The sequence below is a fragment of the Pseudorhodoplanes sp. genome (genome assembly GCF_035565795.1).
Taxonomy (GTDB): Bacteria; Pseudomonadota; Alphaproteobacteria; order Rhizobiales; family Xanthobacteraceae; genus Pseudorhodoplanes.
This window is the reverse complement of record NZ_DATMRV010000119.1, coordinates 1-46,583: the sequence shown is the minus strand read 5'-3', so window position 1 is coordinate 46,583 and position 46,583 is coordinate 1. Positions and strand designations below refer to the sequence as shown.

General features: G+C 63.8%; 52 protein-coding genes. 21 read left to right on the top strand and 31 right to left on the bottom strand.

What is annotated here, in order from left to right; all coding sequences use genetic code 11:
* The 6 genes from VNZ93_RS11635 to VNZ93_RS11610 form a co-directional block, all read right to left on the bottom strand.
* Nucleotides 1-659, bottom strand: a 659-nt coding sequence (locus tag VNZ93_RS11635; RefSeq protein ID WP_325704645.1) for a lipid A biosynthesis lauroyl acyltransferase, incomplete at its 3' end; no start/stop codon positions are given.
* Nucleotides 660-760: 101 nt separating this feature from the next.
* The gene (locus tag VNZ93_RS11630) at nt 761-1,783 is read right to left on the bottom strand and encodes a zinc-binding dehydrogenase (protein ID WP_325704642.1); all 1,023 of its coding nucleotides are present in this window, start codon (nt 1,781-1,783) and stop codon (nt 761-763) included.
* A gap of 97 nt (nt 1,784-1,880) precedes the next feature.
* Complete coding sequence (locus VNZ93_RS11625) at nt 1,881-3,164, bottom strand: beta-ketoacyl-ACP synthase (RefSeq protein ID WP_325704639.1); 1,284 nt, start codon at nt 3,162-3,164, stop codon at nt 1,881-1,883.
* A gap of 12 nt (nt 3,165-3,176) precedes the next feature.
* Entirely contained in the window at nt 3,177-4,367 is a 1,191-nt protein-coding gene (locus VNZ93_RS11620; RefSeq protein WP_325704636.1) for a beta-ketoacyl-ACP synthase, read from the bottom strand.
* Between the two features lie 9 nt (nt 4,368-4,376).
* On the bottom strand, nt 4,377-4,862 hold the full coding sequence (locus tag VNZ93_RS11615) for a 3-hydroxyacyl-ACP dehydratase FabZ family protein (RefSeq protein WP_325704634.1): 486 nt from the start codon (nt 4,860-4,862) through the stop codon (nt 4,377-4,379).
* A gap of 63 nt (nt 4,863-4,925) precedes the next feature.
* Entirely contained in the window at nt 4,926-5,210 is a 285-nt protein-coding gene (locus tag VNZ93_RS11610) for an acyl carrier protein (protein WP_325704632.1), read from the bottom strand.
* Between the two features lie 195 nt (nt 5,211-5,405).
* On the opposite strand from VNZ93_RS11610, the gene VNZ93_RS11605 reads away from it, so the two are divergent.
* The 4 genes from VNZ93_RS11605 to VNZ93_RS11590 all read left to right on the top strand — a co-directional run bounded on the left by VNZ93_RS11605 (nt 5,406) and on the right by VNZ93_RS11590 (nt 8,847).
* Nucleotides 5,406-6,620, top strand: coding sequence for a hypothetical protein (locus VNZ93_RS11605; protein WP_325704629.1), 1,215 nt, complete (start codon nt 5,406-5,408; stop codon nt 6,618-6,620).
* Nucleotides 6,617-7,201 (top strand): protein-S-isoprenylcysteine O-methyltransferase, encoded by a 585-nt coding sequence (locus VNZ93_RS11600; protein ID WP_325704626.1) that lies wholly within the window; start codon nt 6,617-6,619, stop codon nt 7,199-7,201. The genes VNZ93_RS11605 and VNZ93_RS11600 overlap by 4 nt, the downstream gene beginning before the upstream one ends.
* Nucleotides 7,202-7,401: 200 nt before the next feature.
* Nucleotides 7,402-8,274, top strand: coding sequence for a hypothetical protein (locus VNZ93_RS11595; protein ID WP_325704623.1), 873 nt, complete (start codon nt 7,402-7,404; stop codon nt 8,272-8,274).
* A gap of 192 nt (nt 8,275-8,466) precedes the next feature.
* Nucleotides 8,467-8,847, top strand: a complete 381-nt coding sequence (locus VNZ93_RS11590; protein WP_325704620.1) for a septal ring lytic transglycosylase RlpA family protein — start codon at nt 8,467-8,469, stop codon at nt 8,845-8,847.
* Here VNZ93_RS11590 and VNZ93_RS11585 read toward each other — a convergent pair.
* The 3 genes from VNZ93_RS11585 to VNZ93_RS11575 all read right to left on the bottom strand — a co-directional run bounded on the left by VNZ93_RS11585 (nt 8,844) and on the right by VNZ93_RS11575 (nt 10,752).
* Nucleotides 8,844-9,158 (bottom strand): hypothetical protein, encoded by a 315-nt coding sequence (locus VNZ93_RS11585; RefSeq protein WP_325704617.1) that lies wholly within the window; start codon nt 9,156-9,158, stop codon nt 8,844-8,846. The two genes, VNZ93_RS11590 and VNZ93_RS11585, sit on opposite strands and share 4 nt — an antisense overlap.
* A 166-nt stretch (nt 9,159-9,324) precedes the next feature.
* Nucleotides 9,325-10,029 carry an aquaporin gene (locus tag VNZ93_RS11580; RefSeq protein WP_325704614.1) on the bottom strand — a complete coding sequence of 235 codons (705 nt, stop codon included), beginning with the start codon at nt 10,027-10,029 and terminating at the stop codon, nt 9,325-9,327.
* Nucleotides 10,030-10,155: 126 nt separating this feature from the next.
* Entirely contained in the window at nt 10,156-10,752 is a 597-nt protein-coding gene (locus tag VNZ93_RS11575) for a carboxymuconolactone decarboxylase family protein (protein ID WP_325704611.1), read from the bottom strand.
* Between the two features lie 129 nt (nt 10,753-10,881).
* Between VNZ93_RS11575 and VNZ93_RS11570 the strand changes: the two genes are divergently transcribed.
* Entirely contained in the window at nt 10,882-12,099 is a 1,218-nt protein-coding gene (locus VNZ93_RS11570) for a bifunctional alpha/beta hydrolase/OsmC family protein (RefSeq protein ID WP_325704608.1), read from the top strand.
* Between the two features lie 18 nt (nt 12,100-12,117).
* Here the strand turns inward: VNZ93_RS11570 and purB are convergent, their stop codons facing one another.
* From purB to VNZ93_RS11545, 5 genes are all read right to left on the bottom strand, one after another.
* Nucleotides 12,118-13,425, bottom strand: coding sequence for an adenylosuccinate lyase (gene purB / locus VNZ93_RS11565; protein WP_325704605.1), 1,308 nt, complete (start codon nt 13,423-13,425; stop codon nt 12,118-12,120).
* 140 nt (nt 13,426-13,565) lie between these two features.
* On the bottom strand, nt 13,566-13,970 hold the full coding sequence (locus VNZ93_RS11560) for a DUF930 domain-containing protein (RefSeq protein WP_325704602.1): 405 nt from the start codon (nt 13,968-13,970) through the stop codon (nt 13,566-13,568).
* Nucleotides 13,971-14,006: 36 nt separating this feature from the next.
* Nucleotides 14,007-14,528 (bottom strand): hypothetical protein, encoded by a 522-nt coding sequence (locus VNZ93_RS11555; protein WP_325704600.1) that lies wholly within the window; start codon nt 14,526-14,528, stop codon nt 14,007-14,009.
* A complete protein-coding gene (gene rpe / locus VNZ93_RS11550) occupies nt 14,525-15,208 on the bottom strand; it encodes a ribulose-phosphate 3-epimerase (RefSeq protein WP_325704597.1) in 684 nt (227 codons plus the stop codon). Before rpe ends, VNZ93_RS11555 begins: the two co-directional genes overlap by 4 nt.
* A gap of 11 nt (nt 15,209-15,219) precedes the next feature.
* A complete protein-coding gene (locus tag VNZ93_RS11545) occupies nt 15,220-16,251 on the bottom strand; it encodes a Na+-dependent transporter (RefSeq protein WP_325704594.1) in 1,032 nt (343 codons plus the stop codon).
* 99 nt (nt 16,252-16,350) lie between these two features.
* Here VNZ93_RS11545 and VNZ93_RS11540 point away from each other — a divergent pair, with 99 nt between their 5' ends.
* Entirely contained in the window at nt 16,351-17,598 is a 1,248-nt protein-coding gene (locus VNZ93_RS11540; RefSeq protein ID WP_325704591.1) for an FAD-dependent oxidoreductase, read from the top strand.
* Here VNZ93_RS11540 and VNZ93_RS11535 read toward each other — a convergent pair.
* Together VNZ93_RS11535 and VNZ93_RS11530 are read right to left on the bottom strand one after the other, a co-directional pair.
* Complete coding sequence (locus VNZ93_RS11535) at nt 17,595-17,867, bottom strand: KTSC domain-containing protein (RefSeq protein ID WP_325704588.1); 273 nt, start codon at nt 17,865-17,867, stop codon at nt 17,595-17,597. The genes VNZ93_RS11540 and VNZ93_RS11535 overlap by 4 nt on opposite strands.
* A 94-nt stretch (nt 17,868-17,961) precedes the next feature.
* The gene (locus tag VNZ93_RS11530; protein WP_325704585.1) at nt 17,962-18,948 is read right to left on the bottom strand and encodes a P1 family peptidase; all 987 of its coding nucleotides are present in this window, start codon (nt 18,946-18,948) and stop codon (nt 17,962-17,964) included.
* A gap of 202 nt (nt 18,949-19,150) precedes the next feature.
* On the opposite strand from VNZ93_RS11530, the gene VNZ93_RS11525 reads away from it, so the two are divergent.
* Nucleotides 19,151-19,882, top strand: a complete 732-nt coding sequence (locus VNZ93_RS11525) for a cytochrome c biogenesis CcdA family protein (RefSeq protein ID WP_325704582.1) — start codon at nt 19,151-19,153, stop codon at nt 19,880-19,882.
* A 329-nt stretch (nt 19,883-20,211) separates the two neighbouring features.
* Entirely contained in the window at nt 20,212-20,736 is a 525-nt protein-coding gene (locus tag VNZ93_RS11520) for a hypothetical protein (RefSeq protein ID WP_325704579.1), read from the top strand.
* A 24-nt stretch (nt 20,737-20,760) separates the two neighbouring features.
* Here the strand turns inward: VNZ93_RS11520 and VNZ93_RS11515 are convergent, their stop codons facing one another.
* A complete protein-coding gene (locus VNZ93_RS11515) occupies nt 20,761-21,729 on the bottom strand; it encodes a tripartite tricarboxylate transporter substrate-binding protein (protein WP_325704576.1) in 969 nt (322 codons plus the stop codon).
* 185 nt (nt 21,730-21,914) lie between these two features.
* Between VNZ93_RS11515 and VNZ93_RS11510 the strand changes: the two genes are divergently transcribed.
* Nucleotides 21,915-22,457: a MarR family winged helix-turn-helix transcriptional regulator gene (locus tag VNZ93_RS11510; RefSeq protein WP_325704573.1), complete on the top strand. Its 543-nt coding sequence runs from the start codon at nt 21,915-21,917 to the stop codon at nt 22,455-22,457.
* 103 nt (nt 22,458-22,560) lie between these two features.
* The gene (locus VNZ93_RS11505; RefSeq protein ID WP_325704569.1) at nt 22,561-23,751 is read left to right on the top strand and encodes a cobalamin-independent methionine synthase II family protein; all 1,191 of its coding nucleotides are present in this window, start codon (nt 22,561-22,563) and stop codon (nt 23,749-23,751) included.
* Nucleotides 23,752-24,100: 349 nt separating this feature from the next.
* Here the strand turns inward: VNZ93_RS11505 and VNZ93_RS11500 are convergent, their stop codons facing one another.
* Both VNZ93_RS11500 and VNZ93_RS11495 read right to left on the bottom strand, forming a co-directional pair.
* Complete coding sequence (locus VNZ93_RS11500) at nt 24,101-24,373, bottom strand: hypothetical protein (protein WP_325704566.1); 273 nt, start codon at nt 24,371-24,373, stop codon at nt 24,101-24,103.
* Nucleotides 24,374-24,400: 27 nt separating this feature from the next.
* On the bottom strand, nt 24,401-25,531 hold the full coding sequence (locus tag VNZ93_RS11495; protein WP_325704563.1) for an ATP-dependent DNA helicase: 1,131 nt from the start codon (nt 25,529-25,531) through the stop codon (nt 24,401-24,403).
* Between the two features lie 217 nt (nt 25,532-25,748).
* Between VNZ93_RS11495 and VNZ93_RS11490 the strand changes: the two genes are divergently transcribed.
* Nucleotides 25,749-26,801, top strand: coding sequence for an alpha/beta hydrolase (locus tag VNZ93_RS11490; RefSeq protein ID WP_325704560.1), 1,053 nt, complete (start codon nt 25,749-25,751; stop codon nt 26,799-26,801).
* Between the two features lie 82 nt (nt 26,802-26,883).
* Nucleotides 26,884-27,456, top strand: coding sequence for a cytochrome P460 family protein (locus VNZ93_RS11485; protein ID WP_325704557.1), 573 nt, complete (start codon nt 26,884-26,886; stop codon nt 27,454-27,456).
* Nucleotides 27,457-27,536: 80 nt separating this feature from the next.
* On the opposite strand, the gene VNZ93_RS11480 is transcribed toward VNZ93_RS11485, so the two are convergent.
* From VNZ93_RS11480 to VNZ93_RS11455, 6 genes are all read right to left on the bottom strand, one after another.
* On the bottom strand, nt 27,537-28,685 hold the full coding sequence (locus VNZ93_RS11480) for a branched-chain amino acid ABC transporter substrate-binding protein (RefSeq protein ID WP_325704554.1): 1,149 nt from the start codon (nt 28,683-28,685) through the stop codon (nt 27,537-27,539).
* Between the two features lie 93 nt (nt 28,686-28,778).
* The gene (locus tag VNZ93_RS11475) at nt 28,779-29,171 is read right to left on the bottom strand and encodes a DUF6867 family protein (protein ID WP_414710056.1); all 393 of its coding nucleotides are present in this window, start codon (nt 29,169-29,171) and stop codon (nt 28,779-28,781) included.
* A gap of 2 nt (nt 29,172-29,173) precedes the next feature.
* On the bottom strand, nt 29,174-29,929 hold the full coding sequence (locus VNZ93_RS11470; protein ID WP_325704551.1) for an ABC transporter ATP-binding protein: 756 nt from the start codon (nt 29,927-29,929) through the stop codon (nt 29,174-29,176).
* A complete protein-coding gene (locus VNZ93_RS11465; protein WP_325704548.1) occupies nt 29,926-30,831 on the bottom strand; it encodes an ABC transporter ATP-binding protein in 906 nt (301 codons plus the stop codon). Before VNZ93_RS11465 ends, VNZ93_RS11470 begins: the two co-directional genes overlap by 4 nt.
* Nucleotides 30,828-32,204 (bottom strand): high-affinity branched-chain amino acid ABC transporter permease LivM, encoded by a 1,377-nt coding sequence (gene livM, locus VNZ93_RS11460; RefSeq protein ID WP_325704546.1) that lies wholly within the window; start codon nt 32,202-32,204, stop codon nt 30,828-30,830. The genes VNZ93_RS11465 and livM overlap by 4 nt, the downstream gene beginning before the upstream one ends.
* Nucleotide 32,205: 1 nt before the next feature.
* Entirely contained in the window at nt 32,206-33,123 is a 918-nt protein-coding gene (locus VNZ93_RS11455; RefSeq protein WP_325704544.1) for an ABC transporter permease subunit, read from the bottom strand.
* A 345-nt stretch (nt 33,124-33,468) separates the two neighbouring features.
* On the opposite strand from VNZ93_RS11455, the gene VNZ93_RS11450 reads away from it, so the two are divergent.
* From VNZ93_RS11450 to VNZ93_RS11440, 3 genes are all read left to right on the top strand, one after another.
* Nucleotides 33,469-33,630: a hypothetical protein gene (locus VNZ93_RS11450; RefSeq protein WP_325704541.1), complete on the top strand. Its 162-nt coding sequence runs from the start codon at nt 33,469-33,471 to the stop codon at nt 33,628-33,630.
* A 116-nt stretch (nt 33,631-33,746) separates the two neighbouring features.
* Nucleotides 33,747-34,631, top strand: a complete 885-nt coding sequence (locus VNZ93_RS11445; protein WP_325704538.1) for a helix-turn-helix domain-containing protein — start codon at nt 33,747-33,749, stop codon at nt 34,629-34,631.
* A 161-nt stretch (nt 34,632-34,792) separates the two neighbouring features.
* Nucleotides 34,793-35,458, top strand: coding sequence for a hypothetical protein (locus VNZ93_RS11440; RefSeq protein WP_325704536.1), 666 nt, complete (start codon nt 34,793-34,795; stop codon nt 35,456-35,458).
* A 3-nt stretch (nt 35,459-35,461) separates the two neighbouring features.
* On the opposite strand, the gene VNZ93_RS11435 is transcribed toward VNZ93_RS11440, so the two are convergent.
* The 4 genes from VNZ93_RS11435 to VNZ93_RS11420 form a co-directional block, all read right to left on the bottom strand.
* The gene (locus VNZ93_RS11435) at nt 35,462-36,541 is read right to left on the bottom strand and encodes a flavodoxin family protein (RefSeq protein ID WP_325704534.1); all 1,080 of its coding nucleotides are present in this window, start codon (nt 36,539-36,541) and stop codon (nt 35,462-35,464) included.
* A 72-nt stretch (nt 36,542-36,613) separates the two neighbouring features.
* Nucleotides 36,614-37,000 carry a carboxymuconolactone decarboxylase family protein gene (locus VNZ93_RS11430; protein ID WP_325704531.1) on the bottom strand — a complete coding sequence of 129 codons (387 nt, stop codon included), beginning with the start codon at nt 36,998-37,000 and terminating at the stop codon, nt 36,614-36,616.
* A gap of 14 nt (nt 37,001-37,014) precedes the next feature.
* Nucleotides 37,015-37,797 (bottom strand): 3-oxoadipate enol-lactonase, encoded by a 783-nt coding sequence (gene pcaD, locus VNZ93_RS11425; protein ID WP_325704529.1) that lies wholly within the window; start codon nt 37,795-37,797, stop codon nt 37,015-37,017.
* A 138-nt stretch (nt 37,798-37,935) separates the two neighbouring features.
* On the bottom strand, nt 37,936-39,300 hold the full coding sequence (locus tag VNZ93_RS11420) for a 3-carboxy-cis,cis-muconate cycloisomerase (protein ID WP_325704526.1): 1,365 nt from the start codon (nt 39,298-39,300) through the stop codon (nt 37,936-37,938).
* A gap of 150 nt (nt 39,301-39,450) precedes the next feature.
* On the opposite strand from VNZ93_RS11420, the gene VNZ93_RS11415 reads away from it, so the two are divergent.
* From VNZ93_RS11415 to VNZ93_RS11405, 3 genes are read left to right on the top strand one after another with little or no spacing between them, the layout of a single operon-like run.
* Nucleotides 39,451-40,098, top strand: a complete 648-nt coding sequence (locus tag VNZ93_RS11415; RefSeq protein WP_325704523.1) for a polysaccharide deacetylase family protein — start codon at nt 39,451-39,453, stop codon at nt 40,096-40,098.
* A 26-nt stretch (nt 40,099-40,124) separates the two neighbouring features.
* Nucleotides 40,125-40,577, top strand: a complete 453-nt coding sequence (locus tag VNZ93_RS11410) for a carbon monoxide dehydrogenase subunit G (protein ID WP_325704520.1) — start codon at nt 40,125-40,127, stop codon at nt 40,575-40,577.
* 15 nt (nt 40,578-40,592) lie between these two features.
* Nucleotides 40,593-41,294 carry an SDR family oxidoreductase gene (locus VNZ93_RS11405; protein ID WP_325704517.1) on the top strand — a complete coding sequence of 234 codons (702 nt, stop codon included), beginning with the start codon at nt 40,593-40,595 and terminating at the stop codon, nt 41,292-41,294.
* Nucleotides 41,295-41,310: 16 nt separating this feature from the next.
* Here the strand turns inward: VNZ93_RS11405 and VNZ93_RS11400 are convergent, their stop codons facing one another.
* Nucleotides 41,311-41,946, bottom strand: a complete 636-nt coding sequence (locus VNZ93_RS11400) for a hypothetical protein (RefSeq protein ID WP_325704514.1) — start codon at nt 41,944-41,946, stop codon at nt 41,311-41,313.
* Nucleotides 41,947-42,339: 393 nt separating this feature from the next.
* On the opposite strand from VNZ93_RS11400, the gene VNZ93_RS11395 reads away from it, so the two are divergent.
* The 3 genes from VNZ93_RS11395 to VNZ93_RS11385 are packed head-to-tail and all read left to right on the top strand — an operon-like array spanning nt 42,340 to nt 46,046.
* Nucleotides 42,340-42,810: a (2Fe-2S)-binding protein gene (locus tag VNZ93_RS11395; RefSeq protein WP_325704511.1), complete on the top strand. Its 471-nt coding sequence runs from the start codon at nt 42,340-42,342 to the stop codon at nt 42,808-42,810.
* A 37-nt stretch (nt 42,811-42,847) separates the two neighbouring features.
* The gene (locus VNZ93_RS11390; protein ID WP_325704509.1) at nt 42,848-45,211 is read left to right on the top strand and encodes a xanthine dehydrogenase family protein molybdopterin-binding subunit; all 2,364 of its coding nucleotides are present in this window, start codon (nt 42,848-42,850) and stop codon (nt 45,209-45,211) included.
* A gap of 19 nt (nt 45,212-45,230) precedes the next feature.
* Nucleotides 45,231-46,046, top strand: coding sequence for a xanthine dehydrogenase family protein subunit M (locus VNZ93_RS11385; protein WP_325704506.1), 816 nt, complete (start codon nt 45,231-45,233; stop codon nt 46,044-46,046).
* A gap of 168 nt (nt 46,047-46,214) precedes the next feature.
* On the opposite strand, the gene VNZ93_RS11380 is transcribed toward VNZ93_RS11385, so the two are convergent.
* Nucleotides 46,215-46,583 (bottom strand): VOC family protein (locus VNZ93_RS11380; RefSeq protein ID WP_325704504.1); only part of this gene is annotated, 369 nt, incomplete at its 5' end.

Sequence of the window (46,583 nt, the reverse complement as noted above, 5' to 3'; positions counted from 1 at the left end):
GTCTCGCGTCCGAAGAACGTCACCGGCACGCCGCGCACGTAATACTGGTCCACCAGCATGCCGACATGCAGGCCTTCCCGCAGGGCCTCGCCGGCCTTCAGCGCGCCATCCATGCCGGTCTTGATCAGCCGGCCCATATTCACGCCGCGGGTCGCCATCACCATGTCCGCGACCTTGCCGATATTGGGCGCGCGATAGACGGCGGCACTTGGCAAATTATGCGCGGGGCCGGGCAGGGCAGGCATCTCCCAGTTTGCGAGATGCGCTGCGAAGACGAGCGCGGGCTTGCCGTCGTCACGCAGCTGGATGAAGCGCTCTTCGGATGCCGGATCGAAATCGATGTGGCTTGCGCCGCGATTGTCCGGGTCGTGGTCCCAGATGCGATCAAGGTGCGCAAACTCGATTCCGAGCCGCCCGAGATTGTCCCACACGCCGAGCAGGATCTCCTCGATCTCGGCGTCTGATTTTTCGGGAAAAGCCATCCGAAGATTGGCGCGCCCGATCCTGTGCTCGCGCAGCTTCGGCCCGACCTTGCGCATAACCTTCGCCGCGAAGTCCGACATGCGGTGCGGATCGGTCCAGCGCAGCATCCTGATCATGCCGACGGCGGCATTGCCGACGACGGCGTCGCGGACGGCGTTCGGAACGCGGATGCGCATTTATCCCTGCCGTCGCCCTCGCGAAAGCGGGGGCCTATAACCACCGCTCTGCGATATGGGTCCCCGCCTGCGCGGGGACGACCTGAAGCCAGCGCCGCGCATCACAGCGTAACGATGACCTTGCCGAACACTTTGCGCGTCTCGAGCCGCTCGAGGCCTTTCTCGAATTGTTCGAGCGGCACTTCCATGTCGATGACCGGGTGCATGCCGCCGGCCATCTTGTCGAGGCTCTCACTGATATTCTTCATCGTCGCGCCGAACGAGCCGAAGATCTTGTATTGCTGCTGGAACAGCTGCATCAGGTTCATCTGCACCGTCGGTCCCGCGGTCGAGCCGCAGGTCACGAGGCGGCCGCCGCGCTTGAGCACCAGCAGCGAGCCATTGAAGCCTTCGCCGCCGACATGCTCGAACACGACGTCCACGCCCTTCTTGTTCGTCAGCTTGCGCGTGATCGTCTCGAAGCGGTCCGTGCGATAGTTGATGACGTGATCGGCGCCAAGTGCCTTGGCCTTTTCGAGCTTGGCGTCATCGCCGGCGGTCGTGATGACGGTACAGCCGATCGCCTTGGCCATGAGAATCGCGGTCGAGCCGATGCCAGACCCTGCCGCGTGCACGAGCACCGTTTCACCAGGCTGCAGTTTGGCATTGTCGAACAGCATGTGCTGCACGGTGGAGAATGCCACCGGCGCGCACGCGGCGTCGCGCATCGACACGCCCTTCGGCACCGGGATCACCAGGCGCTCCGGCATGTTCAGGAGTTCGCGCGCGAATCCGTCGACGTGGAAGCCCATCACGCCGCCGACATTCTCACACAGATTGTCACGACCCTCGACGCAGGCCTTGCATTTGCCGCAGGTGAGCGCGCCGTACATCACGACCGGATCGCCGGCCTTGAATTTTGTCACCCCTTCGCCGGCCGACACGATTTCGCCGGCGGCTTCCACGCCCACGACCACAGGGAAGGCGCGCTTGGCGAAGGCCATGCCGCGATAGCCCCACAGGTCGAGGTGGTTCAGGCCGACCGCCTTCACGCGGATCTGCACCTCTCCCGGGCCGGGCGGCGGCGGGGCAGGGAGGTCCACAAGGTCAAGCTTGCGGTCGGCAATCAGGGCGAGCGCACGCATTCGCGCTGGTCTCCGGACATTAAGGGAGGGGACTGCGCGCTTTGCCTATCGCCCACTTGCGGGGGGCGTCAACCGCAAAGGCACCCGCGGGATCGCCTCAGTTCGGCTCGCCGGTGATCACGAGACAGGTATTCTGTCCGCCAAATCCAAACGAATTGGAGATCACGCGCCGAACCTTGGCGTCGCGTGCCGCATTTGGCACCACGTCGAGCGGGATCAGAGGATCGGGCACTTCGTAGTTGATCGTCGGCGGGATGCGCTGGTTGATGATGGTCAGCGCGGACACCACCGCTTCGATGGCACCCGCGGCCGTCAGCGTATGTCCGATCATCGACTTGTTCGACGAGATCGGGATGTCCTTCAGCCGGTCACCGAACACGGTCGAAACGCCGAGATATTCCATCTTGTCATTTTCGGGCGTCGAGGTGCCGTGCGCATTGATGTAATCGACGTCGGCGGGCGTGACGCCGGCATCGGCGAGCGCGTAGCGCATGCAGGTGATGACCGGCTTGCCGTCCGGGCTCGAGCGCGTGCGGTGGAAATTGTCTGCCTTCTCTCCGCAGCCTTCGACCACGGCGAGGATCTTCGCACCGCGCGCGACCGCATGATCGTAGCTTTCCAGCACAACGGCGCCGGCGCCTTCCGCAAGAACGAAGCCATCGCGATTCTTGGAGAACGGACGGGACGCGCCGGAGGGCGCCCCGTTATTGGTCGACAGCGCCGATAGCAGCGAGAACCGCACGACGGATTCCGCGGTGATCGAACCGTCAGCGCCGATTGCGAGCGCTGCATCGCACTCACCGCGCTGGATCGCTTCGACCCCGAGCTGGATCGCGGTTGCGCCCGATGCGCAGGCCGTGGTCAGCGAGATCGGCGAGCCCTTGGTTCCGAAATGTTCGGCGAGGCGCTCGGGCACAACACCGTATTTCGATTCTTCGTAGAAGGGCCTGAATTCGGGCTTGGTCGCCGCGCGCACGAGATCGGCATATTCGATCTTTTCGTTCGCGCCCGATGCGCTTGCAAGTGCGTAGCGCTGCGACCACTCGATCTCGATCGGCGGAAAAGCGAGGAAGAAGGGGCCGGGGAAATCGCCCTTCGCAATTCCGGATTGTTCAATCGCTTCGTTGCCGGCGAGGCGTGCGAGCTTTTCCGACAGTTCGGAGGATACCATCCCCTCTTCATAGACGTGGTCGACCGCGCCGGAGATCGTGGTTCGCAATCCTTCGGTCGGAAAGCGCGTGATCGACCGGATGCCGGATTCACCCGCGGTCAGGCGCTTCCAGTTGTCCTCCTTGCCCGAGCCGAGCGGGGAGACGATGCCCATGCCGGTGATGACGACGACTGGGCGGCCTTTCGTGTCGCGCAAACCCGTTCCTGACATGGGACTCACCCCTTAATCGACGCGCTCGATCAGCGCCAAGCCTTCCCCGCGCCAGTGGCCGACATTGGTCACGACCGCCTGGCGGATCCCGCCGGAGGGCGCTTCACCCGTATCGCCGACGCCGGAGGCCGGGAACAGCGTCCCCATGCGTACCGCCTGACAACCGATGGCGATATTGGCGAGAAACTGCGCCTCCATCCCGTTGCCGATATAGGTGGTCGTCGCGCGGACCGGGAGGCCGATTCGCCCGAGTGCGTCACGCTCTTCCGACGTTGCCGGTTCCGCGCCCGAAGCGCCGGAGATGACAACCGCGCTCTTCGGATCGACCAGGTTTTCGATGGTCTTCCATTCGTCGAGCAACGTCGACGTCGTATCGCCGGCCTGACGCGGATTGCGGTTCGACTGTACGTTGGTCAGGCGCGCCACGGGCTTCGCCCCGCGCTTTTCCGCGTGTGCGCGGCTCTCGATCACGACGAAGGCGCCCATGGCAGCCAACGCCAATGCGCCCTCAGGGCCACGGTCCCAGACCGGCCGGAACGGCGCTTCGAGCAGTGGCGTGCCGAGGCTGAACAGGAGAACAAGATCCCAGCGCGTGCCGTTATAGGCGCCGCCGACAAGGCAGATATCGCTTTGCCCGGCCGCGATGCGCGCATGCGCCACGCGCAGGGCATCCGCGCCTGACGCTTCCTCGCCCATGAACGTGCGCGAAGAGCCGACCACGCCGTGCACCAGCGAGATGTTGCCGGCCAGCAGGTTCGGCAGCTGCGCAAGGAAAAGGGTCGGACGCAGATCGCTCATCAGGCGTTCGTTGACGAAGGCATCGCGCTTCTCGACGCCACGCACATCGGTCAGGATCGAGGAATCGACCGCGACATCGCGCTCGCCGCCGCCCGCTGCGACGATCATGTCGGTCTTGTCTAGGATCTCGGCGTTCTTGGCGATTCCGGCATCGGTCAGCGCAAGGCCGGCGGCATAGACGCCAATGCGCTGCCAGGCCTCCATCTGACGCTGATCGCCCTTCTTGGGGATCTGCGTGTCGTAATTGATCGGTTTGGTCGGGAAGGTGATGTAGGGCGCAAATGTCTTGTCGTCGTATGGCGGCGTTCCGCCGGCCATCAGCGCATCCCAATGCTGGTCGAGTCCCTCGCCAAGGGCGGAGACGAGACCGGTGCCGGTGATCCAGACGTCCTGTCGGTCGCTCACAAACGCACCTTATTCCTGCCCGCCGGTCTTGCGGAATTTGTCGAGCGGGAAATCGAGCTGTTTGGCCCACGTGACCATGGTGTTCTGGAATTCCGGGCTCGGGTAAGGGATGATGCGATAGGTCAGCCGGGCATCCGCAATCGCCGTGTCTCCGGACCTGATCTTGCCATCGGCAATCGCAAAGCCCGAACCGTCGTGCACGATCTTGCCCTCGGTCGACAGCTCCATGCCGGGGAATACCGCGCCGCGGACCTTGGCTTCTTTCACCCCTGCGAGCACCGGCAATCCGGTAAAGCCCGTGATAGCACTCACGAGCCATCCACAGGTTTGCGCCATGTTCTCGATCAGGAGCACACCCGGCATCAGCGGGTAACCGGGGAAATGGCCCTCGAAGACGGGACTTTCCATCGGGACCTTGCTCTCCGTGCGGATCCAGCGCTCATCGGCCTTCACCTCGACGAAGCGGTCGAGCATCTGGAAATATTCAAGCCGCATGGACGCCCGCCCGTACTCGGAACGGCTTGAAGCGACGAGCCGGCAATCTCATCCGGACGCGTCTCAAGCCGCGCTCTTGGCCGCGATCAGTTCGTCGATGCGGGCGCAGAGATTCTTCAACACGAAATACTGTTCGGTGGTCGCCTGACCGTCGTTGATCTGCTGGGTCCACTGTTCGAGCGGCAGCTTGATCCCGAACGCCTTGTCGATGGCGAAGGCGATATCCAGAAAATCGAGGCTGTCGATTTTCAGGTCATCGATGGCGTGACTGTCCGGCGTGATCTTGTCGCGGGGAATATCGCAAGTCTCGGCAATGATATCGGCGACTTTGTCGAAAGTGGTGGACATCGGTGCTCTCAGGATCACGGGCAGGCGGCGCGCCCAATGGAGGGACGGGACGGCTAAAGTCTGCCGCTTTCGGGGTTTCGAAGCCCTATACCGAACGCGGGCCGCAAGTTCAACGGCACGAAGGACTGGTTTCGGCCTTGTGCAGAAGGCGCCAATTCCCTAACCAGCAGCCCCGCGAGCCCGCATCGGTGGACGATGAGCGACACCACGGTCAAAAAGCGCTGTGTATACTTTCTGGGGGGCTATGAACCGATCCCTCCGGAACGCCAGCGCGAACGGTATATTCGTGAGCTTTCCCGGTCCGGCCGGGTCTGGTCGGCGAAAGCCGAGGTCGGGCCCCTCGAGCTTGCGCCCGAGCGCATGGTCGGGACGTGGCAGATTGCCGCCAGCGGGCCCAATTGGTCCACAGGCGCCGCGTACAAGTCCCTCTTGTGGCACGACATCGTGCTGTCGGATTTCGCCCGACCGGGCTGGCAGCGCCTGTTCCGGGCGGTGGTGGCCTTTGGCGACCTCATCCTGACCGGGACGGCCTTCCGGTATTTTCGCGTAAACTGGCGCTATGGCCTGTTTTTCGCCTATCCGGTCTTCCTGCTCCTCGCCTTCGTGGCGCTGTCGATCTACGTCGCGTCGTTCCTGCCGGCCCTGGGGGCACCCCTGCCGATTCTGACAGTTCCGATCGCGGCAATCCTGGTTTTCACCCTTCTGATGGTCTGGCCGGGTCGCTTCCTCATGCTCGATTACATGATGGACGACTGGATTTTCGGGCACGAGCTGATCCATCGCGCGCGTCCGGAATTCGACCGGCGGCTGGAAGGATTTGCACAGGAATTGGCGGAGACGCTGCGGCAAGGCGATCAGGATGAGGTGGTGTTTGCCGCCCATAGCCTGGGTTGTGCGCTCAAGGTCGCCGTTGTGGACCGGGCGCTGCAACTCGTCCCCGATTTCGGCAAGAACGGCGAACGGCTCAACCTGTTGTCCACCGGCTCTTCGATTCTGAAGATCGCCTTCCACCCGAAGGGGGGCTGGCTCCGTGATGCGATCCGCCGCGTCTCGGCCAATCCGGCGATTTTCTGGATCGATTACCAGACGATGGCTGACCCCATCAGCTTCTACAACGTGGACATGCTGAAGGTGCTGAAACTGCCGGACACCGGCCGGCCCTTCATCCGGCGCGTACACATCCGCGACATGCTGGAGGCTTCGACTTACCGCCGCTTCAAGGCAAACTTCTTCCGCCTGCATCGTCAGCTGGTGATGGGCAACGAGAAGCGGTACTTCTACGATTATTACATGATCTGCTGCGGGCCGCTGCGCTTCGAAACGCGCGTGCTGAAGCCGGAAACCGTTGTTCCGCGCTTTGCCCCTGACGGCAGCCTTATCGATCCAGTCCCTGCGGAGAAGACAGCATGACGCCAGCCATCGCAAAAGCGATTCTCGTGATCGGCGCCGTGTCCTGGTTCATCATCCGCTGGCCGCATCAGCGGCGGTCGTGGAAAACCAAGACGCGGCTCGATCAGCGCAGCACGCGCGAGAAAGTCCTGCTGACCTGCTCGTTCACCGGACTCGGCATCATCCCGTTTTTCTACGTGATCTCCGGGCGGCCGCGCTTCGCCGATTATACCTTCCAGCCGATCCTGGCCTATCTAGGGGCCGCCGTGTTCGTCGCATCGCTCTGGCTGTTCTACCGGGTGCACCGTGAGCTCGGCCGGAACTGGTCCGATTCGCTTGAGGTGCGCGAACAGCATGCCCTGGTCACCGATGGGCTCTACCGCTACGTGCGGCACCCCATGTACAGCGCCTTTTTCATGTGGGCGGTGGCGCAGGCCCTTCTTTTGCCGAACTGGATTGCGGGACTGTCAGGCCTCGTGGGTTTTGGCACCCTGTTCCTGTTCCGTGTGGGCAAGGAAGAGGAGATGATGCTCAACAGCTTCGGCGACGAATATCGCGCCTATATGAAGCGGACCGCGCGATTGATTCCGGGAATCTACTAGAAGACGCGCCGTGGCATCCCGGCAACACACCGGAATGTTCACATTCGGCGCTTTCCAGTCATGTGGCGTTTTGTAGGCAAGCCGTTGTAAACCGGATTTACTCATCGGGCGGGTGCTGAAGGCCCGAATCAGAAAAAGACGCGGAGCATCAGGGGCCGATGAAGGGGATCCGACGAAATTGGTTGCTCGTGCCGGCTGTCATGGCCGCTGTAGCGCTGGCTGCGCCGTCGCTGGCCCAGACCACGGCCTCCACGGAGCGCTCCGGGACGACCTCCAGGCCCTCCCCGAAGCGGGTAACGTCGCAGGCGAACGGTCACGTTTACCTCCTGCGCGGCCTGCTCAACATCTTTTCGCTCGGCATGGACGACCTTGCCGCCAAGATCCGCGCCCAGGGCATCAGCGCCAGCGTGCATAATCACTCGGAGTGGCAGGGCCTCGCCGACGAGATCGCCGCGAAGTACAAGGCGCGCGCGCATGGTCCGGTGGTCCTGGTCGGGCATTCGCTCGGCGCGGACGCGGTCATGTTCATGTCCGAATATCTTGGCAAGAAGGGCGTGCCCGTCGCACTCGTCGTGCCGTTCGACGGCACGGGCTCGTTCGCAGCTTCGAGCAATGTCAGCCAGGTCTACAATCTGACGCAGCGCGACTATGCCTACATGCGCAAGGGCGCAGGATTTCGCGGCACGCTCAACAATGTCGACGTGAGCGGCCAGGGCTATGGCCATATCGACATCGACAAGTCAGCGCGCCTTCATGCGTTGGTGCTCGCTCGCATTCAGTCGGTGATTCGTTCGCGCGGTGCGCCGCGCACCGAAGAAGCGAGTCCCGCGCAGCGGCCACGCGCCACCGCGCCGGCTGGTGAACCGGCCGTAGCCCCTGCGTCAGAGGCGCCAGCGACGAAGCCGGCTGCCGATGCCACGCCGGCATCCAAGCCGGAGACGACTGCAAGCACCAGCGCCAGCGCTGCCGTCTCGGTGGAGCACACAGGCTCCGCGTCGGCGGCCGCGCGTCCTGCCGCTGTCGAATCCAAGCCCGCATCCGAGTCCGGCAGAAAGCCCGCACTTCGCTTCTAGGCTTCCAGCGTCGCACTCTGCGCATTGAAGAGGAATGAGCCGCCGCCATTGACTGGCGAGCGGCTTTTTCGTGCGCGATCTGGAGGCAGGAGTCGGCATTTCCGGCTGGAAAGCTCCTGCAATCAGTCCGGCGGGCGGAACCATTCGGCATTTACTGCGCTTTCCGCATCAACACATTGATGAGGAAAGCATATGATCGTACGCGCGATCGGCGGATTTTTTTGCGCATTTTTTCTGACGGCCTTATCGGATACATCGATTGCGAGTGATGGCATCGCCTCTGTTTACGGCTTCAAGGGCGACAGACATGCCGGCTCGAAAACCGCCAGTGGAGAGCGCGTCAACCCGCATTCCCTGACGGCTGCTCACAGGACGTTTCCCTTTGGTACGATGGTGCGAGTCACGCACAGGAAGAACGGAAAGTCTGTCGTCGTTCGCATCAACGATCGTGGACCGTTCGCGCGCGGACGCATTATCGATCTGACGCCAAAAGCCGCGGGAGCGCTTGGATTTTCAGGATTGGCACCTGTTTCGCTCTCCCGCGTCGGTGCCGAACGCGTCACGCGGAATTAGCGCTTCAGCACCGGCGATTCGACCGGCGTACAACCGCGCTTGCCCGAGAGCACGCAGTCCTGCGCCTTGCGCATGGTGGTGATGGTGTCCGCCAACCACACGCCCGCAATGATCAGGCAGGTGACGAACAGGAAGGCTGCTGCGTTGACCAGCGTCCGATGTCGGAAGTCGTCAGGTTCTTCGCTGCGCTTATATTGATCGAGATCGTCCGATGACTGCGCATTCCGGCTTGTGCCAGTCGGGTGCCAGGGTCGTCTCGTACGGATACTGATGACCCGGTGGTCTTCGGTTGATGACGGATGGTCCGACATCGCCTCGCTCGCGACTTATCCCGTCTTGTTTAGCACGATCCGCCCTTCGCGTGCCATTCGATAACGTCTTGAGTAGCGATCGGTCTGCGCAACAAGGACAATTTTCCGGAACTCGCGCGGCAGGGCCGCGCGAGTAAGGGAAGGTGCTCCCGACCGTAAAGCTCCGTCAGGACGGATCGGGCTCGAGCAGGCCCGACTTGAACAGCACTCCGGCCACGGCCGCCCCGAGCAGGGGCGCGATGATGAAGAGCCAGAGTTGTCCGACAGCGGCAGGGTTCGTGCCGTATCCGACAAGGGCCGGCCCGATCGAACGGGCCGGATTGACCGAGACGCCCGTCACGTTGATCCCGACGATATGGATCGCGGTCAGCGTGAGGCCGATCGCGAGACCGGCAAAATGCACGGGCGCCTTGCCGTGCGTCGAACCGAGAATGCAGACAAGAAACAGGAACGTCGCGACGGCCTCGAACACGAACGCCGACGTCGTATTGTACTGGCCGAGATAACCCGCGCCCCAGCCATTCTGGCCGAGCCCACCATTCCATCCCGACGTTTTGCCGGACAGGATGAGATAAAGAACCAAAGCCCCGACGAGAGCGCCGGCGACCTGCGCGATCACATAGCCGATGAACTCCGCCACCGACATGCGGCCGGCAACGAGGACGCCAAAGCTCACGGCAGGATTCACATGGCAGCCGGAGATCGGCCCGATTCCATAGGCCATGGCGACGATGGCGAGGCCGAATGCGAAAGCGATTCCGAGCACGTCGATCGCAGTTGGACCTGTTCCCATTCCAGCAATGACGGCTGCGCCGCATCCGAAGAAGACGAGCGTGAATGTGCCGATAAACTCGGCAATCAGCTTTTTCATGTGTAGCCCCCGGCTTAGATTCGTAGCCTTGAAACCATCGGCCATCGTCAAGGGGATGGAAAGCGCAATCTGGAAATGGCTGCAGTGCACCTCATCGTCAGCAGCCTGATACCGATATCGGCTGCATCAGCGCCGCGCGGGCGGCTTTGGTTCGGTGAACGGGTAGGCCTCGCCATCCGGCAGCGGCACGCGGAACACGTTCAGTGTCATCGCGACCAGCGTGTAGTAGCCGAGGATGCCAACGAACTCGACCATGCCCGCGTCGCCAAACAGGGCGTGAGCCTTGGCATAGGTCTTGTCGGAGACGCGCTTGGTCTTGTGCAGTTCTGCGATGAAGTCATAGATCGCGCGCTCGTCCTTGCTGAGACGCGGCGTGCGGCCGGTGCGCAAGGCTTCGATGGTGGCCGCCTTGACGCCTGCTTTCTGCGCGATCGGCGCATGCACCCAGAACTCGTATTGCGAACGCCAGAACCGGGCGAGCACGAGGATCGTGAATTCCGACAGGTGCGGCGCAACCGATGTCTTGTAGCGGCAGAAGGCGCCGAGCTTCTGGGCGAGGTCGCCGTATTCGGGCGCCTGCAGGAAGACGGCGAACGGGCCTCCGAGCGTGCCCGACCCTCGGGTCTTGCGGATGTCGGCGAGGAGCGCTTTCTGCTTTGCGGAAAGCTTGCTCTCCGGCGGGATGTTCAGGCGAGGCGAGGGCATCTTCACGGGCTTGCGCATGCTGAGGCTTCCGTTGATTTTTGCGGATGTGCTTCTCGCACGACCCGGCAATGGCGCAAAGCGGCGTCTTGACGGGCGAGTGCTCTTGCCGGTCCACTGCGGTGGCTGCACCAGCGGACGGAGTGTGCGATGCCGGCTGAACGCTTCGACTTTCCCAATGCGCGCGGCGAGCGCCTCTCCGCCTTGCTCGATCTCCCGGTTGGAGCGCCGCGAGCCTATGCCCTGTTTGCCCATTGCTTCACCTGCGGCAAGGACATCCACGCGGCGAAGCGGATCGCAGCCGGCCTGACGGCGCTCGGGATCGCCGTGCTGCGCTTCGATTTCACCGGTCTTGGCTCGAGCGAGGGCGAATTCGCCAACACGACCTTCTCCTCGAATATCGGCGATCTGGTTGCGGCCGCGGACCACATGCGCGAGCAAGGTCGCGCTCCGGCTCTCCTGATCGGCCACAGCCTCGGGGGAGCGGCGATCCTCGCGGCAGCGGAATCGATACCGGAAGCCCGCGCGGTCGTGACCATCGCGGCGCCATTCGATCCCGCTCATGTGACGCACCAGTTTCGCGAGCACGTCGATACGATCCGCGACGCCGGCGAACTCGAAGTCTCGCTCGGCGGACGGCCGTTCCGGATCAGGCGGGAGTTTCTGGATGACATCCAGACGCAGAAGCAGGTCGAACGGATCAAGACGCTGCGCAAGGCGCTGCTGGTGTTTCACTCGCCGACGGATGCGACCGTCGGCATCGAGAATGCGACCGCCATCTTCGTTGCTGCACGGCATCCGAAGAGTTTCGTATCGCTCGCGGGCGCCGATCATCTCCTGAGCGGGAAGGCCGATGCCGCCTATGTCGCAAACGTCGTCGCCGCCTGGGCGGAGCGCTATCTCGACGTGCCGATATCCCCTGATCAGGTTGAAGCGAGCCCCGACGAGGTAACGGTCACCGAGACGCGGCAAGGCAAGTTTCAGCAGACCATCCGCGCCGGGCGCCATGTGCTGACCGCGGACGAGCCGGTCGCGCAGGGCGGCGCCGATTCAGGGCCGAATCCTTACGATCTGGTGCTCGCCGGCCTCGGCGCCTGCACGTCCATGACGCTGCGCCTCTATGCCGACGGGAAGGGATTGCCGCTTGAGCGCGTATCGGTGGCGCTCAAGCATTCCCGCATTCACGCTGCGGATTGCGAAAATTGCGAGACAAAGGAAGGCAAGGTCGACCGGATCGACCGCGTTCTGACGCTGACCGGAAATCTCGACACCGACCAGCGCAAGCGTCTGCTGGAGATCGCCGACAAGTGTCCGGTCCACCGCACGCTGACGTCCGAGATCGACATCCGCACCACGGAGGCGGGTTGAACGCGGCGTCGTGCCGGATCAGGCGTCGCCGAACACGCGCTTGAAGATCGTATCGACGTGCTTGAAGTGATAGCCGAGGTCGAAATTCTCCTCGATCTCCGCCGTGCTCATCTTTGACGTTACGCGCGGGTCGGCTTTAAGGAATGCCAGGAAGTCGCCTTCGCCGCGCCAGACCTTCATCGCGCTGTCCTGCACGATGCGGTATGCGTCCTCGCGTGATACGCCCTTGTTGGTCAGGGCAATCAGCACGCGCTGCGAATGAACGAGGCCGCCGAGCCGGTCCAGATTCTTCTGCATGTTTTCCGGATAGACGACGAGCTTGTCGATCACGCCGGCCAGACGATTGAGCGCGAAGTCGAGCGTCACGGTCGCGTCCGGTCCGATCATACGCTCGACCGAGGAATGCGAGATGTCGCGCTCGTGCCAGAGCGCCACGTTTTCCATCGCGGGGAGGGCGTAGGCCCGCACCATGCGGGCGAGGCCGGTGATATTCTCGGTGAGAACCGGATTGCGCTTGTGCGGCATCGCCGACGAGCCCTTCTGGCCCTGCGAGAAGAACTCCTCGGCTTCCAGAACCTCGGTGCGCTGCAGATGCCGGATCTCGATCGCCACCCGCTCCATCGAGGAGGCAATGACGGCGAGGGTGGCGAAATACATTGCGTGACGGTCGCGCGGGATCACCTGTGTCGAAACCGGCTCGATCTCCAGCCCCATCGCCTTGGCGACATGGGCCTCCACGCGCGGATCAATCTGCGCGAAGGTGCCGACCGCGCCGGAAATGGCGCAGGTGGCGATCTCCTTGCGGGCGGCCACGAGGCGCGCCCTGCCGCGGGTGAATTCGGCGTAGGCCTGAGCCAGCTTGAGCCCGAAGGTCACAGGCTCGGCGTGGATGCCGTGCGAGCGGCCGATGGTCGGCGTCAGCTTGTGTTCGAAGGCGCGGCGCTTCAGGGCCGCCAGCACCTTGTCGACATCCGCAATCAGGATGTCGGTCGCGCGCACGAGCTGCACGTTCAGGCAGGTGTCGAGCACGTCCGAGGACGTCATGCCCTGGTGCACAAAGCGCGCTTCCGGTCCGACGAATTCCGCCAGGTGGGTCAGGAAGGCGATGACGTCATGCTTGACCTCGGCCTCGATGGCGTCGATCCGCTCGACATTGAAGTTCGCGGCGCTGCCCTTCGCGCGGATGATCGCAGCGGCTTCCTTCGGGATCTGGCCGAGTTCCGCCATGGCATCGGCGGCATGCGATTCGATCTCGAACCAGATGCGGAATTTCTGCTCCGGCGACCAGATGGCGGCCATTTCCGGGCGGCTGTAGCGGGGGATCATCGGCAGCTCATCGGCGCGGTTTGGAGCGCGGTTTAGGACGCGGCAATCGGGGTCAGGTTGCGCCGTCGCGTAACACAGGGCCGTGTCGCGGCAAACCCCGTCCGGCCGCCCCGGCGGGGCTTTTCACAGCGTGCGGCGCCTCAATAGAGGCCGTAGGTTTCCCACTGGTCCTCGGGGATCGGATCGCCGATCTTGTAGCTGAAGGAGGAAACCGACATGTGGTCGGCGGCCGCCTGGCAGTTGAATGAATAGCGATACCACTTGCCCTTGCTCCGGAACGCGCCACCATCGCCTTTCATGGTGTCGCCACGGACGACCGGCGCGGCCAGGGCGTAGATGATCGCACGGTCCGGACGGTGCGGATTGGGATCCTTGCCGACCCGCGACATCGCTTCCATCGCGCAAACCTGCTCCAGCCGGGTGGTCGGATCGAGCGCTTGCAGCCGGGCTTCGGCGCGTTTGTTCGCAGCATCCGCTGCCGTTGCGAATATGGCCATCAGGCATGCCGCCAATGCGATCTGCTTCATGTCGGAAGTCCGGAACATTCGGTAAGCATTCGATTCGGGGGGTATCATAGGCCCTTAGAGGCCCTTGCGTGCAGCCTCCAGCCGTTCGGCCGCCTCGTTTGGCTCGGCCAGATCGCGGAAGGCGAGTTTCCCTGTATAATCCACATCGCGGAGCTTCGTTGGCATTCCCGAGGCAAAATAGAGATGCCCGCCTTTGCCGGCGGGTGCCAGGATTTCGAGCGTCGCATCCATCCGCTCGAACGGACAACTCACCACGTCGGCGCGAAAGCCGTCATGCACGATCAGCGCGCGGCGGTCGGTAACGGCGTAGATCGTGTAACGGGTATCGATTGCCATGATGATCGGGGCCGCCACCATCGCGATGCCGATCAGGGCCAATGGCAGCGCAACCAGTGGTGATGCGCGTCCCGCAAAATACAGGCTGAGCGTGCCGGCGCACCAGGGAATGCCGATCCACAGCAGGAACAGCTTGTTGCGAATGGTGACCCAGATATCGGGCCGGACTGCGTAGAGAACACGCTCGCCCGGCTGAAGCTTGTCGCCGAGCAGTGTCAGCGCATGAGTGGGTGCGATCACGCCGCTTCGCCGCGCGCGAGCGCCCCGGCGTGACGGATTGCCGCAATGTTGCTGCGATAAGCCGCCGCGCCGCCCTTGAACACGGCGGAGCCTGCCACCAGCACATTCGCACCGGCGGCGGTGACTTTGGGCGCGGTTTCGGCGGTGATCCCGCCATCGACTTCGATGTCAATCGGACGGTTGCCGATCATCGCACGGATCCGGGCGACCTTTTCGATCGCGGCCGGAATGAAGGCCTGTCCGCCAAATCCCGGATTGACCGACATGACCAGTACGAGATCCACGAGGTCGAGCACATGCTCGATGGTATTTTCCGGTGTGCCGGGATTCATCGTGACGCCGGCCTTCTTGCCGAGCGAGCGGATCGTCTGCAGCGAACGGTGCAGATGCGGACCTGCCTCCACATGCACCGTGATGATGTCGGAACCCGCCTTGGCGAAGGCCTCCAGATGCGGATCGGCCGGTGCGATCATCAGATGCACGTCGAAAATCTTGCTCGAATAAGGACGCATCGCCTTTATCGCATCCGGACCGAAGGTGATGTTGGGCACAAAATGCCCGTCCATCACGTCGAGATGGATCCAGTCGGCTCCGGCGGCATCGACGGCGCGCACTTCCTCGCCCAGCTTTGAGAAGTCGGACGCGAGAATGGAGGGTGCGATGAGGAGGGGGCGTGACATGCGTTGCTCGGTCATTGGTCGGCGCCCCGTCTTACACCGCTCGTCCCGGGCGGCAAAATGCGCGGCTCGATCCACCGGTGAATGAGCGGCCGCAAGGCATGCGGCAACGTGTAGATCGGGAATTGCGCGACCGCGAAATACAGCCAGGTCAGTTCCGGGACTGCGCTTCCGGCGGCCCCGACCATCAGGCCCATATTGCGGCTCCCGACCGCCAGTCCGAGCGCCAGAGCGGAGGAGCGGCCCGCCTTGTGGAAAATCACGCAGGTCATCACGATCAGCACCATCGAAAGCGCATAGACGAACAGCGTCAGCGCGCCGACCAGCAGCGGCTGCGTCAGGATATGTCTGCCGACACCATCCATCAGACCGATCGCAAACACGAACAGCACGATGACCGACAGCCCATCGATCGGCCCGCTGTGGCGCGCCACCCAATCCGCACCCTTGGCGCGGCGGACCGCATAGGCGACGATCGCGGTTCCGGCGAGCATCGCGAGAAGTTTGATGCCGAGCCAGAACGGCGAGATCTCCAGCGCCGGGCCGGCGAACAGCGAGGCCAGCAACGGCACCGTGAGTGGGGTGGACGCGGTGGCAACGATCAGCGTCGCGAGGGACAGCGCTGCATCGAGCCCCATCAGCGCCGCGAGCGCCGGACTGCCGATGATGGGCGGGGCGACAGCCTGAAGCACCAGCGCAAGGAACAGGGCCTCGGAGGCGACCGGGAGGCCGAACGCAAGCGCTACGCCGCACATCAGCGCCGGCACCGCGATCAGGGTCCACAGGCTTGCCGCAATCACGAGACCGGGGCGGCGGAACTGTTTCAGCAGGCTCGCCGGATCGACGCGCAGGAAGGCCAGCGTCAGCAACGCCAGCAGAGCCTCCAGGAAGACATGCTTGAAGACAGCCGCGAGCAGCGGCAGCGCGATCCCGACGAAGACTGAGAGTGCAAGCGCGCGGGTGCCTTGCCGCCCGAGCCAGGACAGAGCTCCAAGGCTTGATGCGACAAGGCTTGATGCGACAACGCCTGCGTCGAAAATGGGCATGGCGCGTGATACTGCACGGGCGTCGCGTAATCCATATATCTGTGTCATTCATCCCGTGAATTGCGGAGACGCGATCTCCGTCGGCGTTTTGAGGACTCCATGGCTCGTACCGATGCAATCGTTCTTGGCGCCGGCATGGTCGGCGTGTCTGCGGCTCTTCATCTCGCCAGGCGTGGATTGTCGGTGGCGCTGGTGGACCGCCGTGCGCCCGGCGAAGAGACCTCCTACGGCAATGCCGGGATCATCGAGGGCAACACCTATTTTCCCTACCCGTTTCCGCTGAAGCCGTCGGCCCTGCTGAAGATCGCATTCAAGCAGGCGCCGGAAGCGAACTACCATCTGTCCTATCTGCCGAAGCTTGCGCCCTGGCTATTCGCGTATCTGCGTCATTCGACGACCGAAGCGATGTTCGACTTCGCCGAGCAGATGCGTCCGCTATTTGCAGCCTCGATCGCCGAGCACGAAAAGCTGATGCGCGAGTCCAATTCCGAGCGCTATTTGCGAACCAATGGCTGGCTGAAAGTCTATCGCTCGACGCGCGCATTCGACGAGGCCAAGACGGACCTCGATGCTATCGCTGCAGCCGGCATCGCCTTCGAACCGCTCGACCTGAACGGGTCGATGGCGCTGGAGCCCGGTCTGTCGCCGGTGTTCGAGCGTGGCATCTTCTGGCCGCAGGCTGCCAGCGTCAGCAATCCGCTCGGCGTGACGCGTGCTTATGCCGAGCTGTTCAGATCACTCGGAGGCGTGTCGCTGACCGGCGACGCACGTTCGCTGCACAAGACCGATGGACGGTGGCGCGTCGACACCTCGGAAGGGCCGGTCGATGCGCCGGTCGCGGTGGTGGCGCTTGGTCCCTGGGCGCCGGATCTGCTCGAGCCGCTTGGGATCTATCTGCCGCTTGAGGTGAAGCGCGGCTATCACCGGCATTACAGGCCGGATGGCAACAAGGGACTGAACCGTCCGGTGCTCGATGCGGAGGTCGGTTATGCGGTCGTGCCGATGGAGCAGGGGCTTCGCCTGACGACGGGCGCGGAATTCGCATCGCGCGATGCGCCGCCGACGCCGGTGCAGTTCGATCGCCTGATGTCGAAGGCGCGCGGACTGTTTCCGCTCGGCGAGCCGGTCGAGGCCGAGCCCTGGATGGGGCGGCGGCCCTGCTTCCCGGATTCGAAGCCGGTGATCGGTCCCGCACCAGGGCAATCCGGGCTCTGGCTCGATTACGGGCATGCTCATTGGGGACTGACCCTTGGCCCGGTGACCGGACGGCTGATTGCCGAAATGATCACTGGCGAAGCGCCGTTCACCGATCCGCAGCCCTACAGCGCAGAGCGTTTTGCGCGCTAGTGCCGCGTGGCCGGTTCGAACGGTGTCAGTTCGTGAAACTGGAAGCGTCCGCGGATCGCGATGTTGAAGAAGGCGCCTTTCGACGGCGACGCGAGATACGCGTCGTAGATGGCCTGCGGAACATCGCTATACGCAAAGGTGCGACCGGACTTGAACGTCACCCGCAACTCGCGGCGCTCGGGTAAATAGACCGCGTCGCTGACGCCTGAAGCGCCGGGTTGTTGCCCGCGCAGAAAGCCGGGCAGAGCGTTACGCACATTCGCCGACATGATCACATTCCCGGCCATCATTATTGCCCGGTAAAGAACCGCGACAAAAGATGCCGGTTCAATCGTATTGACGGAATGGTTTACCTCTCGAATTTTAGGCGAACTTGTCGCGCCATGCCGGCAAGGCGCCGTCGAACGGCAGCGCCGTCGCCTCGTAAACGCCGCGTGCAATCGCACGCGCAAGGACATTGGCGGCCAGCGATCCGAGTGCAGTGAGCGCGAATAGAGGATCGGGCAGCGGCTTCTTTCCAGTCGCGGCCGCGAACACGATGTCGCCGTCGAGCGGCGTATGCACCGGATAGATCGCGCGCGCACAGCCGGTCTGAGCCATCACGGCGAGCCGGTGACACTGAGCCTTGGTCAGGACCGCGTCGGTTGCGACGAGTGCAATGGTCGTGGCTTCGCGCGGTCCGCCCTTGGTGCGGATCGCGAGCGCGTCCGGACCGAATGTCGTCGGCCAGCCACGGCCGCCGAATTCGTTGTTCTGCTCGAATGGCGCCGCCCAGAAATGCGGACCGTCGCCGATCGTGACATTGCCGACCGCATTGACGATGACCAGCGCCCCGACCGTGACGCCGTCTGCGGTCTTTGCGGAGGCGGAGCCGATGCCGCCCTTGAGAGTGGCGGTGGTTGCGCCGAGACCGCCGCCGGCGCTGCCCAGCGCGAAATCGGCCGAGGCTGCGACCGCGGCCTGATAGCCGAGATCGCGATACGGAGAGAACCGGCCCCATCGCTTGTCCCCGCCGGAGAGAAGATCGAACACGATCGCGCCCGGCACGATTGGCACGCGCGCGGGACCAATTGCAAAGCCGCGGCCCTGCTCATGCAGCCAGCCCTGCACACCCGATGTCGCATCGAGCCCGAAGGCGGAGCCGCCCGACAGCACGATCGCGTCCACGCGCTCGACCGTCGAATGGGCGGCCAGCAATTCGGTTTCGCGCGAGCCGGGGCCGCCGCCGCGCAGGTCCACCGACGCGACCGCAGGTTCGTCGAATATGACCGCGCTGGTGCCGGAGCCGAGCGCCGGATCGTCGGCATGGCCGACCTTGAGGCCGGCAACATCGGTGATGAGATTGCGCAATGTTTCACGTCCGCAGTTTTTCGCTTGTCCCCGCGACGGCAGGGACCCGGAGCCAGGGACACCGGATTCCCGCTTTCGCGGAATAAGCGGAGATTCTGGGACTGTAGTCGTAAAGCCGGCGAAATCCATCGTGCCGGTCACATCCTGGCGAGGGGATGCCGCAGCGCTTGCGTCGTCGCAGGACGGCAGGCATGACAGCCCCATGCCGGACGTCTCCATCTTCGCGGCCCTGATCGCGGGTCTGATCAGCTTCCTGTCGCCCTGCGTTCTGCCGTTGGTTCCCCCGTATCTCGTCTACCTCGCGGGCACCTCGCTCGAACGCTTCGCCGATGCGGAATCGGAGCCGCAGGTGCGGCGCGAGACGGTCATCGCGGCCTGCCTGTTCGTGGCGGGCTTCTCGACCGTGTTTATCGCGCTCGGCGCCAGCGCCACGCTGATCGGCAGCGTCCTGCGCGCCTATTCCGACGTGCTGGCGACCGTTGCGGGCATCGCCATCATCATCATGGGCCTGCACTTCCTTGGGCTGACGCGGATCGACTTTCTGCTGCGGGAGAAGCGGCTCGGCATGGCAAAGCCGATCGGATTGTGGGGCGCCTATGCAATGGGGCTCGCTTTCGCCTTCGGCTGGACGCCCTGCATCGGACCGATTCTCGCGGCGATCCTTGCGGTCGCGGCTTCGGAGGGGACCGTGGCGAAGGGCGCGGGCCTGCTCGCGATCTATTCGCTCGGGCTCGGCATCCCGTTCGTGCTCGCGGCCTTTGCGGCCGAGCCGTTCGCGGCGTTCCTGTCGCGTTTCCGCTCGCACATGCAGAAGGTCGAGATGGCGATGGGCGGCCTGCTTGTTCTGACCGGGATCATGTTTCTCACCGGCACCATCACGACGATGAGTTTTTGGCTGCTGGAGATGTTTCCGGCGCTCGGACGCATCGGATAGGGCGCGCGCACGTGTCTGAAAGAGCGGGTCTTAACTGCTCGCGTGTCATGTGAATTCCTTTTCACCCCGACGGTGCGTTTTTCATCCTCGTAGAAGTCCTGATGCTCGGACGACGGGTGCGCCGCCAGCGCGAGATCGCGCGTATCCTCTCGCGCGGAGGGAATTGAAGTGTTTCGATCCGGCGACCGGCACGATCGGGCAAAAGGATCGCCCGGTCACAATCATGGCATCGCGCGTGATTGCTGCTTGTGCGTGGTGAAGCGTTGCGTCTCTCCCGTTAGACTGCGAGCGGACGACGGCGAGCGTCCGCATAAAAATGGGAGGCAGACATGGCGATGACCGCAAAGGCCGAAGCGCGTGCACTCGATGCCGATGAACGCGACCTCGTGCAGAAGTCACATCACCCGGCGCTTCAGCAATTGTCCGACCAGGACCTTTCGCAACTGGTGAAGCTCGTGCGAGAGCGTCGCGACCGGGCAAAGACCCAGGCCAATCAGCGGCGGCGCGAAATGCGCGGCAAGGCCGCGCCGAAAGGTGCGACGGCGTCAAAGGCGGATGAAGGGTCCAAGGCGAAGCTCGCCGTGCTGGCGATGGCCGTGCGCCGGCTGAACAGCGAAACCGAACGCCGCCGTCGCATGCGCGCATCGATCGCCCATGTCGAAAGCGCGCAACGCGCGCTGGCCATGAAAGAGGCGAAGGCCGAGAACGGCGGGGCGGCATTCAACAGCCGGCAGGCGCACACCGGCATGCGCAACAAGCAGAGTCAGAAGCGTCAACAGTTGCTCAACCCGATGGAGCGTGGGCGCCTGCGCAAGGCGCAAGCGGTTGCGCAGGCGAAGCGCGACGCGCGTTAGCCCGCCGTCGCTTCGGCGCGCCGGTCAGCCGTCGATGATGAAGCCCGATGCCTTTGCGATCGGGCCCCAGTATTCGGTCTCGGACTTGATCCGCGCTGCAAGTTCGGTCGAGGAGAGCGCGTAGGTGTCGAAGCCCATCTGCGTCAGCGCCTCGCCGAATGACGGGTCCTTCATCGCAGCGTGGGTCGCTTCACGGAGCTTGTCGATCACCGGCACGGGCGTCTTGGCCGGCACGAACAGCCCGTACCAGTCGATGCCGGTGACCTCGCCATAGCCGAGTTCTGCGAATGTCGGCACGTCCGGCAGGAAGCGCGACCGCTGAGCACTGGTGACGGCGAGAGGACGAAGCTTGCGATCCGCGATGTGCGGCAGCACGTCGCCCATGACCGCCATCGAGGTTGCCATCGTGCCGCTCAACAGATCGGGGATGATCGGCGCCATGCCGCGATAAGGCGCATGCGTCATGTCGAGCCCTGCTTTGTTGGAAAAGACCATGCCCTGGAAATGCATGATCGAGCCCGCGGCCGGCGTGGCGTAAAAGGTCTTGTTCTTGCGCGCCCAGTCGACGAACTGGGCGAGGTTGCGCACGCTGTCCGGTACGCCAGGGCCCACCGTAAAAGCCTGCGCGTTCGAGCAGACCGGTGTGACGGGCGCGAGATCGGCGACCGGGTCGTAGGAGAGCTTGCGATAGACATGCGGGAAAATGACGATGGGCGACGACGGCGACAGCACGATGCTGAGCCCGTCGGGAGCTGCAGTCTTCGTCGCTTCAATCGCGATGCGTCCTCCCGCGCCGATCCGGCCCTCGACGATGACCGGGTCTGTATAGGTGCTGCGGATCTTCTCTGCGATGCGGCGGGCGATGATGTCGAGCGTGCCGCCGGCGGGGAATCCGACATAAATGCGCGCGGTGCCGGACTGTGCGGATGCGGAAGCGGGGAGCAGCGCGCAGGCGGCGCTGCCTTGCAGGAACGTACGGCGGGACAGGCGCATGCTGAACTCCCAGGATGTTGCCGGCCGGACCGCGGCGCTGCGTCCCGGACCGCGCAAATTGTACGTATACGTGCATTAAGCGTATGGAACGCGTTTCAGGGTGTCAAGCGAGGGCAGGGATGTGGGCAGGCGCGCGACAACAGCGCGGTTGCCGCCATAAGCACAACGCAATAAGCACTGACGTCATGGGCAAGAACAAAAGGCTGTCGGCACAAAAGCGCGCCAGTCGTGTGGCGAGGACATCGTCATCCGATGCTGATGGCAATGCCGTAAACGCGCTCTCTGCGCCCGCGCGCAAGGCGCTGGACGAATTCCGGCTCGAGAATGTTATCTCTCATCTTCTGCGGCGCGCCCATTTCGCGGCCGAAGAGATATTCGCGAAGGAGTTTGCGGAGGAGGCTATCACGCCGCGGCAGAAGGCGGCGCTCATCGCTGTCTATCAACGTCCGGGGATCAACCAGAACGAATTGTCGGCTCTGCTGTTCATGGATCGCAATACGGTCGCCGAGATGGTCGCGCGGCTGGTGCGTCGTGCGCTGCTGAAGCGCCGGCCGTCACCCGAGGACAGGCGCGCGTTTCAGCTCTTTCTCGCGCGAAAGGGCGCGGCGCTGCTTGACAGCGTCATCCTCCGCGACGCGCGCGTCGAGCGCGCGATCGAAGACAGGATCCCGCGAAAGGACCGCGCGGTCTTGATGCGCTGTCTTCGGTTGCTGGCGCGTTCCCCGTAAGCCGCACGGCAGCCGGTCGCAGGCGGCATGGAGTCCGACCGTGGGGTTGAAACCGAAGTCGCTGCCGTCTAGTCCTGAATGAAAATATCAAGGGAGCGAGACGATGCGATCATCCGACCGGATTCTGACGACGCATGTGGGCAGCCTGGCCCGGCCGGAGTCGCTGCTGTCGGAGGTCGAGCGTTTTCGCAGCGGCGAAATCCGTGAGAGCGATCTTGCCGGCGTGCTTCAAGGCGCGGTCGACGACGTGGTGCGCGATCAGGCCGCCGCCGGTGTCGACATCGTCAGCGATGGCGAGTTCCCAAAGCTCACAAGCTGGTCGCATTACGTCGTCGAGCGACTTGCAGGCTTCGAGCGCAGGCCTGCGCCGGACTCCGTCAGCCGCGCAGCAGCGGTGGGCAAGGACCGGCAGGACTACAAGGAATTCTACCAGGAATATGAGAAGTCGTATGGACGCGCGGGCCTCGGCAAGAGCCTCGAGAATATCGGCATCATCGCCATCGTCGGGCCGATCTCCTACAGGGACGATGCCGTCAAAGCCGATATCGCAAGGTTAAAGCGCGCGCTCGACCGGACCCCGGGCGTAACCGGTTTTCTTTCGGTCGTTGCGCCCGCGAGCGCCGCGCCCTCGCGAACGGACGAATATTACAAGAGCGATGAGGAATTCCTGTTCGCGGTCGCGGATGCATTGCGCGTCGAATACAAGACGATCATCGAGTCCGGTCTCGACGTGCAGATCGATGACGCATTTCTGGCAAGCTATTACGACGTCATCGCACCGCGCGACGGTTTCGCGGCGTACCGTAAATGGGCTGAGCTGCGCGTCGAAGCGCTCAACCATGCGCTGAAGGGCCTGCCATCGGACAGGATCCGGTACCATGTCTGCTGGGGCAGCTGGAACGGACCGCATTCCAACGACGTGGCTTTGAAAGACATCGTCGATCTGGTGCTGCGTGTGAATGCCGGCGGGTATTCGCTGGAGATGGCCAACCCGCGTCACGAACACGAATGGCGCGTGTGGGAAACGGTGAAGCTGCCCGACGGCAAGGTGCTGCTGCCCGGCATCGTCAGTCACTGCACGAATGTGATCGAGCATCCCGAACTCGTGGCCGAGCGCATCACGCGCCTTGCCAATCTGGTCGGCCGCGAACGGGTGATCGCGTCGACCGATTGCGGGTTTGCACAGGGCGTGTTCGGACGCCGGGTTCATCCGTCGATCCAGTGGGGCAAGCTGCGCGCGCTTGCGGAAGGCGCCGCGATCGCCTCGAAGCTGCTGTGGCGCAAGGCGGCGTGATTGGCGCTGCGACACCACGACGGTCAGCTTATCTGCCGCGCGGATCAACATTCCGCTTTCAACAAGCCGCGTTTTAGACTTGTTTGCGCCGCCGCCGGTCTCTCCAGGTCTTGCTCGGCAGCGGTTGACCGCGCCTTGCATGAAGCGCCATCGCGCGCTGGTACGATCTGCGAACATACGTGGCAGGCCAAGCGGCCACTGCCCGCAGCCATGCCCCGAACAGGGATGGATCGCGAAAACCATCCGCAGAAGGAAAAACCGGAAACGGTGTGAAGTCAGGCACCGTTTGGCGGTGGTCCTCCGGAGAGGCGAGATAGCTAATCCAGTATTCGCTTTGATTGTCCGGAGATCACTTCCGCCGCTGGACGACGCCGTTCATCATCCAGACCCGGTTCCGATCAGTTTCGCGTGGGGCATAGGCGATGCGCACGCCCAGCGCGCCGGCCGCATCAAGCCACGCGAACCAGCCGCTCGGGCTTGCGGCGATCTCCTCGTCGGGCTCGCCATTGTCGCGTGGACGAACGAAGAGAAAGTCACCATTCTTTGTGCTGAAAGCGTCGGGCTCTTCCTGCCAGCGTTTGCCAGCAATATATCCGTTCCCTAAGCAGACCAGCGTCATCAACCGGTAGTCCGTGACGCGAAGCCTCGCTCATGAGACGACTATCGTCAGTTTCTTAGCCGCGCGGGTGATGCCGGTATAGAGCCAGCGCGCGCGGCTGTCGGGGAAGGCGAAGCTCTCGTCAAACAGAACGACGTCGTCCCATTGCGATCCCTGGGCCTTGTGCACGGTGAGCACATAGCCGTAATCGAACTCGTCGTATTTCTTGCGCTGCGGCCAGTCGTAATCCTCGATGCCGCCGAGGAAGCATTCGCGCCGCACCGAGACCTTGATGCCCTTCACGCCAAGCGCGGAGCCGGACAGATCGGCATCCGGTGCGATGCGCATCGTGATGATGCCGCCGGATTTTCCGACGGCGCGCTCCTTCACCGTCCACAGACCGCCGTTGAACAGGCCCTTCTTGCGATTGTTGCGCAGGCAGACGAGCTTGTCGGAGGCGACCGGCAGGCCTTCCTCGCGGCCGAGCCGTTCGCGCAGCCGCGTGTTGTAGGCGCGGCGGGTGTTGTTGCGGCCGACGAGGATCTGGTCCGCCTCCTGCACGCGATCGGGATCGAAGTCGCTGCGCATGACCACTTCGGTCTCGCCATAGCGGCCGGGCTCGAGCCGCAGGCCTTCGCGCGCCATCATCGAGAGCCGCACGATCGGATCGTCCTGCGCCTGCCGGTGGACTTCGGTCAGCATCGCGTCCGGCTCGGCCTCGGTGAAGAAGCCCGCGCCCTGGATCGGCGGAAGCTGCGCCGGGTCGCCGAGCACGAGCAGAGGAATGCCGAAGGAGAGCAGATCACGGCCGAGTTCGGCATCGACCATCGAGCATTCGTCGATCACGATCAGCTTGGCCTTGGAGGCAGGCGCATCGTCCCACAATTCGAAGCTGGGCGTCTCTTCGCCGCTCTCGCGCGTCTTGTAGATCAGCGAGTGGATGGTGGAGGCGCCGGCGCAGCCCTTGGCGCGCATCACCAGCGCGGCCTTTCCGGTGAAGGCCGCGTAGGACACCCTGCCATCGACGCTTTCGGCGAGATGGCGCGCGAGCGTGGTCTTGCCGGTTCCGGCATAGCCGAACAGCCGGAACACCTGCGGCGTGTTCCCGGTGCCGGGTTTGGCTTTCAGCCAGGCGGATACCGCGCGGAGTGCTTCGTCCTGCTGTGGAGAGAAATCGGGCATGGGAGGAGGGGTGTAGAGTGATTTGCCCCGGGAATGAAGGGCAGCAATGCCGGTTCCCGGTTCCCGGCATTGTGAGTGGTGGATGATCCCGGCCTCCGCGATAGTCCTCCGGTCGCCCATCGATGGGCGCGCGCGTCGCCGATCGCCTGGCGCGCCGTCCGGGCTGGACAGTCTTTACGACAATTGACCTTTGCGACAATCGAACCCGGAGAGTGCCATGAACACCGGTCCGGATGTGATCGACCTTCGTCGCCGCCGTTTGATCGGCGGCGTGGCGGCAGCGGCCACTCTCGTGCAACTTGGGCCGTCAGCGCCGGCAAGCGCTCAATCGGCCAGTCCGGTGCAGCCGGCAATCAGGCCCGGCACGGGCCAGTCGTTCGGGCCGCTGAAGCAGACCGACGCCGGTCTGCTGAACGTCGCATATGTCGAACAGGGCCCGGCCGACGGCTCTCCCGTCATTCTCCTGCATGGCTGGCCCTACGATATACACAGCTTCGCCGACGTAGCGCCGATGCTGGCGGCCGCCGGGCACCGCGTTTTCGTTCCCTATCTGCGCGGCTACGGCGCCACCCGCTTTCTGTCCGGCGACACCGTCCGCAACGGTCAGCCGTCTGCGCTTGCGGTCGACGTGATCGATTTCATGAATGCATTGCGGATCGAGCGGCCGGTCGTCGCCGGCTTCGATTGGGGTGCGCGGTCGGCGGACATAGTTGCTGCGCTCTGGCCGGAGCGCGTCAGGGCGCTCGTCGCCGTCAGCGGCTATCTGATCGGCAATCAGGAAGCCGGAAAGATGCCGTTGCCGCCCAGGGCGGAGCTGGAGTGGTGGTACCAGTTCTATTTCGCCACGGAGCGCGGCCGGATCGGATATGAGAAAAACCGGGGCGACTTCAACAAGCTGATCTGGCAGCTCGCCTCACCCCGATGGAATTTCGACGAGGCGACGTATGCGCGCAGCGCCGCAGCGTTCGATAATCCCGATCACGTCGATATCGTCATTCACAATTATCGCTGGCGTCTTGGCCTCGCCGATGGCGAGCGGAAATACGATGAACTGGAGAGGCAGCTCTCCGCAGGTCCGACGATCAGCGTCCCAACCATTACTCTCGAAGGCGATGCCAACGGCGCGCCGCACCCGGATCCCGCGTCATACAGGAAGAAGTTCACGGGACGCTACGCGCATCGGCACATCGAGGGAGGCATTGGGCATAACCTGCCTCAGGAGGATCCGAGCGCCTTCGTGAAGGCGGTCATCGACGTCGCCGGTTCCTGAGGACCTCCGGACAGCGGCAACGGCAGCAGGGGACAGGGGGGATCGGCAGCGCTATTCACCGTGCATCGAAGGAGACACCGAAATGAAGCGCACGCACATCGCGCCGGCGGTATTTATCTCGGCGTCGGTTCTCGCCGGTGGTCTGGCGGTCGCGCAGCAGGACCGCTTCAACCTCACGGCGCCAAACGGCATCTCGTTCTCCGAATTCAGGGATTACGAAACCTGGCAGGCGATTGCCTCGAGCCTGCCGGATGACGCCACCGGATGCGGCACCTCACCGGCGCCCGGTTGCATCAAGGTGATCCTCGGTAATCCCGCAATGATCCGCGCATACAAGGCCGGCATTCCAGCCAACGGACAATCCATTCCCGACGGCGCGATGATGGCCAAGATCGAGTGGCAGAAGGCGCGAGACCCGCTCTCGGCCTATGGCGCTTTCGTGCCCGGCGCGCTCGCGGAGGTCGCGTTCATGATGAAGGACTCAAAGCGATTTCCGCAAACCGATGGTTGGGGCTATGCCACGTTCAAGCCCGACGGATCGTCGGAAGCGTGGAAGACATTCGGTGACGGTCCGGACTTCGCGAATACCTGTCACGCCTGTCACACGCTCGTAAAAGACCGCAACTTCGTCTTCACGAAATATCAGCGCCGCTGAGTGCACTGGCGATGCAGGGATCGTTCAAAAGCGAAAAGCCCGCCAGAAGGCGGGCTTTCCTGATCTTATGCGTCCCGGACTTACGAGCCCTGCATATTGGCCGGCAGTTCCTCGTAGGTGATCTTGCCGTCGGCGCCCTTCTTCCAGACGTAAACGACATAGTCCGGCCGGGTGATGTCGCCCTTCTTGTCGAAGGACAGTTCGCCGATCACGGTCTGGAACTTCTGGCCGGACTTGATCTGCGCGGCGACCTTCTTCGGATCGAGGGTCTTGGCCGCATCGGCCGCCTGCTTGATGACCTGCACGGCAGCGTAGCTGTAGAGCGTGTAGGCTTCCGGCTCGAACTTCTTGGCGCGGAATTTCTCGATCACGGCCTTCGCTTCCGGGCGCTTGCGGGGATCGGGAGCAAACGTCATCAGCGTGCCTTCGACGCCCGGTCCGCCGATGGCGGCGAATTCGTCGGAGGTGATGCCGTCGGCTCCGAACAGCGGCGCCTTCACGCCCTGGTCGCGCATCTGGCGCACCAGGAGGCCGCCTTCGGTATGCAGGCCGCCCCAGTAAACGAGGTCGGCGCCCGACGCCTTGATCTTCGACACCAGCGCCGAGAAGTCCTTGTCGCCGAGGTTGATGCCCTCGTAGAGCACTTCCTTCATGCCGCCCTTGTTCATGGCCTTGCGGGTTTCGTCCGCGAGGCCCTGGCCGTAGGTGGTCTTGTCATGCACTACGGCAATCTTCTTGCCCTTCATGTGCTTGAGGATATAGGCGGCTGCCACCGCGCCCTGCTGGTCGTCGCGTCCGCAGGTGCGGAACACGTTCCACATATTGCGTTCGGTGACGCGCGGATTGGTGGAAGCCGGCGTGATCGAGACGATGCCGTTCTCCTGGTAGACCTCGGACGACGGCATGGTCACGCCGGAATTGAAGTGGCCGACCACGAACTTCACACCTTCCGCCGAGAACTTGTTGGCGATCGACACGCCTTGCTTCGGGTCGCCGACGTCATCGCCGACCGTGGGGACGATCTTCTGACCCTGGATGCCGCCGGCCGCGTTGATGTCCTCGATCGCCTGTTCGAACCCGTTCTTCAACTGCGCGCCGAACGCGGCGTTCGATCCCGTGAGCGGGCCGGCGACGCCAAACTTTATCTGCGCGTTGGCCGGATTCGAGATTTGGCCCGACAGCGCGACGGCGAGGCCGACAGCGACGCCGAGCGCGGTGATCCGTTTCATTCGAAGCTCCCTCGTGATGCGTTGGCGGGATGCTTGCGCCGAATGAGTCCGGCCCCGCCGCATGCCGGATTTAACGATAAACCGGCGACAACGTCAGCCGGATTTCTGGGCTGCGGCGTTTGGCGCAGGCCTTTTTTTTGCCCAGTTGACCAATCCGGCGCGGGAATAAAGCCAGCCATATTGCTCGGCCATTTGCCCGGCGCGGGTCATCCGGAAGCCGCAGAACCCGAACAGCAGACAGAATGCGGTATCCACGACGTAGTAATGCAGGGAGAGGAGGTGCCCTCCGAATAGCGCCATATGAAAGAATCGCACTGCACCGCCCAGCACGATCATGTACGCCGCGACCTGCCACCACGGACGCCAGGTAAGTGCGATGGCGCGTCCAGACAGGAAGGCCGCGCCGCCGCCAAGGATGAGCGTGACCAGAACGAAGATGAAGAACGAGTCTTCCTCGTAGAAGAGGTGGCCGATGGTCGTGAGCATGGCTAGCCGGCCTCCCGGCGGCCGCCTTCGAGATAGGCGGCGCGAATTTCGGGCTTGTCGAGCAATTCGCGTCCGGTGCCCGACATGGTGATCTCGCCGTTCACCATCACGTATCCGCGGTCGGCGAGGCGCAGCGCATGAAACGCGTTCTGCTCGACGAGGAGAACGGTGAGGCCGGTGCGCTCGTTCAGGTCGGCGATGATGTCGAAGATCTGCTTGACGATTAGCGGCGCGAGGCCGAGCGATGGCTCGTCGAGCAGGAGAAGGCGCGGGCGCGACATCAATGCGCGCGCGATGGCGAGCATCTGCTGTTCGCCGCCGGACAACGTGCCGCCGCGCTGGTTGATGCGCTGCTTGATGCGCGGAAACATCGTGAAGATCATCTCGAGGTCTTCGGCGAAATGCTTGCTGCCGATGACTTCCGCGCCCATCTGCAGATTTTCCATCACCGTCATGCGCGAGAAGATGCGCCGGCCCTCGGGCGACTGCGCGATATCCAGGCGAGCAATCTCGTGCGTCGGCATGTCGGTGATGTCGCGGCCTTCGAGCAGAATCCGGCCTTCCGACGCCCGCGGATTGCCGAAAATCGTCATCATGAGCGTCGATTTGCCGGCGCCGTTCGCGCCGATCAGGGTAACGATTTCGCCGGGATAAACGTCGAGATCGACACCGCGCAGCGCGACGATGTTGCCGTATTTCGTGGTGACGCCACGGATGGAGAGGAGCGGGGCGCTCGATTGGTTTGACGGAGGTGTCACAGCCCGACCTCCGTCGCGACCGTTTCCACCTCTTCCTGTTCGACGCCGAGATAGGCGGCGATTACGTTCGGATCGTTCTTCACCTCCTCGCAGGTGCCGTCCGAGATTTTCTCGCCGTAATCGAGCACGACAACATGGTCGGAAATCTGCATTACCACCGACATGTCGTGCTCGATCAGAAGCACCGCGGTCTTGTGCCGGTCGCGGATCGAAATCAGCAGTTCGGACAGGTCGGCGCTTTCGCGTGGATTGAGACCCGCGGCCGGCTCGTCGAGACACAACAGTACGGGCTCGGTACACATGGCGCGCGCGATCTCGAGACGGCGCTGATCTCCATAGGGCAGGTCGCCCGCGGGATCGTCGGCGCGATCGATCAGGCCGATGGTCTCCAGCCACTGCGTCGCTCGCTCGATTGCGGACCTCTCGGCCTTGCGGAACGGCGTCAGCCCGAGAATGCCGAAGATCGAGAAACCGGATGCGCGCATCAGCGGGTTGTGCTGCGCGACCAGGAGATTCTCCAGAACGGTCATGCCGCGGAACAGCCGGATATTCTGGAACGTGCGCGCGACCCGTGCCTGCCGCGCGACGGAATGGTCCGGCATGCGCTCGAGGAGGTACAGCGCGCCCTTCCTGCGGACGCGACTTTGCGCCGGGCTCGCCGTCAATGCGTCGATGTGTTGCCAGACCGATGGATCGCCGCTCTGCAGGGCGATGCGGCCCTCGGTCGGTCGGTAGAAGCCGGTGATGCAGTTGAACACTGTGGTCTTGCCGGCGCCGTTCGGCCCGATCAGCGCGGTGATCTCGCCGTGGCGCGCGACGAAGCTGAGGTCATGCACCGCGACCAGCCCACCAAAGCGCATGGTGAGGTGTTCGACGCGCAGGACATCGTGCGCGAGGCTCATCCGCGGCCTTCCTTCACGAATTTTGCGGCAATGGTTTTCTTCTCGTGCAGGAACGCCGTGGGATCGCGCGTGGAGATCAGGCCGCGCGGCTTCCAGATCATGATCAGCACCATGCCGAGGCCGAACAGCAGCATGCGGTAATGCGTCGGATCGAACTGGCTGCCGAACACGCTCTTCAGAAAGTCCAGTTCGCGCAGATATTCGGTGCCGCCGATCATCAGGATGGCGGCGATCGCGACGCCGGCCTGGCTTCCCATGCCGCCGAGCACGACGATGGCGAGGATCATCGCCGATTCCATGAAGGTGAAGCTCTCGGGCGAGATGAAGCCTTGCCGCGCGGCGAAGAACGAACCGCCGAAGCCTCCGAACATCGCGCCGATGGCGAACGCGGACAGCTTGGTCTTGGTGGTGTCGATGCCAAGTGCCCGGCAGGCGATCTCGTCCTCGCGCAGCGCCTCCCAGGCGCGGCCGATCGGCAGTCTGCGCAGCCGCCAGGTGACGAAAGCGGTGAGCAGCACGAGGCAGAGGATCAGGTAATAGAAAAAGATCGTCCGGTAGACCGGCGAGAATTCAAGCCCGAACACCGCGGCGAAGCCGTCGTCATTGGCGTTGAACGGAATGCCGAAGAAGGTCGGCCGCGGAATTCCGGAAATGCCGGCATAGCCGCCGGTGAGGTCGACCCAGTTGATCAGCACGAGGCGGATGATCTCGCCGAAAGCGAGCGTCACGATCGCAAGATAATCGCCGCGCAATCGCAGCACCGGAAAGCCCAGGAGGATGCCCCAGAAGGCGGCGAGAATGCCGGCGAGCGGCAGCAGCATCCAGAACGAGAAGCCGAAGGTTTTCGCAAGCAGCGCATAGGAATAGGCGCCGACTGCGTAAAACGCGACATAGCCGAGATCGAGGAGGCCCGCGAGGCCGACCACGATGTTCAGCCCGAGCCCCAGCATGATGTAAATCAGGATCTGGATGCCGAAATTGTCGATCCACTTGACCGATCCCGCAAGGCCGCCGAACGCGATTACGATCACCGGAAACATGAAGGCGAAGCCGAGCGCGAAGGGCGCGGCGATCCTTGCGATCCTGGCGCGCGTTTCGGCCGCTTTGATGCTGGCGCCCTCGGTCCGAGCGGCGGCCCGCCGCGCCGCGAGCGGATGAACCACGAGCGACATCAGGAGGCTGATGCCGACCACGAAGGCGACCATCACCGCCAACAGGTAGGGCCGCGGGTTGAGGACGAGTTCGTTGCGGATATTGACGGTGGTCTGCAGGCCGATCAGCGGCAGCAGGATGCCGAATGCGACCAGACCGGCAACGATCGCCTCGCGGATCGCGCGCTGAATGTCGACGCGCGCTGGCACAGGCTCCGGCATGTCAGACCTTTTCGACCTCGGGCCGGCCGAGCAGGCCTTGCGGCAGGAAGATCAGCACGATCGCAAGGATCGAGAACGCGGCGACATCCTTGTAGTCGATCGAGAAATAGGCGGACCAGAAGGTTTCGATCAGCCCGATCAGGAGCCCGCCAATCACCGCGCCCGGCAGCGAACCGATACCGCCGAGAACCGCCGCGGTGAAAGCCTTGATGCCCGGCACGAAGCCGTCGGCGAAACTGACCACGCCGTAATACATGAGATACATGGTACCGGCGACCGCCGCGAGCGCGGCCCCGATCACGAAGGTCAGCGAGATCGTGCGATCGACATCGACGCCGAGCAGGGCTGCCATCTTCGGATCCTGCTCGGTGGCGCGTTGCGCGCGGCCGAGCGGCGTCTTTGCCACCAGATACCAGAACGCGGCGAGGAGGAGCGCCGTCACGCCCCAGATGATCAATTGCCGGTAGGAGAGGGTGACAGTGTAATTGCCGCTGTCCATCAGGACGAACACGTCCGTGACCATCGGCGGGATCGACTTGTTGCGCGGACCCTGCGCGACCTGCACGAAATTCATCAGGAAGATCGACATGCCGATCGCGGAGATCAGCGGCGCGAGCCGGAACGAGCCGCGCAGCGGCCGGTAGGCGACGCGCTCAATGGCCCAGCTCAGGAGCGACGTGATCAGCATCCCGACGATCAGCACGACAAACAGCGTCAGGAAGATCGAGGAGATGCCGAGCACCGTCGACAGCACGAGCACGGTGATCAGCGCGACGAAGGCCGACACCATGAAGACGTCGCCATGCGCGAAGTTGACCATGCCGATGATGCCGAACACCATGGTGTAGCCGATCGCGATCAAACCGTAGATCGATCCCAGCGTGATGCCGTTGATCAATTGCTGGACAAAAACTTCCATGTCGGCGCGCCTTCCCCCCGGAGTGTCGCATCCGGCCCCCGCGATCAGGTGCAAGGTTCAGGTTGCGTTCAAGTTGCAAACCTGCGCCTGCAAAATTCGCGCCTGAAAACTCGCGCCTGAAAGACTCGTTAAGTCTTAGCAGCGGGGGTGCGGGGCGGCAACGCGACGCGCGCCCGCGGTGTGCCGCGCAGGTGGGCCGTGCACAGGCGCCGCGCTGCCTCCGAATTGTGGCGGAACCCCACATTTCATGGGCGGATTGAGTCAAACCTTCGTGTGACTCCGCACGGAACGGCCGCCGTTTGCGCTGCGTTATCGGTGCAGGGGCGGGTAAACCAGGAGCCTCCAATGTCTAACGAGCGTAACCAAGGTCAGCAGCAGCAGAGCAACCCGAATCAGGGCGGCCAGCACGGCGGCGGACAGCAGAAGCCCGGCCAGCAGACCCAGAATCCGGGGCAGGGTGGCCAGCATGGCGGCCAGCAGAAGCCCGGTCAGCAGCAAAGCCGCTGACGCTGCACTGCAACAAGACGGTTGCACGGAAGGCCTCGCCTAGCGGCGAGGCTTTTCCATGTTGGCTCGTCAGACAGGCGGTTGGCCGGCCGACCGAACGCGTTTAATCTGGGCTCATGAGCGCCGGGCTCCCACTGTTCCATCTCTACGGCGATCCGCCTGACGATCAGGCGTTCGACTTCATTCATGTCGAAAGCATCGCATCGCGATCCTCGCTGCACGACTGGCTGATCCGCGCGCATCGGCATCGCAACCTGTTCCAGATTCTTCTGGTCGAGCGCGGCGGCGGTGAAATGACGCTCGAGGCCTCGATCAAGCCGTTCACCGCGCCCTGCGCGGTCATCATCGCGCCCAATGTGGCGCATGGCTTCCGCTTCCACGCGAACGTCACCGACGGCTTCGTGATGAGCTTCAGCGAGGATGTCGCCTCGCTGCTCGGGCAGCGGTCGGGGGAGGCGATCGCGCAGCTCAAGGCGCTCGCGGCAGAACCGATCATCGCGCTTAGCCCGGCACGCGACGGCCGTCTCGCAAAGCTGTGCGAAGACCTGAGCCAGGAGATGTTTCTTGCGCGCGACAATCATCGCCTCGCGATGCGGGCCCTGCTTGCGCTGATCGCAATCGAGGTCGGGCGGCAATCGGCGAGCCGTGCGCGCACCGGCGCCGTGACGCTCGCGCCGGCCGACACTACGGTCGATACGCTGCAACGGATGGTCGAGGACAATTTCCGGAAAGAGCGGCAGATCGGATTCTACGCGTCCGCGCTCAACATGACCGCGGACCGTCTGAACGATCACGTCAAGCGGGCAGCGGGCGTGACGGCGGGACATCTGATCCGGCAACGGGTGCTGACCGAGGCCAAGCGCGAACTGGTGTTTACCGGCCGGGCGATCCACGAGATTGCGTACGAACTCGGCTTTGCCGATCCGTCGCATTTCGCGCGCTTCTTCCGCAAGCAGACCGGCATGAGCCCGCAGGACTTCCGGGCCGCGCAACTGGGTTAATGGCCGCGGCGCAAGGCGGTGCGCGCATGCGGCCGCCTGACGACGGTAACATCGCCAGGGGCGCCCTTAACCTAAACAAAACCTTTCCATTGAAGCGGCAATCGTAAACAGCAGAGAGTCCGGCTCCCTGAAAAACCGAGGCAAAACCGGGGGTGCGAACAATGCGGTGGCTTCCGAGAGCGATCCCGGTTCTGATCACGATCATCGCGCTCGACTTTGTGCTGGTGTTCGGCTTCGAGGCGTTCAGGGTTCTGTCGTCACCGATCTATGGCCTCGACCAGGTTCCATTTGCCAACCTTGTTCACGGCATCGGCCGTGTATTCGGTTTGAGCGGATACGGGCTGTACAATCTCGCCGCGTTCTTCGGCGGCGTCTATCTCACCATTGCATTTGTTTTCACGCTGCATCTCGCGACCCGCCTCGGCGTGCTACGGGGCGGGTGCATCTCGCACGACCTGCTCGATGCAGCGCTGATCCTCGTCGTGATCGTGACGATCATTGCGGCGACGCCCGCAATGCTGAAGGGCGCGACCGAAATCCTGGTCCAGGAGCGGCTGCCGCTCTGGCTGGTCGGCCTCGCGGCAACGCTGTCGATGATCGAACGTCTGCCGGACACTGAAACCGTCCAGCCGACATTCTTGGACCGGCTGTGGGAGCGCTATGCGGCACGCCGGAAGCGGGCTGACAGCACCATCGTCACACCGGCGCTGCGCCATGAGGCTGATGCCCGCCGCTGGGACGACCTTCGCGATGCCGGCGGCCTCGTGGTCGAACCCGCGCGGATCGTACGGCCGACCGGGCCCTGGTTTGCGCCCGGACGCAATTGATCGCTATTTCGGGCGCACCTCGCGCAATCCGCGATCCGGCGACTTCAACTCGCCGCTGCGCCTGAGCCGCACACCCTCGATCAGGGCGCGGGCGCAATTGCGGACTTCATCCTGTAGCGCGATGTCGGCGTCGAGCGCCGCGTGGCTGGTCGCGTAGGGCTCGTAATACCCGATGTAACGATCGATCTCCGCCATGTGGCCTGCCGGAATCAGGCCGATGTCCGAAAGCCAATCCGACAGAATGCGCCGCAGATTCTCGACGCCGCTCGCGTCGCCATGCGCCACGACCGAATAGACCCGTCCGGCGAGGTGGCGCGGATACGACCAGCCGTCGAGCTCGATCTCTTTGGCGAGCTTCGCCGATTTGCCTTGCGTCGAAGTCGGATCGGGATTGCCGCCATCGGCGCAGACCAGCCGGTCGATCATCAGCTTGAGCGAGGAGGGCACCTGGTACCAATTGACCGGACACAGGACCATGACGCCGTGGGCGGCGACCCATTTCGGATAGATCTCCGCCATCCAGTCGCCGGTCTGTCCGATCGCGTGATTGGGATAGCAACTGCAGGGCCAGTGACACAGCGGCATCGCAGTAGAGACGCAGGACTTGCAGGGATAGATCACCCGTCCGTATTCGGATGCCAGCCGCGAAAGGTCGAGCAATTCGGATTCAAAGCCTCGCTCGCTGTCCACGATCTCCTGCGCAAGCTTCGCAAGCCGCCAGGTCTTGGAGATTTCGCCCGGGCAGGTCTGATCGCTGCGTGACGAACCGTTGACGATCAGGATGCGCGAGGGTGATGCCTTGTCCTGCTGACGCGCCTGCGCGGATGCGACAGCTTCGCTCGCGGCACGCCACTCGTCCGACAATTCGTAGGCCGGGTCGGCATAGCCTGCGCCGGCCGGCTTCGTGCGCGGTGACTTGTGGTTCTCGCTGTACCCCGTCCAGGCCGCGTCGGCGATCCTGTCGATCTCGGCCGCCAGCGGTTCGAACAGCGGATCGTAAAACCGCGCCTTGAACCGGCGCACGAATTCGTCGCGCGAGAGCGCGACGGACGGCATTCCCGTTCGGGGATCGGTATTCGCCATGGCGTTTGCGGGCGCTCCAGCGGATCGCCCAAGCCAACGCGCATGGCGGTCTTAGGTTCGAACGGGGCCAGATCAGGCCTTGCCAAGCTCGGCGATAATCTCGCCGGCTTCCTTGAAGGCGTGGTTCGCGGCCGGCACGCCGCAATAGATCGCCTGCTGCATGATGATTTCCTTGATGTCGTCGGGCGTGAATCCGCCCTCCACCAGGGCCGCGCGCACATGCATGCGAAACTCCGCCCATTTGTCGAGCGCGAGCATGGTGCCGATCACCAGCACGCGGCGCGTACGCTCGTCGTAATGCGGGCGGGTCCAGACCTCACCCCAGGCATAGCGGGTGATGAAGTCCTGGAATTCGGAATTGAACGGCGTCTTGCCGGCATTGGCCTTGTCCACCCAGGCATTGCCGAGCACCTTGCGGCGCCGCGCCATGCCGGTGTCGAAGCGTTCTTTTTCGTCCATGATCGATCTCCGGGTCAGCCGAGAAAGCCGGTGACTTCCGCGATGTAGGCGGCCGGCTGTTCGACATTGCTGATATGGGCGGCGTCGACGATGGCGAGCTTTGCGCCCTTGATGCGGTCGCGGATGAACTCGGCCGCCTCGACATTGGTCGCCATGTCTTTCGAGCCGGCGATGATCAAGGTCGGCGCGGTGATGCTCTTGATGATCTCGCGATGATCCATGTCGCGCACCGCCGCGCAGCAGGCGATATAGCCCTCAACCGGCGTCGCGATCATCATCTCCTTCATCCGCGCGGTCTCCGCCGGATTGTTTTTCTGGAAAGTCTGCGTCAGCCACGCATTGATGACCGTGTCGGCGATGGCCGCGACGCTGCCGGCCCTGGTGACGTTTTCGATGCGCGTGTTCCAGGGCGTCTTGTCGGGGTAATAGGTCGAGGTGTTGGAGAGGATCAGCTTGTCGATGCGGTTGCCAGCATTGGCGCCGAGCCACATCCCCTCCATGCCGCCCATCGACAGGCCGAGCCAGTTCACCTCGTCGAGGTTCAGTCCGTCCATCACCGCGATGGCGTCGCGCGAGAGCAGCTCCATGGAGTAGGGGCCCTTGGTCACGCCCGACTTGCCGTGACCGCGCCTGTCGTAGCGCACAACGCGATATTTCGCGGTGAACGCCGCCATCTGCGGATCCCACATATGTTTGGTGGTGCCGAGCGACGATGACAGCATCAGCACCGGCGCGTTGTCGGGGCCTGTGACTTCAACGTCGATCGGGCAGCCGTCGTGGGAATTGATAACGGGCATTCAGTTCCTCCAGTGACTTCTGCGAGTGCAATATCTCTCCGTTCATTCCCGCGAAAGCGGGAATCCGGAGAGCATCTTCAACAAGGTCCGGGTCCTCGCTTGCGCGGGGACGAGCTGGCCAAGGCCGGGTGCGGACATTTATCGTCCCGTCTTCGCCGTCGCGATCAGCCGGTCGATGAATTGCTGCGCGACCCCCTGGTAGCTCATCGGATCGAACAGTTTCGACAACTCGCCGGCAGGCACGACAGCGGTCACCTTCGGATCGGCGGCGAGCGCATCCTTCAGCGACTTCTTCCCGCTATGGGCGCGCTTGCTCGCCTCTTCGACGAGCTTGTGTGCTTCCGCCTTGCCGATGCTTGCAGCGAGCTTGAATGCGACCGCTTCGGCCATGATCTGTCCGCCGGTGATGTCGAGATTGGCGCGCATGCGCTCGTCATCGACATCGAGCCCTTCGGCAATATCCACCACGGAATTCAGTGCGCCCGACGTGACGAGCGCGAGCGCCGGGAAGGTTGGCCATTCCGCGGCCCAGGCGCCGGCCGCGCGTTCGTGCTCCTGCACCTGCGCGGCAAGAATGGTCGCGCAGAGCTGCGGTGCGATCGCCGCACAGGCGAGGCCCGCGGCGGCTGCGACTGGATTGCGCTTGTGCGGCATGGTGGACGAGCCGCCACGGCCTTCGCCCGCGGGCTCGAAGGCTTCGCCGACTTCGGTCTGCATCAGCAGCGCGACATCGCGCGCGATCTTGCCGCAGGTGCCGGCAAGGAGGGCGAGCGCGCTGGCCACTTCGCCGAGACGATCGCGGTGCGTATGCCACGGCGCGTCCGGCAGAGGCAGATCGAGTTCCCTGGCGAAGGCGATCGCGACATCGAGGCCGCGGTCGCCGAGCGCGGCGAGCGTGCCGGTGGCGCCGCCGAATTGCAGGACGAGATCCTCATTGCGAACGCGCTTGAGACGAGCACGCGCCCGCGTCAGCGCCGCCGCATAGCCCGCGACCTTCAGTCCGAACGGCATCGGCAGGGCCTGCTGCAGCCAGGTGCGGCCCACGGTTGCCGTGTGGCGATGCTTCTCCGCGAGCGTCGTGAAGGCGGGGATTGCGCGGTCGATCTCGGTCAGGAGATCGTCGATCACCGCACGCAATTCGAGCACCAGCGCGGTGTCGATGATGTCCTGGCTGGTCGCACCCCAATGCACGTAGCGGGCCGCCTCCGGATCTTTTTTGGCGACCTCCGCGGTCAACGCCTTGACCAGCGGGATCGCGAGATTGCCGGCCGAGACCGCGGCCAGGCCGAGAGCGCCCACATCATAGAACCTGGCATGGCAGGCATCGGCGATCGGCTTCGCAGCGCCCTTCGGAATCACGCCGAGGGATGCTTCCGCTGCCGCGAGTGCAGCTTCGGCCCGCAGCATGCGGTTGAGCCGCGCGCTGTCGGACAGGATTTCGCGCATCGCCGCGCTTGAAAACAGCGGGCCCATCAGCGCGGAGGGAAGCAGAGGTGTAGACATGTGCAAAACCTTGGCGCGCCTCGATCGGGCCCGCACACTAGGCGCGTCGAGCAGGTCCGCCAAGTGCGGCGCCATGCGGTATGAGCAATCCGGCATGTCGCGCCAAGATGCAGGCTTGCTTCGCCATGCCGAAATCGGCGATACCGCCGCATGTTCGATCTGACCCTTTCCTTCGACAACGGCCCCGAGCCGGCCGTGACTCCGGTCGTGCTCGACGAACTCGCGCGCCGGCAGATCAAGACCACGTTCTTTGTCATCGGACAGAAGCTCGCGCAGCCGGAGAGCCGCGCGCTTGCGGAGCGCGCCAGGGACGAAGGCCACTGGATCGGCAACCATTCCTGGACGCATTCGGTGCCGCTCGGCCAGCAGACCGGAGCCGATGTTGCGGAGCGCGAGATCGGGCGCACGCAGGAGGCGATGGCCGGGCTCATACATCCGCACCGGTATTTCCGTCCGTTCGGTGGCGGCGGCAATCTCGACCGACGTCTGATGTCCGGTCCGGTGCTCGAATATCTCACGCGCGGCGGCTACACCTGCGTGCTGTGGAATTCGATCCCGCGCGACTGGGCCGATCCGGACGGCTGGGTCGAAACCGCCTTGTCGCATTGCAGGGCGCAGCCCTGGACGCTGATGGTCCTGCACGATCTGCCGACCGGGGCGATGGCGCATCTGCCGCGTTTTCTTGATAAGGTGGGTGAGGCGGGTGGCCGCATCCGCCAGGATTTCCCGCCCGACTGTGTCCCGATCGTGGATGGCAAGGTCGTACGTCCGATCGATGACTACGTGGCTGCGGCCTGATTTTTTCCAAGATGGAGTAACCGCCGATGGCGATGACGATGACCGGAGAAATTCCGCTTGAGGCAAAGCGGGATGTGGTGTGGGCGAAGCTCAACGATCCCGAAGTGCTGAAGGCCTGCATCCCCGGCTGCGAGGAGTTGAACGTTGTCGGCGAGAACGAGTTCGAGGCCGTTGCGGTCAACAAGATCGGGCCGGTGAAGGCGAAGTTCAAAGGCAAGGTGCAGCTGACCGACATCGATCCGCCGAACGGCTACAAGATTTCCGGGCAGGGCGATGGCGGGATCGCCGGTTTCGCCAAGGGTGGCGCGACGGTGCAACTGACCGACAGTGAGGGTGGCGGCACGCTGCTGAAATACGATGTCGAAGCTCAGATCGGCGGCAAGCTCGCGCAGCTCGGCCAGCGCCTCATCAACGGCGCGGCGAAAAAGATGGCGGACGATTTCTTCGCGCGCTTCGCCGAAGCGGTGAAGGCCGGCTGATCGCGGGCGCGTGTCATGGCAGACAAGGTCGCGATCATCACCGCGGGCGGTTCCGGTATGGGAGCCGCGGCCGCGCGCCGTCTGGCGAAAGACGGGTTTAAGGTTGCGATCCTGTCGTCGTCGGGGAAAGGCGAGGCGCTGGCGAAGGAGCTTGGCGGGATCGGCGTCACCGGCTCCAACCAGTCGAATGACGACATCAAGCGGCTGGTCGATGCGACCATGGCGACGTTCGGCCGCGTCGATGCGCTGGTGAACAGCGCCGGCCACGGGCCGCGCGCGCCGATCATCGAGATCACCGACGAGCAGTGGCACGCGGGCATGGATGTCTATTTCCTGAGCGCAGTGCGTCCAACGCGCCTCGTCGCGCCGATCATGGTGGCGCAGAGGGCGGGCGCGATCGTCAACATCTCGACCGCGTGGGCATTCGAGCCGAGCGCGATGTTTCCGACGTCGGCCGTCGCGCGCGCGGGCCTTGCCGCCTACGCCAAGATTTTCGCGGACACCTATGCGGCCGACAATGTGCGCATGAACAACGTACTGCCCGGCTGGATCGACAGCCTGCCAGCGACCGAGGAGCGTCGCGAGAGCGTGCCGATGCGGCGCTATGGCAGCGCGGACGAGATCGCTGCGACGGTCGCGTTTCTGGTGTCGGAAGGGGCGGGCTACATCACCGGCCAGAACATACGCGTCGATGGCGGGCTGACCCGGTCGGTATAAGCGTCGGACGCGAGCGCTAGTTCATCTCGCGCGGCTGGCCGACATTGCGGCGCCAGACTTCAGCGAGCGAACGGCCGGCGCGCGGCGGTTCGGGGCTATAGGCCGAAACCAGCGTCGAGAGATTCGAGCCGCCGCGCAACAGATCGGCGGCCTGCTGCAGGATCGCCTTGCGAATGTCGCCGTTCAGCGGGATCGAGACATGCGTCACGATCGAGTCGGTGATTTTGCCTGCGCTGAGATTGTAAGAGCCCGGAATGCGCGGATACGTCAGGGTGTGGATGTTGATGCAGTTCTCGACCGGGCAACGGTAGACGTCGCCCCATATGGTGGCGGCGTCGAGCGTGATGATCGTCGGGTGGAATTTCGCCTCTTCAACCATCTTCTTCCCGAACATGTAGGCGCGGGCGCCGCCGGCCGAATGTCCGATGATCAACACCGGCTCTTCACTGCGGCTGAAGATGCCGAGATGGTTGTCGATCACGACACGCCAGCCCTGCTGTCGCAGATCACTGGCAAGCGGGGCGAGAGGGGTGAGGATGCCCGGCTGATATTGCGCGAGCCCATTGAACAGGAGCGCTGTCGGCTTGACAGGGGATTGAGCTGCGACCGGAGTCGCAATCAACGCCGCGGCAAGGGCGAGGGCGAATTTCATGTACACTTACTCGTTACGCAATACGGTCGGTTTAAGGCGAAGCCGTAAACCGAAAACTTACCTACAGATCTTTGGCTAACAGCGGACTAACGCTGATTGCCGTGCGCTGATACCGGCGGGCGCGGTCCGCGGGTCGATCCTGACTTTTTCGCGAAAAAAGTGCGGCGAGCCGGTGGCGGCGAGAGCGGTCCGCCGTGCGCTGAGTCGCTCCGCCGATCCTGCAAAGCAGCTCCGGAGGCGGTCCGAAAAGGCGCCGCTTGACCGCCGCCAGCGGCCTGTTAAGACTTGTTCGTGTTCCAAGTTGCCGAAAACGGCAAGATTTCGGCTCCGGGGGGAGCCACCGCGCCGGTTTCGAGCCAAAAACACTGCGATTTCAAGCCGAGGGAGGATTTCATGGCATCCGTCACGATGACCGTGAATGGTAAGCAGACCAGCGCCGACGTCGATGAGCGCACGCTTCTGGTCCAGTTCCTGCGCGAGAATCTCCGGCTGACCGGAACCCATGTCGGTTGCGACACGTCGCAATGCGGCGCCTGTGTCGTCCATGTCGACGGGGTCGCCCGAAAGAGCTGCACCACGTTCGCCTGGCAGGTGGACGGTGCGAAGATCACCACGATCGAAGGTATCGCCAATGGAGCGCAACTGCATCCGATGCAGGAGGCCTTCCGCGAGCATCACGGCCTGCAATGCGGCTTCTGTACGCCCGGCATGATTATGGCCGCGATCGACATGGTCAATCGCAAGGGTAACGATCTCGACGACAAGACCATCCGTCACGAGCTCGACGGCAATCTGTGCCGTTGCACCGGCTACCATAACATCGTGAAGGCGATCGCCGCCGGCGCGAAGGCTATGGCGAAATAAGGACGCGTCTTTTCGACAATTCGGGAAGGAGTCTGTCATGACTGCCACCGGAATTGGCGCACCAGTGCGCCGCAAGGAAGACCACCGCTTCATCACCGGCAAGGGCCACTACACCGACGATCACGCGAGGCCGGATCAGGCTTTCGCTCATTTCGTCCGCTCGCCGCACGCGCATGCGAAGCTGAAGAAGATCGACACGTCGGCGGCAGCTACGATGCCGGGCGTGATCGCGATCTGGACCGGCGAGGACTTCGCCTCGGACAAGCTCGGTCCGCTGATCTGCGGCTGGATGGTCAATTCCAGGGACGGCTCGCCGATGAAGATGGCGCCGCATCCGGCGCTTGCAGCCGGCAAGGTAAGCCATGTCGGCGACGCCTATGCGGTCGTGATCGCCGAGACGCTGACGCAGGCCAAGGACGCCGCCGAAAAGATCGTGACCGATTTCGAAGTGCTGCCGGCGGTGATCGATCCCGCGAAGGCGCAGAGCAAGGACGCGGTCCAGATCCACGACGTCGCGCCGAACAACACCATCTACAACTGGCATATCGGCGATCCGGACGCGAACGCGGCCGCGATGCAGAAGGCCAAGCACATCACGAGGCTCGACTTCATCAACAACCGCCTCGTGCCGAATGCGCTCGAGCCTCGTTCGGCGCTGGCCGAATATGATGCGGGCTCCGAGAACTTCACGCTCTGGACCACCAGCCAGAACCCGCATGTCGCGCGCCTCGTGATCTCGGCGTTCATCGGGGTTGCGCCGGAACACAAACTGCGGGTGATCGCGCCCGATGTCGGCGGCGGCTTCGGATCGAAGATCTTCATCTATCCGGAAGAGGTCGTGTGCCTCTGGGCCTCCAAGAAGGTGGCGCGTCCGGTGAAATGGACGGCGGACCGTTCGGAAGCCTTCGTTACCGACGCGCATGGCCGCGATCACGTCACGCATGCCGAACTCGGCTTCGACGAGAACAACAAGATCGTCGGGATGAGGGTTAAGACCATCGCCAATCTCGGCGCGTATATGTCGACCTTCTCGTCGGCGGTGCCGACCTATCTCTACGCCACGCTGCTGTCGGGGCAGTACGACATCCCCTCGATCTATTGCGAGGTGGATTCGGTCTACACCAACACCGTGCCCGTCGACGCGTATCGCGGGGCAGGGCGTCCCGAGGCGACATTCGTGGTCGAGCGCCTGATGGAAGTTTCAGCGCGCGAACTCGGCGTCGATCCGGCGGAGCTTCGCCGGAAGAATTTCGTGCGGACTTTCCCGTACCAGACCGTGGTGGCCTCGCTTTACGACGCTGGCGACTACGACGCTTCGCTCGCCAAGGCGATGGATATCCATGACACGAAGGGCTTCAAGCAGCGCAAGCGCGAGAGCGCGAAGCGCGGGAAGCTGCGCGGCATCGGCTATTCGACCTATATCGAGGCCTGCGGCGTTGCGCCGTCGGCGGTGGTCGGCTCGCTCGGCGCGGGCGTCGGCCTGTGGGAATCCGCCGAAGTGCGGGTGAATCCCACGGGCTCGGTCGAGGTGCTCACCGGCAGCCATCAGCACGGCCAGGGACACGAGACGACGTTTGCGCAACTCGTGTCGGACCGGCTGGGCATTCCGATCGACAATGTGACGGTGGTGCATGGCGACACTGACAAGGTGCAGTTCGGCATGGGCACTTATGGCTCGCGCTCCGGCGCGGTCGGCATGTCGGCGATCGTGAAAGCGCTCGACAAGGTCGAGGCGAAAGCCAAGAAGATTGCCGCCCATCTCCTCGAAGCCGCCGAAGGCGACATCGAGTTCAAGGACGGCAAGTTCTCCGTCGCCGGCACCGACAAGTCGATCGGCTTCGGCGATCTCGCGCTGCAGGCCTATGTCGGCCACAAATTCCCGACGAACGAAATCGAGCCGGGACTGAAGGAGGGCGCGTTCTACGACCCGACCAACTTCACATTCCCGGCCGGCTGCCACATCTGCGAACTGGAAGTCGATCCGGACACCGGTGCGGTGACGATCGACAAATGGACCGCGGTCGATGACTTCGGCACCATCATCAATCCGATGATCGTGGAAGGGCAGGTGCATGGCGGTATCGCCCAGGGCGTCGGCCAGGCGCTGCTGGAGCACGCGGTCTATGACAAGGACGGCCAGCTCATGTCCGGCTCGTTCATGGATTATGCGATGCCGCGCGCCGAGAATTTCCCGACCTTCCAGGTCGACATGACGAAGACGGAATGCCCGTCCAATCCGCTCGGCATCAAGGGCTGCGGAGAGGCCGGCGCGATCGCCGCGCCTGCCGCCGTCATGAATGCCATCACCAATGCCATCGGCACCGAACAGATCGACATGCCGGCGACGCCGGCCGCGGTCTGGCGCGCGCTGAAGCAATCGGCGCCCGCGCGCGCAGCCTGATTTTCCAAGGGGAAACGCCATGTACGCATTCAAATTCGAGCGCCCGACCACGGTGAAGCAGGCGGCGGCGCTGCTCGCCAATGAAGACGCCAAGCTGCTCGCGGGCGGTCATTCGCTGATCCCGGTGATGAAGCAGCGTCTCGCTTCGCCGAAGGTGCTGGTCGATCTGTCGAAGATCGAGGGCCTGTCCGGCATCGAGGTGACGCCGCGCACCGTCACCATCAAGGCGATGACCAAGCATCGCGATGTCGCGAACTCCAAAGAGCTGCTCGAGGTGATGCCGGCGCTCGCCAGCGTGCCGGATTCGATCGGCGATCCGCATGTGCGTCAGGCCGGCACCATCGGCGGCTCGGTCGCCAACAACGATCCGAACGCGGATTATCCGGCGGCGTGCCTTGGCCTTGGCGCCACCATCGTCACCAACAAGCGCAAGATCGCGGCCGACGATTACTTCAAGGGCATGTTCGAAACCGCGCTCGAGCAGGACGAGATCATCACCGAGATCGCGTTCCCGATCGTGAAGAAGGCCGCCTACATGAAGTTCAAGCACCCGGCCTCCGGCTTCGCGCTGGTCGGGGTGTTCGTCTCGAAGCGCTCGTCGGAGATCCGCGTTGCGGCGACCGGCGCCGGCGCCAACGGCGTGTTCCGCGTCACGCAATTCGAGGAAGCGCTGAAGAAGCGGTTCTCGCCGAAGTCCCTCGAAGGCATCACGCTTCCGGCGGACGGCATGAACTCGGACATTCACGGCTCCGCGGAATATCGCGCCCATCTCGTCGGCGTGATGGCGCGCCGGGCCGTCGCCGCCGCGACCGAGCGGGGCGGGGAGGACGATTAGTCCTCGGTAGCCCCACTAGGCGGTGCGCTCCCTTTCCCCTTTGGGGGAGAGGGTGGGGTGAGGGGGCTCACTTTTCCAACACGATTGTAACCCTCACCCGACCGAGCTTCGCTCGTTCGACCTCTCCCCAAGGGGAGAGGTGATCGGCGTTCGCGGGGAGAGAACGAACTACGCCGGCTCCGTCTCCAGCTCGGCCAGCAGATCCCGCAAATTCAGCGGCTCGGTCTTCATCCTGATCCCGCCATTCGCGTCCCGCGGCCATTCCTCGCGCGGGCGATCCCAGTAAAGCTCGACGCCGTTGTCGTCGAAATCGCGCAGATACAGAGCCTCGCTGACGCCGTGATCGCTGGCGCCGTCGAGCTGGATGCCGGCCGCCACCACGCGGCGCAGCGCGTCGGCGAGGAGCCGGCGCGTCGGGTAGAGGATGGCGATGTGGTAGAGGCCGGTGGTGCCCGGCGCCGGGGGCTCTCCGCCGCGGCTTTCCCAGGTATTGAGCGCGATGTGGTGGTGATAGCCGCCCGCCGACATGAACACCGC

What these genes read in the sequence shown, in the direction of transcription:
- VNZ93_RS11630 (WP_325704642.1), bottom strand. Translation starts at nt 1,783, where the DNA reads ATGCGTGCGCTCGCCCTGATTGCCGACCGCAAGCTTGACCTTGTGGAC.
- VNZ93_RS11625 (WP_325704639.1), bottom strand. Translation starts at nt 3,164, where the DNA reads ATGTCAGGAACGGGTTTGCGCGACACGAAAGGCCGCCCAGTCGTCGTC.
- VNZ93_RS11615 (WP_325704634.1), bottom strand. Translation starts at nt 4,862, where the DNA reads ATGCGGCTTGAATATTTCCAGATGCTCGACCGCTTCGTCGAGGTGAAG.
- VNZ93_RS11610 (WP_325704632.1), bottom strand. Translation starts at nt 5,210, where the DNA reads ATGTCCACCACTTTCGACAAAGTCGCCGATATCATTGCCGAGACTTGC.
- VNZ93_RS11605 (WP_325704629.1), top strand. Translation starts at nt 5,406, where the DNA reads ATGAGCGACACCACGGTCAAAAAGCGCTGTGTATACTTTCTGGGGGGC.
- VNZ93_RS11600 (WP_325704626.1), top strand. Translation starts at nt 6,617, where the DNA reads ATGACGCCAGCCATCGCAAAAGCGATTCTCGTGATCGGCGCCGTGTCC.
- VNZ93_RS11595 (WP_325704623.1), top strand. Translation starts at nt 7,402, where the DNA reads ATGGCCGCTGTAGCGCTGGCTGCGCCGTCGCTGGCCCAGACCACGGCC.
- VNZ93_RS11590 (WP_325704620.1), top strand. Translation starts at nt 8,467, where the DNA reads ATGATCGTACGCGCGATCGGCGGATTTTTTTGCGCATTTTTTCTGACG.
- VNZ93_RS11585 (WP_325704617.1), bottom strand. Translation starts at nt 9,158, where the DNA reads ATGTCGGACCATCCGTCATCAACCGAAGACCACCGGGTCATCAGTATC.
- VNZ93_RS11580 (WP_325704614.1), bottom strand. Translation starts at nt 10,029, where the DNA reads ATGAAAAAGCTGATTGCCGAGTTTATCGGCACATTCACGCTCGTCTTC.
- VNZ93_RS11575 (WP_325704611.1), bottom strand. Translation starts at nt 10,752, where the DNA reads ATGCGCAAGCCCGTGAAGATGCCCTCGCCTCGCCTGAACATCCCGCCG.
- VNZ93_RS11570 (WP_325704608.1), top strand. Translation starts at nt 10,882, where the DNA reads ATGCCGGCTGAACGCTTCGACTTTCCCAATGCGCGCGGCGAGCGCCTC.
- purB (WP_325704605.1), bottom strand. Translation starts at nt 13,425, where the DNA reads ATGATCCCCCGCTACAGCCGCCCGGAAATGGCCGCCATCTGGTCGCCG.
- VNZ93_RS11560 (WP_325704602.1), bottom strand. Translation starts at nt 13,970, where the DNA reads ATGTTCCGGACTTCCGACATGAAGCAGATCGCATTGGCGGCATGCCTG.
- rpe (WP_325704597.1), bottom strand. Translation starts at nt 15,208, where the DNA reads ATGTCACGCCCCCTCCTCATCGCACCCTCCATTCTCGCGTCCGACTTC.
- VNZ93_RS11545 (WP_325704594.1), bottom strand. Translation starts at nt 16,251, where the DNA reads ATGCCCATTTTCGACGCAGGCGTTGTCGCATCAAGCCTTGTCGCATCA.
- VNZ93_RS11540 (WP_325704591.1), top strand. Translation starts at nt 16,351, where the DNA reads ATGGCTCGTACCGATGCAATCGTTCTTGGCGCCGGCATGGTCGGCGTG.
- VNZ93_RS11535 (WP_325704588.1), bottom strand. Translation starts at nt 17,867, where the DNA reads ATGTCGGCGAATGTGCGTAACGCTCTGCCCGGCTTTCTGCGCGGGCAA.
- VNZ93_RS11525 (WP_325704582.1), top strand. Translation starts at nt 19,151, where the DNA reads ATGCCGGACGTCTCCATCTTCGCGGCCCTGATCGCGGGTCTGATCAGC.
- VNZ93_RS11520 (WP_325704579.1), top strand. Translation starts at nt 20,212, where the DNA reads ATGGCGATGACCGCAAAGGCCGAAGCGCGTGCACTCGATGCCGATGAA.
- VNZ93_RS11515 (WP_325704576.1), bottom strand. Translation starts at nt 21,729, where the DNA reads ATGCGCCTGTCCCGCCGTACGTTCCTGCAAGGCAGCGCCGCCTGCGCG.
- VNZ93_RS11510 (WP_325704573.1), top strand. Translation starts at nt 21,915, where the DNA reads ATGGGCAAGAACAAAAGGCTGTCGGCACAAAAGCGCGCCAGTCGTGTG.
- VNZ93_RS11505 (WP_325704569.1), top strand. Translation starts at nt 22,561, where the DNA reads ATGCGATCATCCGACCGGATTCTGACGACGCATGTGGGCAGCCTGGCC.
- VNZ93_RS11495 (WP_325704563.1), bottom strand. Translation starts at nt 25,531, where the DNA reads ATGCCCGATTTCTCTCCACAGCAGGACGAAGCACTCCGCGCGGTATCC.
- VNZ93_RS11490 (WP_325704560.1), top strand. Translation starts at nt 25,749, where the DNA reads ATGAACACCGGTCCGGATGTGATCGACCTTCGTCGCCGCCGTTTGATC.
- VNZ93_RS11485 (WP_325704557.1), top strand. Translation starts at nt 26,884, where the DNA reads ATGAAGCGCACGCACATCGCGCCGGCGGTATTTATCTCGGCGTCGGTT.
- VNZ93_RS11480 (WP_325704554.1), bottom strand. Translation starts at nt 28,685, where the DNA reads ATGAAACGGATCACCGCGCTCGGCGTCGCTGTCGGCCTCGCCGTCGCG.
- VNZ93_RS11475 (WP_414710056.1), bottom strand. Translation starts at nt 29,171, where the DNA reads ATGCTCACGACCATCGGCCACCTCTTCTACGAGGAAGACTCGTTCTTC.
- VNZ93_RS11465 (WP_325704548.1), bottom strand. Translation starts at nt 30,831, where the DNA reads ATGAGCCTCGCGCACGATGTCCTGCGCGTCGAACACCTCACCATGCGC.
- livM (WP_325704546.1), bottom strand. Translation starts at nt 32,204, where the DNA reads ATGCCGGAGCCTGTGCCAGCGCGCGTCGACATTCAGCGCGCGATCCGC.
- VNZ93_RS11455 (WP_325704544.1), bottom strand. Translation starts at nt 33,123, where the DNA reads ATGGAAGTTTTTGTCCAGCAATTGATCAACGGCATCACGCTGGGATCG.
- VNZ93_RS11450 (WP_325704541.1), top strand. Translation starts at nt 33,469, where the DNA reads ATGTCTAACGAGCGTAACCAAGGTCAGCAGCAGCAGAGCAACCCGAAT.
- VNZ93_RS11445 (WP_325704538.1), top strand. Translation starts at nt 33,747, where the DNA reads ATGAGCGCCGGGCTCCCACTGTTCCATCTCTACGGCGATCCGCCTGAC.
- VNZ93_RS11440 (WP_325704536.1), top strand. Translation starts at nt 34,793, where the DNA reads ATGCGGTGGCTTCCGAGAGCGATCCCGGTTCTGATCACGATCATCGCG.
- VNZ93_RS11435 (WP_325704534.1), bottom strand. Translation starts at nt 36,541, where the DNA reads ATGGCGAATACCGATCCCCGAACGGGAATGCCGTCCGTCGCGCTCTCG.
- VNZ93_RS11430 (WP_325704531.1), bottom strand. Translation starts at nt 37,000, where the DNA reads ATGGACGAAAAAGAACGCTTCGACACCGGCATGGCGCGGCGCCGCAAG.
- pcaD (WP_325704529.1), bottom strand. Translation starts at nt 37,797, where the DNA reads ATGCCCGTTATCAATTCCCACGACGGCTGCCCGATCGACGTTGAAGTC.
- VNZ93_RS11420 (WP_325704526.1), bottom strand. Translation starts at nt 39,300, where the DNA reads ATGTCTACACCTCTGCTTCCCTCCGCGCTGATGGGCCCGCTGTTTTCA.
- VNZ93_RS11415 (WP_325704523.1), top strand. Translation starts at nt 39,451, where the DNA reads ATGTTCGATCTGACCCTTTCCTTCGACAACGGCCCCGAGCCGGCCGTG.
- VNZ93_RS11410 (WP_325704520.1), top strand. Translation starts at nt 40,125, where the DNA reads ATGGCGATGACGATGACCGGAGAAATTCCGCTTGAGGCAAAGCGGGAT.
- VNZ93_RS11405 (WP_325704517.1), top strand. Translation starts at nt 40,593, where the DNA reads ATGGCAGACAAGGTCGCGATCATCACCGCGGGCGGTTCCGGTATGGGA.
- VNZ93_RS11400 (WP_325704514.1), bottom strand. Translation starts at nt 41,946, where the DNA reads ATGAAATTCGCCCTCGCCCTTGCCGCGGCGTTGATTGCGACTCCGGTC.
- VNZ93_RS11395 (WP_325704511.1), top strand. Translation starts at nt 42,340, where the DNA reads ATGGCATCCGTCACGATGACCGTGAATGGTAAGCAGACCAGCGCCGAC.
- VNZ93_RS11390 (WP_325704509.1), top strand. Translation starts at nt 42,848, where the DNA reads ATGACTGCCACCGGAATTGGCGCACCAGTGCGCCGCAAGGAAGACCAC.
- VNZ93_RS11385 (WP_325704506.1), top strand. Translation starts at nt 45,231, where the DNA reads ATGTACGCATTCAAATTCGAGCGCCCGACCACGGTGAAGCAGGCGGCG.